The following is a 47,006-nucleotide window of genomic DNA, read 5'->3' as shown; positions in this document are numbered from 1 at the left end:
AATTAGGTTACAAAAGTGCGTCCGGAAGTGCGTACTATTTTACAGAATTGGGTGTTTATAGAAAATCCAACCATTGGGGAAGAGCTGCCAATTGCCGTTGGAGATTGATAACGAATGCGGACTATAAAAATCAAACTGAAATTGTAGGATTTGCCAGATGGACTGATTTTTATCCCAATAATGACACTGAAAAATTGTTTTTTATTGAAATAAATGAAGCAAAAAACGAGGTGCAATTTAATCATAAAAATCATCCAAACTATGCCCATCAAATTGTAAGAAATGCTTCCGACACAGCAAAAAGAATAAAAGAAATTAAAAATGTGTTACAAACCACTTCTTGGGCGAAACACTTAATTTTCCATGATTTTGAAGAAATAAAGAGGAAAATGCTGACTGAATTGAGTAATACCAATGAAAGTTTCGTAAATTTGAAGAAAATTTTGCAACATGGGAAGAAATAATGCCATAAATAAAGACAAGCATAAAAAGCAATTGGACAATCATTTGAAGAAAATTCAAAAAACAAAGCAAACGTCTGCAGCCAAAAAAGCGTCTATTTTAGAACAATACAAGCAATCGCTTAAAAACCAATAATGCCAATACATCAGTTCGTATATTTAAAACCAAAAGTTCAAACAATTATTGATTTGATAGCTAAAAAAGAATGGAAAAAAGCCCAACTTTTACAGCTAGAAGTGAGTGAGGAAGTGGAGAATTTAATAGATGAAGTGGTTTCAGACAATCATTTAATCGAATTAAGTAAATATCAGGTTTTGCTTACACATTTATTACTCAAAATTCAAAATGGATCACACTAAACTTTGCCCTTGCGGGAGTCACGTTACTTTAAAAGAATGTTGTTTGCCTTATATTCAAGAAGATGTAACGGTGCCTACTGCAGAAAAATTAATGCGTTCCAGATTTACAGCATTTTATTTACATGATGCGGCATATTTGTTCAAAACTACTCACGTATCTCAAAAAAAATATACAAATAAATCAGATATTTTAGCTTGGGCACAACAAAATACGTGGCAGAAATTAGAAATTCTAAACAGTACTGAAAATACGGTGGAATTTAAAGCCTACTTCTTAGATGACAATAAAACACCTCAAATTCATCACGAAAAATCAACATTTATCCTTTTTCAAAACAATTGGTTTTATGTGGACGGTAAGTTTTATTAGTTTTAACTAAAAATTAGTATTCGTTTTTATGTTATAAAATATAAACCTTGTATTTTTATGGTATGAAAAAAGGATTCTATTTTAAGACATACGAAAAACCATTTAAAACACCATTTGAGGTGCTTTTTGATGTTTTTAAAGAATTGATTGTACACACTTCTGGTGATTTCGAAGAAGCTATAGATTGGCTACGTGAACTTGATGCCGAATACAAATTAACTACGCCAGACTATTCCATTGAAGATTTTATTGAAGATTTAAAGAAAAAAGGATTCATTCGTGAAGAAATAACAGGCGATGGTACTGGCGAGGTTACCATTACTTCAAAAACGGAACGACTTATTCGTCAAGCCGCTTTAGATCAAATATTTGGAAATTTAAATAAATCGGGTAGCGGCAATCATAAATCGAAACAACTTGGCGGTGGCGATGAACTCACAGGCGAACTTAGAAGCTATAATTTTGGTGATGCTTTAGATAGAATTTCATTAACGGAAAGTCTAAAAAATGCACAAATCAATAATGGAATTGGCGAGTTCCAACTTACCGAAAATGATTTGGTAATTGAAGATACGCATTACAAATCGCAAATGAGTACTGTTTTAATGATAGACATTTCTCATAGTATGATTTTATACGGCGAAGACCGAATTACGCCTGCCAAAAAAGTAGCGATGGCGTTGGCGGAACTTATCACTACTCGTTATCCGAAAGATACCATTGATATTTTAGTTTTTGGTAACGATGCTTGGCCTATTTCTATAAAAGAATTACCTTTTCTAAAAGTGGGACCCTATCATACCAACACCGTTGCAGGTTTGCAATTAGCAATGGATATGTTGCGAAGAAAACGCAATACCAACAAACAAATTTTTATGATTACCGATGGAAAACCAAGCTGTGTTCGAGAAAAAGACGGCTCGTATTATATGAATAGTAACGGTTTAGACGAGTATATTGTTGAAAAATGCTATACGCAAGCGGCACAAGCCAGAAAATTACACATTCCTATTACGACTTTTATGATTGCCAACGATTCCTATTTGCAACAATTTGTAGATAAATTTACGGAAGCCAATCAAGGAAAAGCGTTCTACACAGGTTTAAGTGGTTTAGGAGAAATGATTTTTCAAGATTACGAAGCCAATAGGAAAAAGAAACTGAAATAAGCATTAACCAGTTGGGTATAATTAAAATTAAAAATAATTTTGCCACGAATTGTCGAATTTTTCGGATTAAGTTTTCGATATAGTTCGAATTATCATCAAAGATGATCTAATTTTTTCGATAGTTATTTCGATATTCGAGAATTCGTGGCAAAAAGAGAATAATTAATAACAGTTTTAATTATTATACCCAACGGGTTAAGCAGTATCAAATAAAAAAAATCAAATAAAAAAAATAGTAGCTAAATAGCGTTTAAAAAAATAGTATGACACATATAAAAACATTAGGTGAATTGATACAATCAGGCTATCAATCCAAAAATATTAAAGAAGAGTTACGTACCAATTTAAGAAATAAACTAATAGCCAAACAACCAACCTTTTCAGGTGTGCACGGTTTTGAGAACTCTGTAATTCCAGAATTGGAACGTGCTATTTTATCACGACATAATATTAATTTATTAGGGTTACGCGGACAAGCAAAAACACGTTTGGCACGAAAAATGGTTGAACTTTTAGACGAATACATTCCTTTTGTTACGGGTTCAGAAATTAATGACGATCCGTTGCATCCAATTTCTCGTTTTGCGATAGATTTAATTGCTGAAAAAGGAAATGACACGCCTATTTCTTGGTTGCATAGAAGCGAACGCTTTTTCGAAAAATTAGCAACTCCGGATGTAACTGTAGCAGATTTAATTGGTGATGTTGATCCAATAAAAGCGGCCAATTTAAAATTATCCTATGCAGATGAACGTGTAATCCATTTTGGAATGATTCCTCGTGCCAACAGATGTATTTTTGTAATTAACGAATTACCTGATTTACAAGCTCGTATTCAAGTAGCGTTATTCAATATTTTACAAGAAGGCGACATTCAAATACGTGGGTTTAAATTAAGAATGCCTTTAGATTTACAATTTATTTTTACTGCAAATCCAGAAGATTATACCAATCGTGGAAGTATAGTAACGCCTTTGAAAGACAGAATTGGTTCGCAAATTTTAACGCATTATCCAGAAACTATTGAAATTGCTAAAATTATTACAACGCAAGAAGCTAAGTTAGATGAGTATCAATCGTCTTTAGTACACGTGCCAAATTTAGCAAAAGATTTATTGGAGCAAGTAGGTTTTGAAGCAAGAGAATCCGAATATATAGATGCGAAAAGCGGGGTTTCAGCGCGAATGAGTATTACCGCCTACGAGAATTTAATTAGTACCGCCGAACGAAGAGCTTTACTAAATGGAGAAGAAAAAACAACGGTTCGTTTGTCTGACTTTTTAGGAATTATCCCAGCCATAACAGGAAAAGTAGAATTGGTTTACGAAGGCGAACAAGAAGGTGCTGGAGTAGTGGCGCAGTATTTAATTGCTAATGCGATTCATACTTTTTTCCCGGGTTATTTTCCTAAAATTGAAAAACTGGAGAAACAAGATGTAACTACACCTTATACCGAAATTACCGAATGGTTTTTCAATGAATCAGGTTTTGAATTAACAGATGATTGCTCAGATGAAGTGTACAAAAACATCTTAGATGAGGTACAACCATTAGAAAAATTAATTCAAAAATACCAACCAGAAATTCCTGTCGTAGACCAATATTTCCTTAAAGAATTTATCCTTTGGGCTTTGGTGGAATACAAAAAACTATCAAAGGAAAGAACCGAAGATGGCTTTCAGTTTAAAGATCCGTATTCGAAGTTTATTAGTAAATTGTCTTAAACGTCATAACATAAATACAAAAATCCGTCCCGAATACTTCGGGACGGATTTATTTGTTTTTAATAGGATTTTGTCTTGTGTCAAAAATTCTATTAATGTAAATTTTATCTTTTCCTTCTCGGTAAGTTATTTTGCAATGATGATGAATTAACTTTCGGTATTCAAATTTTAAATGTGTAAAATCTTCATCAACAGAACCAATTTTATTGAATTTATGAAATGCTAAGATTTCAGTTGCTTCTTGAATTTCATTTGCGATTTTAATTGACTTATTAAAACCGAACAATTTTACATTAAATCGAGTAACTTTTTCCAAATCTTTAATCGCTCTGTTGGTCCAAAAAACAGGTTTAATTATTCTTTCCAATTAGCAATCATTTTTTTGACTTCTTCTTGTGCATAAATATTTCCGGATTCAATATCTTTTTCAGATTCAGCGATCATTTTGTCTTTTTTAATTTGAACAAAATAAGATGTTGCCATATCGTAAAATAATTGTACAAACTTATCATCACCATTATTGATGATGTCATGAAGTTCTTGTTTAAGTTCAATTGTACTCATATCAAAATATTTATATAACAAAACTACAAAAAAAATCCGTCCCAATAACTTCAGGACGGATTTTTATTTTATAGATTAATCGACACCTTATCTCTTCAAATGCACATCAAAGTAATCCGCAATTTTCGCATACATGTGAATTCTATCTCTACCACTCACATTATGTTCATGATTTGGGTATAAGAAATAATCTACTTGTTTTCCTGCTTTAATAGATGCTTCAATGAAATTCATACTGTGTTGTTGCACTACAACAGGGTCTTGTGCTCCGTGAATAACTAATAAGCGTCCTTTTAAATTCTTAACTTTATTTAATAAAGAGGTTTTTGCATAACCTTCTGGATTATCTTGTGGCGTATCCATATAGCGTTCTCCATACATAACTTCATAATATTTCCAATCAATCACAGGTCCGCCAGCCACACCTACTTTAAATATGTCTGGTTGCGATGTTAAAAGGGAAGTCGTCATAAAACCTCCAAAACTCCATCCGAAAACGCCAATTTTATTAGTATCTACAAATGATTTTGATTTTAAGAAATCCACACCTTTCATTTGGTCTGCCATTTCGTTTACACCTAAATTTCGGTGAGTTACGTCACAGAATTTTTTACCACGCGCATCACTTCCACGGTTGTCTAATGTAAATACTACATACCCTTGTTGTGCCATATACATGTCAAAATATCCAGCACCACTAAGCCATTTATTGGTAACCAATTGCGCATGCGAACCACCATATACATACACCATTACCGGGTATTTTTTTGTAGTATCAAAATTGGCTGGATAAATTAATCTTCCGTTTAGAGGAGTTGTACCATCTGCAGCTGTTAGTGTAACCATTTCAATTCTTGGCATATCGATTTTTCCTGTAAACGGATTATCGGCTTTCACTAAAGTGGTAGCCGCCATTTTTGTTTTGATGTTTAAAATCGAAATTTCATTTGGCGTAGTAGCATTACTATATTGATCTAAAACCAGCAGGCCGTCTGAAGAAACAGAAGCATTATGTGTTCCAGAAATTGTAGTTAACTGAATTGTTTTTCCTGATTTTATATCAACCTGATAAAGTTGTCTATCTAATCCGTTATTTGCCGTTCCGATGTAATTTATTTTCGAATTTGTAACATCAAAACCTAATAAATTGGTTACCACAACGTCTTTAAAACCTAAGTTTTTAAGTAATTTTCCATCGGTAGTGTACAAATACATTTGATTATATCCATTAAAATCCGTTTGATAAATAAATTGATTCGGATTATTTGGTACGAAAGTCAACGCGTGTTGTGGTTCCACCCAAGTGGTGGCTTTTTCTTCAAATAACGTTTTTACAAAAGCACCAGTTGAAGCATCGTATTTGTTAAATTTCAAATGATTTTGGTCTCGATTTAATACACCAACAAAAATATATTTTCCTGTGGGTTCCCAAGATACCATTGTTAAATATTGGTCTTTTGGTTCACCGGTTTGTAGTGTTACTTTTTTCCCTGAAGCCACATCGTATAGTACTAAAGTAACCTGCTCACTGGTCATACCTGCCATTGGGTATTTTAGGTCTTTGTTAACTGCTTCTCGTTCGTTCCAGTTGATAATTGGATAATTACCAACCATAGTTTCGTCTTTTCTATAATACGCCAATTGTGTTCCTGAAGCATTCCACCACATTCCTCTGTCAATACCAAATTCTTGACGGTGTACATAATCTGAACCGTTTACAATAGCTGGATTTTCATCGTTTGTAACTTCAATGGTTGTATTGTTTGATGTTATTCTGATGTTATTGTCTTTTAACCAAGCTACATTTGAGTTGGAAGCAAAACGCGCTTGGCTTCCTTCTAAAGCATAGCCAATTTTTGAAGTAATTTTTTTAGTAATTACATCATACGTTACTTGATATTGATTTGTTTTTGAAGCAATTTCTGTTTGAAATGTATTGTTGCTTTTCCATTCAATAGTAAAAGGAAAGGTGCGTAATACAAATTCATCGGTTGGCAGCGCTTCTTTCAAAGCGGCTTCAAATTCCGATTTAGTAGCCAAAGTAGTTACAGCCCATCCAGAAGTAGCGCTTCTTTCCATCAAATTAGTAAAATCTGAACTTAAATAGGTAACGGATTTTGAATCTTTTCTCCATTGAATTGCGTTTAATGAAGTGGGAGCATATTTTCTTGCTCCTGTTACAGTTTCTTCAATAGTTAGTTTTTGTGCAAAAGACACACATCCAACTAAAAGAAAACTTAAAATATAGTTTTTCATTGTAAGAAATTAAATTGTGAATTAGTTGGCTAAGATAAGCATTTGTTACAAAAAAATCCGACTCATTTCTAAATCAGATTTTAAAGTATTAAATTTTTTTTCCAAAATTGTCCGATAAAAATTTAAATTAATTGGCTTTAGTCTAATAAATGGATTTTTTTTAAAGCCACTGATTACAATGATTAGCACAGATTTTTATAAATATAAATGATATAATCGGTGCTAATCCTATAATCCGTGGCTAATAATTTTTTCAATAAATTAAATTGAATGTACTGGTTTAAATCCGACAATATTGATTTTATATATTTTTTACAAAATATGTAATTCTTTCATACAAGTATACATACTTTGATACGTTCTTTCAATGTCGTTGTCTAAACCTATAGAAAAACGAATTAATCCATCAGTTAAACCCATTTCTGTTTGTTCCTCTAAAGGAATTTCAGAAGAAGTGGATGTGCCTGGTGCGCTAAAAAGGGTTTTGTAAAATCCTAAACTAACAGCCAAATACCCTAAATTTCTTTCTTGCATTAATTCCATCAAAGCATTGGCTTTTTCTAAACTTCCAACGTCAATCGTCATCATACCTCCAAAGCCATATTCTGGGTTAATCATATTTTTGTATATAGTATGACTTGGATGACTTGCCAATCCTGGATAAACGGTTTTGATGCCGTCTGCTTCAAATTTATGTGCCAAATACATCGCATTATGACTGTGTTGCTTCATTCGGATATGAAGTGTTCTTAAATTTTTCATTACCGATGCCGAACGCAAACTATCCATTGTAGGACCTAAAAGCATACTGGCACCAGAATTTACGTTTTTTAAATCGTTTATAAATTCTTGACTCGCACACGTTACACCGCCCACTGTATCCGAACTTCCGTTGATGTATTTTGTTAAAGAGTGTATCACAATATCTGCACCTAATTTTACTGGCGATACCGATAAAGGCGAAAACGTATTGTCAACTACTAATTTAAGATTGTGCTTTTTCGCAATCTTAGCTAAAGAAGCAATATCGGCTACTTCTAATAAGGGATTACTCACCGTTTCGCAATATAAAACTTTAGTTGATGGAGTTATGGCTGCTTCTACAAGGTCTAATTTAGTAATGTCAACAAAAGTAGTTTTTATGCCAAATCTCGGTGCGAAATTTTTCAAAAAGGCATAGGTTCCGCCGTATATAGTTCTACTTGAAACCACGTGGTCGCCTTGTCCGCAAAGTTGTAAAATTGTTGGTGTTATAGCGCCCATTCCAGAAGCAGAAACATTGGCAGTTTCAGTGCCTTCCATTGCTGCTAACGCTTTATCTAAATATAAATTACTTGGCGAGGAATGTCGGGAATATAAATAACAACCTTCTGCGTTACCTTCAAAGGTATCAAACATAGTTTTAGCAGAAAGAAATGTGTAGGTAGATGAATCGGATATAGAAGGATTTACTCCTCCAAATTCGCCAAAATACTGTAAATCTTGTATGTTGTCGGCTGGATTAAATGTGCTCATAGTTGTTTGTTTTTATCTATCAAAATTGAAAATAATAAATTAATATTTCAATAATATCTTAAATATTTAGTTTATTTATCTAAAATATTTGTTAATTATAGATTATTTATCATTAATTTAGGTTTTTTATGTATTTTTACCAAATAAATAACGACCCGCTCCTCAAAGTTTCTAACTTCGAGGAAGTGTTTTTCGGTCTCAGACCGATTAGTAAAGTTCGGAGAACTTTTATCGCCTCCACGAAGTTAGAAACTTCGTGGAGCAGATTTTTTTATGTATTTTTAATAAATAAATTACGACAACAATGGATGCAATTGATAAAAAACTATTAGAATTGATGCAAATCGATTCAAAAAAAACAACAAAAGAACTATCAAGTAAATTAAATTTATCCGTTACGGCTGTGTATGAACGGATAAAAAAATTAGAACGCGAAGGGATTATTCGTAAGTATGTTACAATTTTAGATAAAACAAAAATTAACAAAGGTTTTGTAGTGTTTTGTCACGTTAAATTAATTAAACATTCAAGGGACTTAATTTCCGAATTTGAAAAAGAAGTAGTAACGCTAACTGAAGTTTTAGAATGTTTTCACGTAAGTGGCGATTACGATTATATTCTTAAAATTTGCGTAAAAGATATGGAAGAATACCGAGAATTTATGGTTACTAAGTTAACCACTTTGCAACATATTGGTAGTACGCACAGTACTTTTATGATTGGAGAAGTGAAAAATTCTACTTCATTTGTGTTGAATTAAAAATAGTAAAGTTTTTTCGCTAAATAGCTATACATATTTATATAAAAACTTTACTTTTGTACTTTGAAAACATACTATAACATTTTATAAAATATATTTATGAGTCAATTTGATGTAACCATTATTGGTTCTGGACCTGGAGGATATGTAGCAGCTATTCGTTGCGCCCAATTGGGATTTAAAACAGCAATTATTGAAAAATACGCAACGCTTGGCGGAACGTGTCTGAATGTGGGATGTATTCCATCAAAAGCATTATTGGCATCATCGCATCATTATGAAGAATTGCAACATTTTGCAGACCACGGAATTGAAGTTTCGGGTGAAGTAAAAGTCAATTTAGAAAAAATGATTGCCAGAAAACAAGCGGTTGTAGACCAAACTTCTGGCGGTGTAAAATACTTAATGGACAAAAATAAAGTTACAGTTTTTGAAGGTTTAGGTTCTTTTGAAACTGCGACTTCTGTTAAGGTAACTAAAGCAGACGGTTCATCTGAAATCATCGAATCTAAAAATATCATTGTTGCTACAGGTTCTAAACCTTCAAACTTACCTTTTATCAAATTAGATAAAGACAGAATCATTACTTCAACGGAAGCTTTAAAATTAAAAGAAGTGCCTAAACATTTAGTAATTATTGGTGGAGGTGTTATCGGTATCGAATTAGGACAAGTATATTTACGTTTAGGAGCTCAAGTTTCTGTAGTAGAATTTATGGATAGAATTATTCCAGGAATGGACGCTTCTTTATCTAAAGAATTAACAAAAGTCTTGAAAAAACAAGGTATGAAATTCTACACGTCTCACAAAGTTCAATCGGTTGAGAGAGCAGGAGATGTAGTTACTGTAAAAGCTGAAAACGCAAAAGGAGAAACCATTACGTTAGAAGGCGATTATGCATTAGTTTCTGTAGGTCGTCGTCCATATACCGATGGTTTAAATGCAGAAAAAGCAGGCGTAAAAGTTACAGATAGAGGTCAAATTGAAGTGAACAATCATTTACAAACTTCAGCAGCAAATATTTATGCAATTGGCGATGTTGTACGTGGTGCGATGTTAGCGCACAAAGCGGAAGAAGAAGGTGTTATGGTTGCTGAAATTTTAGCCGGACAAAAACCACATATCGATTATAATTTAATTCCTGGCGTTGTATATACGTGGCCAGAAGTGGCAGCTGTGGGTAAAACAGAGGAGCAATTAAAAGCAGAAGGTATTGATTTTAAAGCAGGAAGTTTCCCATTTAAAGCATTAGGAAGAGCAAGAGCTGGTGGCGATACGGACGGATTTGTAAAAATCTTAGCCGATGCCAAAACAGATGAGGTTTTAGGGGTTCATATGATTGGTGCTCGTTGTGCCGATTTAATTGCAGAAGCGGTTACCGCAATGGAATTTAGAGCATCAGCAGAAGATATCTCAAGAATGTCTCACGCACACCCAACGTTTGCAGAAGCCATCAAAGAAGCCGCATTAGCAGCAACAGCAAATAGAGCGTTACACGTATAAATTTAAAATCCAAAAATCCAAAATTAAATTCCAATATTTAAATTCCAAAAATTTAAATTTCAAATACAAAAAATCCCAAATTCTTATGAATTTGGGATTTTTTACTTTATATCTTAGCTAATTCTTTTTCTTTTTGATAGCCAAATAAATGATCCTTTTTAATGATTTCTGCGGTGCCATCTGGTAGCATATCTTCCCAGCCAGACTCGCCTTTAGCAATCATTTTTAATATTTTTCTGGAGAAAATATCTAATGTTTTGGCATCGTAAGTTTCAATATCCGTAACTTTTCCGTTGTATTTAAAGAATTTATACAATTCCTTCATTCTCGGATGTACTTTTAAGTTTTCTGATGTAATTATTTCACCCGTTTCTGGGTCTTTCATCGGATATAAATATACTTTTAAATCTCTGTAAAATAATTTTCCAAAGGCTTCTAAAATTCCACCAGACATATGACGGTAGTATTTCTCATCAAAAATTTCTACCAAATTACTCACACCCATAGCTAAAGCGGTACGTGATTTTGTAAAAGATGAAAAATATTCTAAAACTTTATAATATTCTTGAAAGTTAGAAATCATTACGGTTTGACCTAAAGCACATAAAAGTTCTGCTCTGTCTAAGAAATCTCTTTCGTCAATTTCACCTTCTGCTTTTAAGTTGGAAAGCGTGATTTCGAAAACCACAAACGTATTTTCTTTACTTACTTTATTTTCTTGTATAAACATCTCGTAAGATTGTTTATACATATCCATATTTACTTTAGTTACAGGTCGGAAACTACCACGTAACGCTAAAATATTCTTTTTATATAAAACCGCTGCTGGCAAAATATTCTTTCCTTCCGGATTAAACATTACGGCATCTGTAAAGCCGTATTTCACCAATTGCAAACTCATTAATCTGTTGTCTACATCTGCAAAGCTTGGACCTGAGAAATTTATCGTATCAATTTCAATTTGGTCTTTTTCTAAATGGTCGTATAAATAACGCAATAATTTTTTTGCATCATTGTGTTTGTAAAACGCGCCATAAATTAAGTTTACACCTAAGATTCCCAAGGTTTCTTGTTGCAAACGCGCATCATTTTCTTTAAAACGAATGTGAATTAAGATTTCATTATACGCTTGGTCGGGTTCTACTTGAAATTTAATTCCTACCCAGCCGTGTCCTTTAAATTGTTTTGCAAAATCAATAGTCGCTACGGTATTCGCATAACTAAAAAACATTTTGTTTGGGTGCTTGTCTCTTTTTAAACGATCTTCAATAAGTTTCGTTTCGTGCGTAAGCATTTTTCTTAATCTGCTTTCGGTAACATATCTTCCATCTTCTTCAATTCCGTAAATGGCATCACTAAAATCTTTATCGTAGGCAGACATCGCTTTTGCAATCGTACCTGAAGAAGCTCCAGCTCTGAAAAAATGCCTCACCGTTTCTTGTCCGGCACCAATTTCGGCAAAGGTTCCGTAAATATTTTCGTTTAAATTAATACGGAGTGCTTTGTCCTTTGTAGAAGGGATTTGTTCAATAGCTTTGTCTCCTCTTAATGTGATTTCAGTCGTCATTTATTCAAATGTGTTTTTGGCCAAATTAAAATACATTGCAAAGTTAATAAATTATAGGTTTTAACAAGAGTATTTTGTTATTTTTGTAAAAAAGAAATTACAACCATTACAATAAAGTAGCACTTTTCTACTAAAAGTAACGGGTAACTTTTTTAGCGTGTCAATCACATACATATGAAATTATACTTCTTAGGAACGGGTACATCTCAAGGCATTCCAGTAATTGGAAGTACGCATTTTGTGTGTTTAAGTGATGATGCAAAAGACAAGCGATTGCGCGTTTCTGTTTGGATACACGATGAAGATTTTTCTATAGTTATCGACTGCGGACCCGATTTTCGTCAGCAAATGCTTACCAGTGGTTGTTCGCGTATTGATGGGTTGTTTTTTACACACGAACACGCAGACCATACAGCTGGTTTGGATGATATTCGTCCGTTTTATTTTAATCAAGGTGACATTCCGGTTTACGGACATTCGCGCGTGTTGCAAAATTTAGCCAAACGATTTGATTATATCTTTGAAAAAGAAAACAAATATCCAGGCGCGCCTTCTGTGTTGCCAGTTGAAGTTGTAAATAATCAGAATATAACGATTAAAAATCAGGAAATTATTCCAATTAATGCGATGCACGGAAATTTACAGGTTTTTGGATACCGAATTAAAGATGTGGTATATTTAACAGATGTAAAAACCATTGCAGATTCAGAATTAGATAAACTAAAAAATGTTGAGGTGTTAGTTATCAATGCGTTACGTTTTGAACCACATAATACGCATTTTAACATTGAAGAAGCCATAAATTTTATAAATTTGGTGCAACCTAAAAAAGCGTATTTAACACATATTAGTCATATTTTAGGATTGCACGAAGAAGTACAAAAACAATTGCCAGAAAACGTTTTTTTGGCTTACGATAATTTAGAAATAGAAATTAAATAAATAGTAAAATGAAAAGGAGTTTATTACTTTACGGAATCGTATTTTCAGTATTAATTAATATTTTTCAATTTGTAAATTCTTCAAATATCTTGAAAAGAAGCGAAGAAGTATCTACAATTAGTAAAAAGGAATTAAAAAAAGCACAAGATACCATTGCGAAATTACGCGACAATGATACGTTTTCCTTAGACACTAATGAAAATGCGCAAGAGTATTATTTTGAATACGATGTAAAAGCGTTACAAACGAAAGTGAAAGAAGATTTAACATCTTTTAACGCGGATAAAAAAGGAAATAAATATGTTTCTTACGATCAAATTGGCGACAATCCATTTTTGATTAACAACATAAAAATTTTAAATCATAGATGGATTATTGCTAACTTTTCTGATGGTAAAGTTTGGGGTGAAGTGTTGATAAAATACTTTCATAATGCTGATAAACCTACCGAATTTGAAACCGTAGAAACCTTAATTTATCAAGAAACGCTAAATTAAAAATGAAAAAACTTGTATATATATTACTGCTGACATCGTTATTTTCTTGCGATTATATCTTAAAGAATCCGCCAAAAGATACCACGGAAATGGATTCTATTGTGAAAAATCAGGTAAATGATGACAAAAACGAAAACGGGTGCGATTTAAAAGCAGGGTACAAATGGTCGAATATGACTAAAAAATGTGTACGTGTTTTTGAAGAGGGCTATCGTTTAACTTCTATAGAAAGAGATTCGCTTGCCAAAAGAAAAAACGCCTTCTTTTTTGTGGATGAAGACAGCTTAATTGCAGAAGTTTTCTTGCCAGATTCTAAAGAATCAATAGTTTTTAAAAGAGAAAGCGAAGACCAAAACTTCAAATTTAAAGATTTCGAATTCCGTACCAACAAAGGTTTTTATTTGTACTACAAACAAACTCTTATGTTTCAACCTGCCATTCCTGTAGATACCAAAGTTTTAGGAAAAGACGAGGAGCATTAGTTTTTTGGGTATAAGGTTTTGGGTTTAGGGTAAAAGGTGCCTTTTACAGAATAATTATTTTATTCGTTTTGTCATACTGAACTTGTTTCAGTATCTGAATTTATTAAACTTCAGCAGGTTTTGGGTTGACTTTATTAATCAATCCTATGATATGTGATTGATTTGCAATGTTTCACTTTTCCCTTTTCATCGGGGCAACTATAAAACCAAATTTGACGAAATACAATCTTTATCAAACCGTCATTCAAACTTTGGTCCCCGTCAATTTGAGTAAGTCTAAAAAAACCTTTTTCTTTTTTGAATGTACCTTTTCTTATTTCTACCATCCAATTTTTATAATCATTTGTACTGTCGGATATTTTTTTCGAGTATTTACGATTTACAAAAGTGTAATCTTCATATAACTCCATTTCGTATACCAAAGAATCATTATCTTTTTCGCCAAGATGTAAAGTATATGTCTTTTTTGGATTTTGTGCAAGTCCAGAAACAGAAATAATTAATAAGATGAAGATATATAGTCTTTTCATATTTGCTTTAGTTTAATTTTTTTGTAATTAGTTTTCTTTAATTTTTAATTCTTTTGAGTATCTAACTAAAAGCATTGGAACAATTATGCAAACAATCTCAATAATACTTACTATATAGTTTTGCGGTATAAAATTCATAGCAATTAGGAAAAGTCCACTTATTAATAACGTAATCTTAATTTTTAATTGATTCAAAAGGAGTCCATTAACTATGTAATAAAACCCAATAATTGTAAACATCAAACTATTAATTATCCTATTAGTTTGTTCGCTATAATTCAGAAACCATCCTGAAATTTTTGCAACTAATATAACTGCTATTAAAATTGCTAAAACAGAAAATAAGTTTTTTTTCATTTTTATTATTTTTTAATTACTTCTACAGAATAATTATTTTATTCGTTTTGTCATACTGAACTTGTTTCAGTATCTGAATACTCAAAGTATAAGAACTTTACTGGGATTTACTGAAAAATTCTCAATCTTGCTAAACGCCTGTTAGCATTAGCCTTTTTTAATTAAGTTTATATTTAGAAAATGTATATTTCAAACTATCTTTTATATAAATGTTATAGTTGTTCGTTGTGTAAAGATAATCTTCTAAAATTATCAATGTAGATATGCTATATTCTTTCTCAAAATCAATCTCATAAGATTTGTTATCTTCTAATCTTATGAGTTTTGTTTCTATTACCCAAGGTAAAAATGTTTTGTGATTTTCTACTTTGAATCTCACAGGTTTATTCAAATCATTAAATTCATTTTTGAAAATATGTGTTTTGACTTCCTTCGGTAGGTCAGTATATTTAATATCTGTTGCAGTAAGATTTACATCTTTACAACTCAATAAAAGGATACTTGAAATCGCAAAATAAAATATTATACGCATTTTTGTTAAGGTTACTGCAAACCGCTGTTAGTGGCTGGTTATTTTACCGGTTCTATTAATTGAACTTTCCATAAAATTCTGTTATGTCAAAATAATATGAAACAGTTTCGTTTTTCTGAATTAATTGAATGTTTATTAAATCTATTTTTTTATTGTCTTTAGTAATTGTTGATTGTCCAACTGGTTTCCAATCTTTAAATTTCTCGCCATTTATTTTTGCGATATAAGCATATTCAGCAGCAACACCATTTCTTTCATTTCCTGCATTTTTTATTATGATTGCATTTTCAACTGTTTTTCCGTCACCACCTTCATAGGTAACTTTTGTCAAATCGTGCATTTTATTCCAATATTCTGTTGCGCTAGATTTAGTAGCTGTATTTTGGGTTGTAACACAAGAAATAGTTATGTTAGCTAATATAAGTAGAACTATAATTTTTTTCATTTATTCAATTTTTAATATTTTTAACTATCAGTAATTCGCTTTTCGGTTTTTTATTAAATTTAATTCTGTAATGTCTTTTATTTATGCGTTTTTTTTAAAAAAACTAGCTACTAACGTTTTTCATAAATATGCTGTTGGCAGAGGTATTAATTATTTGTAACAAATTCTAATTCCATTATTTCAATAATATTGTTATTCTGATCTTTAACAGTTAAATTAATAATTCCCTTAATATGAATGCCTCCGCCTGGTTTTGTCCCATTGTATATATTAGTAACTACTAAATTTCCAGAGGTGCGAAAATTTTGCCATTGTTGTTGACTGTGCAAACTACCTAAATAACTATCATTAATAATATAAGGAGATAAAGCTTTCCTGTAACTAACTTTATTATTAGTTGAATTTTCATCAAAACTCAAATTCATTAAGTTAGTTAGTGGTTGATTTAGCTGGATTGAAATATTTCTTCCATCACCAGAAACATAATCAATATTTTGATTACCAGTACCATTATTTAAAACTTGGAAATAAGATGATAAATAATTTGATGTACTGTTATTACTTTTAATGTAACAATAATCTCTTCCCCATGGAGACATAGCATCAAATGAATGGAAAATTTTTCCTTCAATTACCCTACTTTCTTGTGAATTTGTTGTTGAGTTAAGAATTCCACTAAATTCAATTGTAATTTTTTTAGATGTTTCATTAATTTCAAATTTATTTATTTGAAAAGAATTTAATGGTTTGTAAGTAGGTGTCTTAAATATTTTTAATATGTTATTACCAGCATTATATTTAGTCTCCTCTAATTCAAAGGAAAGTAATTGACCACTCTCTGTAAATATATATTTTAAATCATAAAAAAACTCAGCAATATTTCCATTTTTTACTGATATAGACGCAGAACCTTGATAATTAGTCCCTAAAAGCGTTAAGCCCGTGCCATTATTAATTGATTTGTATGTTTTTCCGTCAATTTTTAATTCAATTAACTCATTAACTTTATCATTTACAGCTTCCTCTTGAATAATCTCATCATCTTTAGAGCAAGAAATTAAAGAAATTAGGATTAAAAAAACAGCTATTATTTTTGCATTAGTATGTTTCATAATTATTGTATTTTAAGTTTTTTTTGTCAATATCTCTGCCAACTTGTATATATGTCTGAAAAAATCAGACTTATCTAACCAATTTTAGATGTATATGTCTTACTAACGCCAGTTTTACCTTTTCCCAAAGTTAATAAATCAAATCCAATATTCTTTGTAGAATGTTTCCTACAAAAATGTGAGCAGTTTTTATATTTTAAAATTACAATTTCTTCTCATCCACATCCTTTAAAAACTTAATTACACCTGTAAAATACGTTTCTTGGTCGTCGTATTGTGATAAATGACTGCCGTTTTTACAAAATAAAAAGCGTCCGTTTTGTACTTGTGTTGCCATCCATTTCATATGTTCAGGATCCATAGTGTCGTATTTTGCGCCAATGGTTAAGGTTGGCACGGTCAACTCTTTTAATCGTTTCGACACATCCCAGTTTTTAATGTAGGCATCACCTGTAATACCAAATTCGCTATACCCTTGCATAGAAATATATACCTCAGAATTAATGTGTTTAAAACATCTGGTTATGGATTCAGGCCATTCTTTTTGTGGTTTTCTTAAAATATGTTGGGTATAATAATGTTCAAAAAGCAATTCGGTATAACGTGGATTGGCAAAATCATTATTTTTTTCCAATTGCATAATTTCATTATACACGTCTTTGTTCAATTGCGGACCCAATACTTCCTTAGCATATTTGTTATACAACGGAATGCTTGAAACCATATTTGAAATAATCAATCCTTTTAAATTTTTCTGATATTTCAAGGCATAATCCATCGCTAAAATCCCACCCCAAGATTGTCCCAAAACGTAAAAATTATCTTTGTTTAAACCAAGTGCTATGCGTACTTGTTCCACTTCTTCTACAAAGCGTTCATTCGTCCAAAGCGATTTGTCTTTTGGCTGGTCGGAATAATACGAACCCAATTGGTCGTAATAAATAAATTCTATGCCTTCTTTTGGAAAATAGCCTTCAAAAGATTCGTATAATTCGTGTGTTAAACCAGGTCCGCCGTGTAAAAGCAATACTTTTATTTTCGGGTTGTTCCCAAATCGTTTTGTCCAAACTTTAAAAGTGCCTTTTGGTGTTTTTATAGGAATCATTTTAATTCCACCTGTGTATTGGTCTGCTTTTGAGTCAAAGGTGTGGTAGGTCTGTAACGAAAAATCTTCGCTCTTTTTACAAGAAAAAAAAGCGAAGATTAATGTAATGAAAATATATTTTTTCATATTAAGAGTTGTAAATTTTATCGTAAAGGGTTTGGTATTTCTCTTTGATTATTTTACGTTTTAATTTCATTGTTGGTGTTAAATGCCCTGCATCAATTGACCATAAATCGGGTGTTAATTCAAAACGTTTTACTTGTTCCCAATTACCGAATTTTTTGTTGGCTTCATCAATATCTTCTTGAATACGCGCAATAACTTTTGGATTGTTACAAAGGTCTTCGTTAGAATTTCCTAAATCAATATTATGTCTGATTGCCCATTCTTTTACAAAATCAAATGCCGGTTGAATGAAAGCCGCAGGCATTTTTTCGCCATCGCCAATAACCATAATTTGCTCAATAAAACGAGATTGTTTGAATGAATTTTCTAATACTTGTGGCGCAACATATTTACCTCCAGACGTTTTAAACATTTCTTTTTTACGATCGGTGATTTTTAAGAAGCCATCAGCATCAATCTCACCAATATCTCCTGTATGGAAATATCCGTTTTTAATTACTTCTGCAGTTTGTGCTTCGTCTTTATAATAGCCAATCATTACGTTTGGTCCTTTACAAAGAATTTCGCCATCTTCAGCAATTTTAACTTCTACGTTTTCAATAACTCTACCAACAGTTCCAATTCTGAAACCTCCATTTCGCATATCGTTTACAGAAATTACTGGAGACGTTTCTGTTAATCCGTATCCTTCCATAACCGGAATTCCAGCTGCGGTAAATACTTTGGTTAAACGCGTTTGAAGTGCCGCACTTCCAGAAACTAACATTTCCAATTCGCCACCTAAACCTTCTTGCCATTTAGAGAAAATTAATTTTCTGGCAATTCCTAATTTGAAGTTATAAAAGGCACCATTTTCATTATACGGTTTGTAATTCATACCTAAATCCAATGCCCAAAAGAATAATCGCTTTTTAATCCCTGTTAAATCCGCTCCTTTTGCGTAAATTTTATCGTACACTTTTTCTAAAAGTCTTGGTACAACTGACATTACGTGCGGATGTACTTCTTTTAAATTGTCAGATATTTTTTCAATACTTTCCGCAAAATAAATAGATATTCCACCATATTGATACAAATACGTTAACATTCTTTCGAAAATATGGCAAATCGGTAAGAAACTCAAAGCACGCGTACTTCCTTTTCGTAACGGCATTCTTTTATCTGAATTTAATACATCAGAAACAATATTATCGTGCGTAAGCATCACGCCTTTTGGTCGACCTGTAGTTCCTGAAGTATAAATTATAGTTGCTAAATCGGAAGGCAAAACAGCATCTTTTCGAGCTTCTACGTCATTTTGATTTGCGGTATCGTTACCTGTTTCTAATAAATCACTCCATTTTTTACAACCAGAAATTTCGTTAAACGAAAAAATATCTTTTAACAATGGAATATTAGCGTGTACCGATTTTAATTTATCGTACACTTCTTGGTCGGATACGAAACAATATTTAGCTTCAGAATGGTTTAAAATATATTCATAGTCTTCTGCAGAGATGGTTGGATACATTGGCACGTTTTGTGCCCCAGTCTGTAAAATTCCAATATCTGAAATGTGCCATTCTGTTCTGTTGTTTGAAGAAATGATAGCGATTTTATCATTTTTTTCAACACCTAAATGTAATAAGGCTCTAGATAAAGCATTGGCTTTATTAATATATTCTTGTGTAGAAGTTTTAACCCAATCGGTACCGTACTTTGTAACCAAAGCATCTGGTAAGTTGAATTTTTCTAACTGATAATAAGGAAAATCAAAAAGTCGTGTTACATTTTTCATATAAAAAGTTTTTTTTAAACTGCAATTTATAAAAAAATAGAACTTTATAAAAATTTTTAACTGAAAAACTTTGAATATTGCTAATTTTGCATCAATTAAATATTAATTAAATGAAATCATTTTTCAGATTAAATGAATACAGCGTGTTGTTTTACCGAATAGGTTTGGCGTATTTGTTTTATTTTATAGCTCGAATTTTATTCTACACGTATAATTACGATATTTTGGATGTAAATTCAGTAACTGAGTTTTTGCAGATTTCGTATCACGGTTTGGTTTTTGATACTACGGCTATTTTATATGTAAACGGACTATTTATTTTATTGTCTACTTTACCATTTTTTATAAATACAAAACCGAAGTATCAAAGAGGATTGTTTTATTTGTATTTCATTTCAAATTTATTTTTTTACGCCTTTAATTTTGTCGATTTAATTTATTACAAATACAATTTTTCTCGATTAACACTTGCCGCTTGGGATTTGGTAAAAAATGAAGAGTCAAAAGGCGGTATGTTATTTCGATTTTTAATTACCTATTGGCACGTGTTTTTGTTGTTTATTGTGGTAGCTATTTTATGGATATTTTTATATCAAAAAGTAAAAGTGAAACACAATTTAGTTGAAAATGCTAAGTTAAAATATGTTGCAAAATCTATTTTTGGTGTGTTAGTAATTGCTACTTTGTGTATTGGTGGGATTCGAGGCGATTTCAAGAAAAGTACTCGACCAATTAATTTAGTAGACGCCAACAGATTTGTAAAAAAATCACAACAAGCCGATTTGGTTTTAAATTCTACTTTTTCGTTTTTAAGAACTTTAGGTGTACAATCGTTTAAAAAAACCGATTTTAATATACCAGAAGAAGTTGTCAATGCAAATTTTCAACCCATTAAGTTGTACGATTCTAATACTCCAACTTCACCAAATATTGTATTGATTATCACCGAAAGTATGGGAAGAGAATATATCGGAGCGTTTAATAAAAATACAAATATTAAGGATTATGTGAGTTATACGCCTTTTATTGATTCCTTGGCTACCGAGAGTTTAATTTTTACCAATGCGTATGCCAACGGGTATAAATCCATACACGGTATGTCATCTATATTATCAGGAATTCCATCGTTTAAAGATGCCTTTACATCTTCTCCGTATGCCAAACAAAAAATTGGCTCTATGGTTTCTTGTTTAAAAAGTAAAGGGTATGATACTTCATTTTTTCACGGTGCACCAAACGGTTCTATGGGCTTTTTAGGATTTGGAAATATTTTAGGTTTTGACCATTATTATGGTATGACAGAATACGGAAATGATGCCGATTTTGATGGTTCGTGGGGAATTTGGGATGCTCCTTTTATGCAATTTATGAATAAAACGATAAGTCAAAAGAAAGCACCATTTTTTAGCACTATTTTTACGGTAACTTCACACGAACCTTATGTGGTACCTGCTGAGTTTAAAAATAAATTGCCAAAAGGTACAAGTTTGATGCATCAGCCTGTAGGGTATACAGATTACGCTTTTAAAAAGTTTTTTGAAGCCGCTAAAAAAGAGCCGTGGTTTGAAAATACTATATTTATTATTACCGCTGATCATTGTAATTTAGTGAATTATCATGAAGAATATTATAACAAAATTATGAATAGATTAGCTGTTCCGATTCTTTTTTATTCACCAAAATATAAGTTAAAAGGGGTAAACGATGAGTTGACACAACATATAGATATTTTTCCAACAGTTATGGATATTATTGGGTATAATAAACCATTTAGAAGTTGGGGAAGAAGTTTGGTAGCTAAAAATAACAGTAATACAAAGCCATTTGTAATGAATTATAATACGGGAATGTATAACTTTGCTCGAGGAAATTATGTTTGTGCTTTTGATGGAAAAGTAGCCGTTGGTTTTTACGGTAAAGAGGATAAAGAACAATTGCACAATTTAATTGGAAAAAGAAACAAAGAAATGAATGATATGGAAACGGCCTGTAAAGGGTTTCTTCAAGATTATTTTAATAGAATTATAGATAAAAAGTTGAGTAATTAAGTCGAAAGTCGAAGGTCGAAAGTCAAAAGTCAAAAGTCGAAGGTCGAAAGTCAAAAGTCAAAAGTAATTTTAGAGTAGTAAAATGAAAAAGAAAATATTAGTTTCAGTTATTGTAATTGCTGCACTTTTTTGGGCAAAGAGCTATTTTTATGATTATAAAATAAACCATAATTTAAAAGTAATTTCTGAAGGTAAAGTATATAAGAGTGGCGTGATTCCACCTGAAGATATTGCCGATTTTGTAAAAGAGCACAAAATTAAAAGCATCATCGATTTACGTTTTCCAGGAACGGGTGACGATGTAAATAATCCAGAAATTCCTGTAGAACTTATTGCAGAAAAAAAAGCAGCTGCTAAAATTAAAGGATTGAATTATTTCAATATAGGCTCCGATCAAGTGCCAAAGCCAGAAAATTTAGAAGCTTTTTTTAAAGTGATGGACAACAAAGCAAATTATCCAGTATTAATTCATTGTTTTCACGGTGTTGGTCGTGCCGAAATGTATTCTGCCATTTATCGTATAGAATATGAAAACTGGGACAGAGATGAAGCGAGAACAGAAACCCGTTTTTTAACCAAATTCAGTTCTTTCGATTTAGGAAAACCAAAAGGCGATTTTTTGCATAGTTATGTTTCTAGAAAAGAGAAAATAGAGAAAAGTAAATAGAACATAGAATCTGAAACAAGTTCAGATTGACAAACTTTTAATTAAATCTGTGCGAATCTGTTACATCCGTTCAATCTGTGTACCCATCTAAACAATCCCAAACCCCAAAACAATTGCAAATACAATAATCATAAATGCCACAATTTTCTGAATGGTAGTTATGGTTATTTTTTTTACCAATTTGTTTCCAAAATATACACCTATAAACGCAGCAAGTGTTGCAACTATTAGTAAATTCAAATTCAAACTATCTTTTACTTTTGAAATGTTGGTAAAATAAACAGACATTCGACTTATGTCTATCATACAAGCGATAAGTACACCTGTTGCAATAAATGCTTCTTTAGATAAGCCAACTTTTGTTAAAAAGGCACTACGTAATGCGCCTTGATGTCCGGAAAGTCCACCAAAAAAGCCACTTAATATACCACCTATAGGCAAATATTTTTTAGGAAATTGTAGGTTTTTTAATTTCGGAAGTAATTCAAATAAAGCGAAGAAAATTAGTAAAACAGCCACAATAACTTTCATCAATGTAATTTGAAACACGTATTCTCGTATGGTGTATTCGCTTAAAACATTGGCATTAGTAATTTTATCTAACAAAAAAGCCCCAAGAAAAGCAAAAATCAAAGCTGGAATTCCAAATTGTATTGCAATTTTCCAATTAATATGTTTTTTAACCAAAACGAATTTAAATGCATTGTTCAAAAAATGTACAATCGCTGTTAAAGCAATCGCTACATCAACAGGAAAAAATAATGCAAAAGCAGGTAATAATAACGTTCCCAATCCAAAACCAGAGAAGAAGGTTAGGGCAGAAGCAAGTAATGCTACAATAGGAATTATAATGTATTCCATATAAGTCAAAAGTCATAACGTCTTAAAGTCACAAACCTTTCGACTTTATGACTTTAAAACTTTTTGACTATTATATTCCATTAATAATTCCGAAAAAATCGTTGGCATTTAATGCAGCGCCTCCAATTAATCCGCCATCAACATCTGGTTTAGAAAATATTTCTTTGGCATTGTCTGGTTTTACACTTCCACCGTAAAGGATGGAAACATTTTCTGAAATGTCTCTTCCAAACACTTTATCTACTAAATTTCTAATAAATAAATGCATTTCTTGTGCTTGTTCTGGAGAGGCCGTTTCGCCAGTTCCAATTGCCCAAACAGGTTCGTAAGCCAATACAATGTTTTTCCAGTTTTCTTTTGAAATATGAAACAAACCATCACGTAATTGGTATTCCACAACGTTAAAATGATTGTCGCTTTGTCTGTCTTTTAATTCTTCGCCAAAGCAAAAAATAACGGTCATATCGTGTGCTAATGCGGTATCTACTTTATTGGCTAATAAGGCATCATTTTCGTAAAAATAAGCTCTTCTTTCACTGTGACCTAAAATAACTGTATTTACGCCAATACTGGTTAGCATAGCTGCAGAAACTTCACCTGTAAACGCGCCACCTTCTGCTTGATGCATATTTTGCGCTGCGATTTTAATATCTGAACCCGCTACTAATTCAATAGCCTTTGCTAAATAAGGAAAAGGAGTAGCTAAAATAACTTCCGCTGAATTGTTTGGTTTATTGTTTTTAATTTCATTGATTAATTCAATGGCTTGCGGTAAGGTTTTGTTCATTTTCCAGTTACCGGCTACGATGTTTTTTCTCATTTTTTAATTTAGTTACAACATTTTTTTGAACACAGATTGGAGAAATTATTGAAATTATTAAAATTTCTCCAATCTGTGTTTTAATAATAAATAAGGCTTCTTTTGTTTATGATATTTTATTTAGATGCTTCTATACTTTCAATGATTTTATCAAAGTCTTTTTCGATGGCGCGGAATAAAACAATTTTTCCTTCTTTGTTAATTACAATAAAACGCGGAATCCAATCCAACTTAATTGAAGTTCCAAATTCACCTTTCATTCCATCTGGAATTAGATAATTTTCGCCCGTAACCTCGTGCTTTTCAATGCCACTTTTCCATGCATCAAAGGTTTTATCACAAGATAAATTTACAAAAGCCACTTCTGGATATTTGGCTTTTAAATCCTTAACCTGAGGCATATTTTTAACACAATCACCACACCACGAAGCCCAAACTTCAATTACCAAGGTTTTACCTTGATTTTGTTTTAAAATTTCTTCAAAAGTAATGCCTTGATTTTCAGAGTTGATTAATTTTGCAGTTAAACTTTCTTTTGAAAATTCAGTTTGTGCTTGGCAAGATGTTAACCCAAGTCCTAATGCTAATGTAGCTAAGATTTTTTTCATTGAATTTGTTATTTGGAATTTGTTATTTGTTATTTGGAATTTTATTTTTTGTATATAACTTTCTCTAATGCTTTACTGTTAAATGCTTTTTCGGCAATACCGTCAAAAAATTTAATCACGTTTCCGTTGTGTAAATATACTACACCAGGTGTGTCTTTTCCAGAACCTAATTTCGTCCAAAAAGGAATGATGTCTATAACTTTATGTGGGAATTGTTTTCCAGCGTATTTAAAGAAATCTGGAATTTTTTCCGCTTCTTCATCCATAAATACAATTTGTACTTCAGGGAAATCTTTATGTTTTTTTTGTAAAGCGTTTAAGTCTTTTGCAGCATCTCTACAATGTTCGCAACCAGGTACGAAAAAACACAATATTTTTTGACCTTTATCAATATCTGCATATAAGTCGGAATACCCCGAAACCGCTTGTTTTGGACCTACTTCTTTTTTGATTTCTTCAACCGGTTTATCTGTTTTTACTTTCGATGAATCTATGGTTTTAATTTCCTCGATTTTTACTGAATCCGTTAGTTTTGATATTGTATCAGTTGAAATATTGATATTATCAATACTATTTGAAATTGAAACTGAACTCGCTTTCATCGGAGCCAACATAAATAATCCTAATATGCAACTTAAAGTGATGCTGGTTAACATCCAAATATTCGATTTTTTATCGTTTTCTGAAATTTTCCATAACCAAATTAATAATCCAACTGCGATGATGTTTTTAATAATAGCTTCAATAGGAGTCATTGGAATTAATTCGCCAAAACAACCACAATTCCCTGAATTTCCGCCACTTAAAAAAGTAACATAACTCAAATGAATGATAAAAACACTCAACAAACCCACTGTTGCAGGAATGGTAATGCGTTTTAAGAAATGATTGCTTAGCATTAAAAAGCCAAGAGCAAATTCAATTCCAATTAAAATTCTTGAAAAATAGGGTGCAAGTGATTCTGAAAATCCTAAAGTTAAAAGTTGTTTGACTTCAAAAGTAGAAATAGCAAAATAGGGAGAAAAATCGATAAATGGAAAATCAGAAATCCATCCTTTAGATATTTTCGCAATTGCTGAAACTATAAAAAGTAAAGCAATAACTATTCTTAATGTCCAAGATATATTTTTTTTGTTCATTTTTTTATTTGTTACGCAGAGTTACACAAAGATTACACAGAGCTTCACTGAGTTTTTTAATTTATCAAATATAAGTTAGTAAATTGATACCTGTTGTTAATGAAATGTTATTGTATTTCCAGAGATTTTTAAATGTAATTTTTTGTGTGTCTTTGCGATTAACATTGCGAATCTCTGTGAAACAATTACTCACCAAATTTCATCAAAATCAAAGCAAAAACCGAATAGTTTATCATATCTTGATAATTGGCATCAATACCTTCAGAAACTAATGTTTTTCCTTGGTTGTCTTCAATTTGTTTCACACGTAATAACTTTTGAATAATCAAATCCGTTAGTGAACTCACACGCATATCGCGCCAAGCTTCCCCATAATCGTGATTTTTATCTTCCATAAGTTCTTTCGTGATTTCAATTTTATGATTGAATAATTTTATCGCTTCATCTGCAGATAAATCAGGTTGAGAAGCAATTCCTTTATCCATTTGAATTAAAGCCATCACGCAATAATTGATAATACCAATAAATTCTGACGTTTCATCTTCATCTACTTTTCTTACGTCATTTTCTTGTAAACTTCTAATACGTTGCGCTTTAATAAATATTTGATCTGTTAATGAAGGCAAACGTAAAACACGCCAAGCCGTACCATAATCGTGCGCTTTTTTTGTAAATAATTCTCTGCAAACAGCTATAACTTTGTCGTATTCTTGTGAGGTATTGCTCATTATTATTTTATATTTGTATCAAACTTCAAATATAAGTAAAAAATACGATGTCAACAATAAACTGTAAAGGAACACTCATCAACTTATCAACACCTAAAGTAATGGGTATTGTTAATGTAACGCCAGATTCATTTTTTGATGGTGGAAAACTTACCGATGCTGATGCTGTTGTATTTCAGGTAGAAAAGATGCTTCAAGAAGGTGCTACATTTATTGATTTAGGTGGCTATTCGAGTAAACCTGGAGCTGATTTTGTTTCTGAAACAGAAGAATTGAATCGAGTAATACCTGTTGTAAAGTTATTAGTAGAAAAATTCCCGGATATTTTGCTTTCTATTGATACTTTTAGAAGTGAAGTAGCCAAACAAGCCATCGAAAATGGTGCAGCATTGATTAATGATATTTCTGCTGGTTTGTTAGATGAAAATATGTTAGAAACAGTCGCTAAATTGCAAGTTCCGTATATTATGATGCATATGAAAGGCACGCCCAAAACAATGCAAAGTTTAGCCAATTATGAGGATTTACTAAAAGAAATGAATTTTTACTTTTCAGAACGAATTGCAAAAGCGAGACGTTTTGGTTTAAACGACATCATCATCGATCCTGGATTCGGATTTGCGAAAACTTTAGAACAAAATTACGAATTGCTACAGAATTTAGAACTGCTACAATTTCACGATTTACCTATTTTAGCAGGCATTTCAAGAAAATCAATGATTTATAAAGCATTAGAAACGGCACCAGAAGCAGCATTAAACGGAACAACTTTTTTACACGCGTTCTGTTTACAAAAAGGTGCGAATATTTTAAGAGTTCACGATGTAAAAGAAGCGGTGGAGTGCGTGAAGCTGTATTTACGATTTTAGATTTGGGATTGTCAGAATTCGTAAATCTAAAAACGTAAATCTAAAATTTTTATTGATGGTGATACGGTTCGTTATTCAAAATAGTAAACCCTCTATAAATTTGTTCAATTACAAATAATCGCACCATTTGATGTGAAAAAGTCATTTGAGATAAAGCGACTTTTCCTTGCGCTTTTTGATACACTTCCTCTGAAAATCCGTAAGGTCCTCCAATTACAAACACCAACGTTTTAATTCCAGAGTTCATTTTCTTTTGTAAAAAATCAGAAAATCCAACACTAGTATATTCCTTACCATTTTCGTCTAATAAAATTAATTGATCGGTTGGTGCTAATTTTCCTAAAATAAGTTGCCCTTCTTTTGTTTTTTGTTCAGATTCCGATAAATTTTTTACGTTTTTTATATCCGGAATTACTTCTAAATCGAACTTAATATAAAATCCCAATCGCTTGGTATATTCTTCAATTAAAGCGTTTAGATTTTTATTGTCTGTTTTGCCTATGGCGATAAGTTTGATGTTCATATCGAGTTTTTTAAAACAAAAAACTCCAGATTGCTCTGAAGTTTTTAAATAGTTTACGTTTAGATACTAATTCTCCAACATAGTATGAAACACGTTCATCACATCATCGTCTTCTTCAATTTTCTCTAATAATTTTTCAACATCAGCTACTTGTTCTGGTGTTAATTCTTTAGTTACTTGAGGAATTCTATCAAATCCAGAAGATAAAATTTCTAAGCCTCTTGATTCTAATTCTTTCTGAATGGCTCCGAAACTTTCAAAAGGGGCGTACATTAATATTCCATCTTCATCATCAGCGAAAATTTCTTCTACACCAAAATCAATCATTTCTAATTCTAATTCATCAATGTCTTGTCCGGCAGCAGGAATTCGGAAATTACAAGTATGGTCAAACATAAATTCAACTGAACCTTGCGTCCCCATTGTACCATTACATTTATTAAAATAACTTCTAATATTTGCAACCGTTCTGTTGTTGTTATCAGAAGCGGTTTCAATTAAAATCGCTATTCCGTGTGGTGCATACCCTTCAAATAAAATTTCTTTATAGTTTGCGGTGTCTTTGTCTGTAGCTTTTTTAATAGCGCGTTCTACGTTTTCTTTAGGCATATTTACCGCCTTAGAGTTTTGTATGATGGCTCTTAATCTTGAGTTAGCATCTGGGTTTGGACCCCCTTCTTTAACTGCCATTACAATATCTTTACCAATTCTGGTAAACGCTTTAGCCATTGCCGACCAACGCTTCATTTTTCTTCCTTTTCTGAATTCAAACGCTCTTCCCATTTCTCGTTTTGGTTTTTATATATAAGTGCAAAAATAAAATAAGCAAGTAGTAAAAAAAAATGTTTGAGTGTTTTTTTTATGGTTTAAGTCTTTAATTCCACTAGTCTTTTTAGTTTTGCCACGAATTCACGAATTTAACTTCATATAGATTCGATTTAATTCGAATTTCATCAAAGATGAACAAATTTTATATTCAAAATTTAATTCGAAAATTCGTGGCAAACATTTAAAAATTAATATTGAAGATATAGTCTAATTGGTTTTACAACTCTATTACTTTATCTTTGTCCTATGCAAAACGATTTTTTTCAACTTTTTAAAACCGATATTTCAGGAATTTCTTTGCCTGAAAAATTTACGTTTCCGTTTTATTATCAACCACATAAATTGAGTGAAATTGCGGCAACTTCTTTGCAAGATTATTTAGCAACTCAAACTAATTTTGATCATAATTTTGGTTTAGATGCCACTCAAAACGGGTTAGTTATTGGAAAAATGTTTGGTGTTTTGGTTTGTCAAAATAAAAAAGGTGATTTAGGCTATTTATGGGCGTTTTCAGGTAAATTAGCGAATGAAAATCATCATCAGTATTTTGTTCCTACGGTTTTTGATATGTTAACCGAAAATAGTTTTTTTAGAAAAGAGGAAGAACTACTTAATGCGTACAATCGTGAAATTGAAAATTTAGAAAAAAATGTCAATTATTTGAACACGTTAGAACATTTTAACCAAGCTAAAATTCAAGCAGAAACGGAATTGCAACAACAAAAAACACGAATAAAAGAGCAGAAAATTCTTCGAGACGAAAAGCGAAATCAACTGGAAACTACATTAAGCGAATCAGATGTGCAATTGCTTAATTTAGAATTATCCGAAGCCAGTAAGCAAGAAAGTATAGTGTTGAAAAAAATGACCAAATATTGGAAATTGACTTTACAAGCTTTAGAAGAAAAAGTTACCGTATTTACTACTGAAATCGATCAGTTAAAAGAAGTTCGAAAAGCAAAATCGTCACAATTGCAACAAAAATTATTTGCGGAATATTCGTTTTTTAATCAATATAAAGAAACGAAAAGTTTAGGTGAAATTTTTAATAATAATCCGCCTGCAGGAGCTGGAGAATGTGCCGCACCAAAGTTATTGCATTATGCTTTTCAGAATGATTTAAAGCCCATTTGTATGGCAGAATTTTGGTGGGGACAATCGCCAAATTCAGAAGTACGACAACACAAGCAATTTTACCCGTCTTGTAAAAGTAAATGCGAACCCATTTTAATGGGACATATGCTTAATGGTTTAGAAATGGAAGAAAATCCATTTATTATGAATCACGCAGCAGGAAAAGATATTGAAATTGTATATGAAGATGAAGTGATGTTAGTAATCAATAAACCTACCGAGTTTTTATCTGTTCCAGGAAAAACCATTTCAGATTCAGTTTATACTCGAATTAAGGAAAAATATCCGGATGCCACAGGTCCTTTAATTGTACATCGATTGGACATGTCAACGTCTGGAATTATGCTTATCGCGAAAAATGAAGCTATAGCCGTACAATTACAAAGTCAGTTTATAAATAGAACGATAAAAAAGCGTTACGTGGCACTTTTAGATGGTTTGTTGGAAAAATCTCACGGATATATTGATTTGCCTTTGCGAGTAGATTTAGAGGACAGACCAAGGCAATTGGTTTGTTACGAACACGGAAAATCGGCACAAACCAAATGGAAAACCATTAAAGTTAAAAATGGTAAAACGAAAGTTCATTTTTATCCGATTACGGGGCGAACGCACCAATTACGTGTACACGCTTCTCATAGTTTAGGACTTCATACGCCTATTTTTGGCGACGATTTATATGGTACGAAAGCCGATAGATTGCATTTGCACGCCGAATATATTCAGTTTGAACATCCGATTTCAAAGGAAATTATGGAGATTTTGGTGGAAGCGGAGTTTTAGGTTTGTTTAACCGCAAAGAGGCAAGGTTTTTCGCAAGGCTCGCTAAGTTCTATTGTTTACGCCAGTTTGTTATGCTGAAAGCATCTCGTATTGATTCTTTTTAATGAATAATGTTGATACTCTTTCAGAGCGACAAACGTTGAGGTCAATTTTATTGAATATTTTTACAATAAACAACTATGCGAGCCTTGCGCAATCTTTGCGAACTTAGCGGTTAAATATTTCCCCATTCAACCAAACACTATCAATCAAATTCGTAGCAAAACAATACGGAATTTCGTAATAACTATGTAAAGGTTTTGTAATAATCAAATTGGCTTTTTTGCCTTTAGTTATACTCCCGTGCGACTCACTTAAATCCATTGCGTAGGCACCGTTAATTGTCGCTGCATTTATAGCTTCTTCTGGAGTCATTTTCATTTTGATACAAGCCGTAGCAACCACAAAATGCATATTTCCTGAAGGCGTTGTTCCTGGATTAAAATCTGAAGCTAAGGCTAAAGGTAAACCAGCATGCAACATTTGTCGTGCAGGTGTATAAGGAATCGAAATAAAATACGAACAACTTGGTAAAGCCACTGGCATACAATTAGAACCTTTTAAAATTTCGATATCTTCTTCAGTAACAATTTCCAAATGGTCAACGCTTAAAGCTCCATTTTCTACACACGCTTTTATTCCGTTAATTGCTGTAAACTGATTTACGTGAATTTTTGGTTTTAAACCATATTTTTTGCCAGCTTCCATAATTTGTATGGTTTCAGAAACACTAAAATAACCCGTTTCTAAAAAAGCATCAATATAATCGGCTAAATGTTCTGCTGCGATTTTGGGTAACATTTCGTTTACTATCAAATCAATGTAACCTTGATGATTTTCTTTGTATTCCGTTGGAAAAGCGTGTGCACCAAGAAATGTCGATTTTATCGCAATTGGATAGTTTTCTTTTAGTTTTTGAATTACGCGCAGCATTTTTAATTCGCCTTCTACGGTTAATCCGTAACCAGATTTAATCTCAACAGCTCCTGTACCTTGAGAAATGACTTCTTCCAAACGTATTTTAGATTGGTTGTAAATTTCTTCTTCAGATGTTTCGTTTAATTTCTTTGCCGAATTTAATATTCCACCGCCACGAATGGCTATTTCTTCGTATGACAACCCATTTATTCTATCTACAAACTCACCACTTCTATTTCCGGCATACACAATATGGGTGTGACTGTCGCAAAAACTTGGCATTACAATTTTTCCGGTAGCATCAATTACTGATGCTTTTTCTAATTCTGGACAATTTTCCATCAAACCAAAATCAGAAATAAGATCATTTTCCAAAACTAAAAAAGCATTCTCTAAAATGGGTAAATGCGCCATTTCCGAACCGGAAACCTTTTTAATTGAAGTTTCTCTAACTTGGAGTAATTGTTTTATATTTATAATTATGGTTTGCATATTTAATTTTTTTAAAGACCTAACAGGTTTTTGAAACCTATTAGGTCTGATTTCCTTGCTTTCTTTTAACTTATATAGAACGATTATATTACATTTCCATTCCTTTAAGTACTTTTTTATTTATTTTGTTCATCAGATATTTCTCATTAAATTTTAGTTTCTCTCATTTGGAGTTATTTTTTTATGTTTATAATGATGAAATTTATTTTTTAAAGACCTAACAGGTTTTTGAAACCTGTTAGGTCTGATTTGCTTAATTTTATTTTATAACTCATTTGAACGATTATTTTACATTTCCATTCCTTTTAGTACCTCTTCATTTATTTTGTTCATCAGATATTTCTCATTATGCCAATATTCAAAATTATCAAAATCAATTAAACTAAATATGAACTCTTTACTTATTTTAGATTTTTTAGTTGTTATATATGCATTATATGATGAAAATTTATACTTTTTGAAATCATCAATTAGGTTATGACTTGATGGATTTAGATGAACATAAGCAATTAGTTGTATTAAATATTCTTCGCTTTCAACTTTTTTTCTTTTTAAATGCTCTTGAAACAAACTTCCAGTTCTATTATATTTTTTATTTATACTTTTTGAATATGAGTTGAATAAATTCGAAAAAGGCAAGTGTAATTTATTAATTATATTCTCTGGTAAGTATTCAATGTCCTTAATTCTCAATATTATGTGAAAATGATTTTTTAATAAACAATATGCATATATGTCACAAATAGGTAATAAATATTTTTCTACTAAACCTAAAAAATAAGTATAGTTGTCCGTTTCTAAGAATATATTTTCTTTATTATTCCCTCTATTGAAAATATGATACGTTACACCAGCTTCAAATTTATCTTGATTCATTTTTATTATTTAAACCTAACAGGTTTTTGAAACCTTTTAGGTTATTTAGTTATATTTGTAAAAGGTAAAAATACTTATTTAAAATAAAGTGCGAAAACTATTATACAAAAAAGGTCGAAAAGTTATACCAACTCTAATAGAGTATACAGGTAAACACGAAAATATTGCTCCTAAAATGCAATTATTTGTGTACAATTCTGACGTATTATCTGAATTTGAGGATATAAAACTATCTCAATTAGACAAACATTTGGATGCGACTAAAAACAATTGGATTAATTTGCACGGTTTGTCGGACATTACCTTAATTAAGGAAATTGGCATAAAATTTAATATTGATGATTTTATTTTAGGTGATATTTTAAATATTCTGAAACGATCAAAAGTTGAGGAGTACAATCATACCCTATTTTTTAATATTAAGTCCTTACTTCCAGATTCTAATGGTATTGATGTAGAACAAATAAGTTTTATTTTACGTGATGGTTTCTTGTTTTCGTTCCAGGAGAAAAAAAGTGATTTTTTCCTTCATATTCGAGAAAGAATGCGACAACAAGCTGGAATTGTTAGAGATAGAAAAGTCGATTATTTATTATATCTTCTTCTTGACGCCGTTATGGAAAATTTTTATATTACCATAGAAAGCGAGGAACATAAAATTGATACGGTTATTGATTTAATCAAGACCAAACCCAATCCGAATATTTTAGAAGATATTGAACATCATAGAGATAATTTAAACTTTTTACGTCGTTCTATTGTACCACTTCGCGATTCTTTATATTCTATAAAAAGTATGAAAGATGATGATGTTTTTAATGTCATTACAGTTGAAAATTATTCGTTTTTTTCTCGTTTACATCAAAAATGTTTGGAACTTTTAGATCAGATTGATGCCGATTTAAGTTCGTTGGAAAGTGCCTCTTCGTTTTATTTTTCGTTGCAAAGTCATAAAATGAATATAGTAATGAAAACCTTAACTGTAGTTTCTGTATTTTTTATGCCGTTAACGTTTGTTGTGGGTGTATATGGAATGAATTTCGATAATATGCCCGAATTACATTGGAAGTATGGTTATTTTTATGTGGTAACCGGTATGTTTTTATTGTTTGTATCTATGATAATTTATTTCAAAAGAAAAAATTGGTTTTAAATAAATTCACCTAAAATGTTTCTGTTTTATTACAAAACATTTTTTTAGTCATATTATTATCGTAATATTGCAATATATAAATATGAAACAATGGGAATTACAAAATCTGAATCCTTTACAACAGAACAAAACGAAATTGCTAATTTGTTAAAAGCTATGGCAAACCCTGCCAGAGTAGCTATTATTCAGTATTTACTAAAAGTAGATACCTGTATTTGTGGCGATATTGTAAATGAATTACCATTGGCGCAACCTACCATTTCTCAGCATTTAAAAGAATTAAAAAATGCCAATATCATTCAAGGTACCATTGAAGGAAAATCAATTTGTTATTGTTTGAATAAAGACGTTTTTGAATCTATTGGACGTTATTTTATGGGAATGTATATTAAGTTAGATGCCAAATGTTGTTAAATTAAATTGCGAAAAATATGTTTGAAAATCTATCAAAAACCATTGAAATTATAAAAAAAATCACTGTTTCGAGTGAAAGACAAGCAGTTTTGAAACCCTTAGTGGATTACATTCAAAATAAAGTCAATCTTCAAGAAGAAATTCGTTTGAATTTTATTTGCACACACAATTCTCGAAGAAGTCATTTGTCGCAAATTTGGGCACAAACTATGGCGTTTCATTTCAATATAAAAAATGTTTTTTGCTATTCTGGTGGAACGGAAGCTACAGCTATGTTTCCAAAAGTGGCTGAAACCATAACAAATCAAGGATTTGAAATTCAAAAAATTTCAGATACAGAAAATCCTGTGTATGCTGTAAAATTTGACGAAAATCAACATTCCATCATTTGTTTTTCTAAAACGTATTTCGATGAATTTAATCCGAAAACCAATTTCTCAGCCATTATGACTTGCAACAATGCCGATGAAGGTTGTCCTATGGTTTTTGGTGCAGAATCTCGATTTCCAATCAAATATGAAGATCCAAAAGCTTTTGATGGCACCGAATTAATGAACGAAAAATACGCAGAACGAAGCTTACAAATTGCTTCGGAAATGTATTTTGTGTTTTCTCAAATAAACTAAATCAAAATGAAAAAAAGATTAGGATTTTTAGACCGATTTTTAACACTTTGGATATTTTTAGCGATGCTAATTGGTGTTTCCATTGGTTATTTTATACCAGATTCAGCTGATTTTATTAACTCGTTTTCTTCGGGAACTACGAATATTCCTTTGGCTATTGGATTAATTTTAATGATGTACCCGCCTTTAACTAAAATCGATTTTTCGCAAGTGCCTAAAATGTTTGAAAAACCAAAATTACTAACCGCCTCATTTCTTATAACTTGGATAGTAGGTCCATTTTTAATGTTTTTGTTGGCGACTTTTTTCTTAAAAGACTATCCAGAATATATGACGGGTTTAATTATTATTGGTTTAGCACCTTGTATCGCTATGGTAATCGTATGGAATGAATTAGCCGAGGGCAATCGTGAATTAACCGCTGGTTTAATTGGTATTAATAGTTTGCTGCAAGTGTTTTTCTTTAGTTTGTATGCCTATTTTTATCTTGAGATTATGTTGCCGTTGTTTGGCATTAAAGGTTTGCAATTAAATATAACCATTGTAGAAATTGCACAAACCGTCGGAATTTATTTGGGCATTCCTTTTGGGTTAGCACTTGTTAGTAGGTATGCCATAAAAAAATATATTGGCGAAACCTTCTTTAATCAAAAATTCATCCCTTTTGTATCTCCAATAACGTTAATTGCGTTACTTTTTACAATTGTAGTTATGTTTAGTTTGAAAGGCGAAATGATTGTAGATTTACCTTTGGACGTGCTTAGAATAGCCATCCCGTTAGTTATTTTCTTTGCGATTATGTTTTTCTTGATGTTTTTTGTGTCTAAAAAAATTGGGGCTAATTACCGTGATGCGGTAGCGTTATCTTTTACAGCATCGGGGAATAATTTTGAGTTGGCGATTGCCGTTTCTATAGGTGTTTTTGGTATTAATAGCGGACAAGCTTTTGCAGGTGTCATAGGTCCGTTAGTAGAAGTACCCGCTTTAATTATTTTAGTGAATGTAGCTTTTTGGTTGCGAAAAAAGTATTTTAATAAGTAAAATTTGATGTTACGTTTACTTTTTTAAACGCTTTTGGTTTACTAATTGCGTTGTTGCTGTTTTTGTTAATAGGTTTGAATTAAAACATCAGTTGGAATATTTAAACCAATATGTAATTGTCGAATCATTTCTAACGATAATTTTCTTTTTCGGTTTAACACTTCACTGGCACGGCTTTTGAATCCAAGTATTTTAGCCAAATCATTTTGATTATACCCCATTTGTTCCATTCGGAATTTTATGGCTTCAATTGGATCTGGTAATTCAATTGGAAAATGTTCGTTTTCATATTGGTCAATTAACATTCCTAAAACTTCCAATTCGTCACCTTGTTCCGTTCCTTTTTTTGCATCAAAGATTAATTCAAGTCTTTTCAAGGCTTGATTGTAATCGTTTTCTGATTTTATAAGTTGTATGTTCATAATCTAAATTGTGTTAGAGTTAATTTTATCATATTCTGCGTGAGTTCCAATAAATCGAATCCAAACCATTTTGTATTCGTAGCTTATTTTCACAACTAACCTGTAACTGTTCCCTTTGATATTAAATATTACTCGATTATCATTCAGAATACTTGCGCTTGGATATTCCTCTTTTATTTGGTTCGGATTTTCCCATTCAGATTTTTCTGCTTCGTGAAACCACACTTTTAATTGTTGTTCACAATCTTTGTGTTTTTCCCAAAAATCTCTTAGTATCTTCTTAGCAATTACTCTCAATTTTTTTACAAATTTAGAAATAAATTCCCAATTTGGGAATTTATTTTGTTTTTAATTTATAGATTTTACTTTTTGAACCGTTTAACAAATATTGTGCAATTTTTGGCAACTATATTTCTTTTTTAATTAGTTTGGTTTTAGAAATAAATTTGCGCTGCGATTTGTTAATAATTTTTTCTTAATGTAATAAATGCTGTTGGCAACCACCAGATATTTACTCCAAAAGCTACTGAAACAATTTCATAGCCGTCTCTGGTTTTTTCATTAAGTATTCTTTCTACTTTTTGTTTTAACGTGTCAGTTGACCACATTGATGATTCTGTAAGTATAGTATATCTCATATTTCTAGGTTTATTTTACTGCTATTTATTTTATTTTTTATCAAGTTCAAATGAAAAAAGTGAAGTACTCAAAGCACTTAAGGATATCACTGAGACTACCATTACAACTAACCCCAAACTTAATTTCGATATAATCTCTAACACAAAAGAATTCATAATTATAACAGAAATAAAAGTAGAAAGCCCAACAACTAAACCGCCAATTAATCTGTCTTTGAAGTTGAAATTGTAATGCGATTGGCAATTTGTACAAGCAAAGTTTTTATATCCTCCCCAGAATGATTTATAAATAATCCTGAAAGAAAATGGTGTTTTACATTTTTCGCACGTTTTCATTTTTTTATATTTTCTATTTTTATATTTCACTTTACACCCTAAAGGATCATTTCTGAGGGAATAAACCTAACTAATTTAGTCTGGTTTTAATTTAGTTTTGTTCGGGTTTTGTTCGGTATTCCTTCGGTAACACTTCGGTAAAACCCCTATTTTACCGAAGCCCTTCCGAACAACTACCGAAGGAATACCGAACAAAACTCCTAAAACACATATGTTTTTTTGTAAATATGCGAAATATTATTTCTTATATTTCTCTAACCCAAATATATTAAATCATTTTCAAACTTCTTTGTAGAATGATTTCTACAAAATGGGTTTGGGGTGAAGGGTAAAAGGTATAGGGTTTTGGGTAAAAGGTATTGGGTTATTCAAACATCTTGAAACAAAAAAAAGCGACTATAAAGTCGCTTTTTAAAATCTATGTTTTGAGAATTACTTTTTCCCTAAGTTTTTCATTTCTTTTTCTAACATATCGTAAAACTGGTCAATTTTTGGCATTATAATAATGCGTGTTCTACGGTTTTTAGCTTTGTTAGCTGCTGTATTGTTAGCCACTAATGGTACATAAGAGCTTCTTCCGGCTGGTATTAATTGTTTTGGATTCACACCTAAGTCGTTATGTAACACACGTACAATAGCTGTTGAGCGTTTTACAGATAAATCCCAATTGTCTAATAAAACAGCACTTTTATAAGGTACATTATCCGTATGGCCTTCTACCATACATTCAAAATCAGGCTTGCTGTTAATTACTTTTGCTACTTTAGCCAATACGTTTTTAGCTTTAGCATTTACTTCAAAACTTCCAGATTTAAATAATAAATTATCTGCTATAGAAATCATTACCACACCTTTTTCTACATTAATATTAATGTCTGGATCATCTATACCAACTTCACGTTTTAAACTTGTAACTAACGCTAATGTTACGCTGTCTTTTTTAGTTAAAGCATCTTGTAAACGGGTAATTTTTAAATCTTTTTCTTTCAAACTCTCTAAAGATTTTTCCAAATTTTCAGAACCTTTAGCAGATAAAATAGCCATGTCTTTAGACATAATCATCAAATCCGAATTTGTTTTCTTTAAATACTCCAACTGTGTAGCTAAACTGGTGTTGTCTGTATTTAATTTTTCTTTTTCATCCAAACAGCTGTTTAATTTTACAGTTGCTGTATTAAGTAAATCTTGAGTCGCTTTTTCTCTAGCTTCAAGCATAGCAAATTTCTTTCTTGACACACACGAAGTAAGTACAAAAGGAATAATGGCTGCTAAAATTAATATTTTTTTCATTGAAATATATTTTTTACAAAGTTAAATAGAAAAAATCATACCAAAGTAGGTTGAGCCGTAAAATTTAAGTTTTTTTTAGCATTATTGATGAGTCAAACGTCTAAAGTCTATATTCTATTTTCTAAATTATATTAAAAGTATTCTTTTTCTGAACAAAGTACTTCCAGACGATAGATTTTGTGTAATAATAAGCTGTTTTTTGACTGTTGTTTCTTTTCTTTAGATTTCTTCCGATTAGATGATAAAAATAAAAATGTGCTTTTAAAATAGCAAAAGTATGTTTGAATTTCCCTTGAAATATAAATTGAACACCTGCTAAGCCATCTAAACACATACGGATAAAAATGATTGGAACCAGTTTTTCTTTTGGAAGATTTTTAGTTAACATCAATAATGAATTTCTAAAATTCAAAAATGTTTTCATTGGATTGGCTTCGTTTAAAGTTGCACCACCCACGTGATACACTACAGAAGTAGGACAGTATTTTATAGTATGTCCTGCATTATTGGCACGCCAACACAAATCAATTTCTTCTTGATGTGCAAAAAAATCACCATCAAATCCTTGTAAACTTCTAAACACCTCTTTTCTTATAAAAAAACAAGCGCCTGTTGCCCAAAAAATTTCAGTTTCGGTATCATATTGACCCAAATCTTCTTCTAAAGTATCAAAAATTCGACCTCTACAAAACGGAAACCCATATTTATCTATAAATCCACCAGCTGCTCCGGCATATTCAAAGTACGTCTTTTTTTTATAATCTAATAATTTGGGTTGAATTATAGCCGTGTTTGGTTCGTTATTAAAAATTGCTTCTATAGGTTGCAGCCAATTTTCAGTTACTTCAATATCCGAATTCACTAAAGCATAATAAGGTTCTTCTACACATTTTAGTGCTTCGTTATATCCTTTTGCAAATCCGTAATTTCCTGCGTTTTCAATAATTTTTACAGAAGGAAATTCGTTTTTCAACACGGCAATAGAAGTATCTGTAGAGGCATTATCCGCTACATAAATAGTAGCATCCCCAGAATACTGAAGCACGGAAGGCAAAAATTGCTGCAATAATTTTGCACCATTCCAATTTAAGATAACTACGGCTGTTTTCATTCAGACTTCTTAGATTATTGGATTTTTAGATTATAGTTAGGTAACGCTTTTAAAAAAGTATATTTTTCGTTTTCAAAATCCATTTGACAAAAATAATGATTTAATCCATTCGTTACCATTAAATAAGTGGCTTTTAGAGTAAAATTATACCGAGCAATTTGGTCGAATGTGTTTTGAGATATCATTACATCAGGTTGTTTGCACTCAACCACCAAGAAAATACTACCATCCGAATTGAAAATTACAATATCATAACGTTTGCTCATTCCGTTAATTTTTACTTGTTTTTCAACGTTTATAAGCGATTTTGGATACTTGCATTCTTGTATTAAATACTGAATCGTGTGCTGCCTAACCCATTCTTCTGGAGTTAGCACCACAAATTTTTTTCTAATTTCATCAAAAATAGCAACTTTATTTTCACTATTTTTGAAACGAAAAGAATACGATGGAAAATGTAACTTTTGCATCTTGCGAATGTATAATCAAATCCACGAATAAACAAATTATCAAAACAACATATTTTGACTGAAGTAATAAAAATAGTTAACGATATTAAATCTAAAAATTACAAACCCATTTATTTTTTATGTGGGGAAGAAACCTATTATATAGATAGGATTTCAGATTTAATTGAAAGTTCGGTACTTACTGAAGACGAAAAATCCTTTAATCAAGTGGTTTTGTATGGTAGAGATACCACTGTAGAAGAAATTGTGTCAACAGCAAAACGCTTTCCTATGATGGCAGATTATCAGGTGGTGATTGTGAAAGAAGCGCAAAATTTATCTAAAACATTTGATAAATTCGAGTCGTATGCCTTGAATCCGCAACATACTACTATTTTGGTTTTTGCATACAGAGACAAACCAGATGGAAGAAAAAAAATATTTAAAACCATAAAAGATAAAGGCGTTTGGTTTGAGAGTAAAAAATTATACGAAAATCAAGTTCCAGATTGGATTGTTAAAGTGCTAAAAGGTCAGAATTACGGAATTGAACCTAAAGCAGCCGCTATGTTAGCCGAATTTTTAGGAACAGATTTAGCAAAAATTAATAACGAATTGGAAAAGCTAAAAATTGTTTTTCCTGAAGGTCATATTTTTACACCAAAAAACATTGAAGAAAACATTGGGTTTAGTAAAGATTATAATGTGTTTGAACTAAAATCGGCTTTAGCAACGAGAAATCAGCAAAAAGCTTATACAATCATTCATAATTTTGCGGCAAATCCAAAAGACAATCCATTAGTTGTTGTTAGCGGTCAAATGTTTACTTTTTTTGCTCAATTGTTGCAATATCACGGATTAAAAGATAAATCAAAATTCAATGCCGCAAAAGCATTGGGCGTCAATCCATTTTTTATGGATGAATATGCTACAGCAAGTAAAAATTATCCGATGCGAAAAGTGAGTCAAATTATTGAAATCATTCGTGATATGGATGTAAAAAGCAAAGGTGTAGGTTCTGGTTCGATGAAAGAAGATGATATGTTGAAGGAGTTAGTTTATAAAATTTTCAACTAATTAAATAAAGAAGTATAGTTACTAAAAATTATAAAAAATCACGATATTTGCAACCCAAAAGGGATTAAAAAACAATAAAAATGAATAAAAATACAGTTTTAGCTTGGGCTACAGGTATTATGATTATTATGGGTGTAATAATAATTAGTTTAGCAATATACAGATATGATGATGTGGCAGGTTGGGGCTTTGGAGCGGTAGGAATTGGTTTTTTTGCTAACGCCTGGGTGTTCAATGCTTTAAAAGGAAGAATGTAATTTTGTTAATTCAATATTCATTTTTTTTAGATTTTAAATTATTATTTTATTTGTTATTATTAATAATTTAATTAACTCATTTTTTGTTCCATAACCAGCCATTTTTTTGATTAAAAATAAAACTTGAAAAAATAAATTTGTTTTTTTTATTACAATTTGTAATTTTAAATTTTTAAAATTTATTAATTAAACCCCCAAGTTTATGTTTACCAAAAGAATTAAAAACATTGCCTATTTAACTGTTTTGCTTCAGTTATCTATGAGTTATTCATTAGTAGCTCAAAAATCAAAATCAACAAACAAAAAACCCAACATCTTAGTTATTTGGGGAGACGATATTGGTCAATTCAATATTAGTGCTTACAATCGTGGTATGATGGGCTACAAAACGCCTAACATTGACAAAATTGCTTCAGAAGGAGCTTTGTTTACAGACTGGTATGGTCAACAAAGTTGTACCGCAGGAAGAGCTGCATTTATTACAGGTCAATCACCTATAAGAACTGGTTTAACTAAAGTTGGTTTACCAGGTGCCCCTGAAGGAATGAAAAAAGAAGATCCAACCATTGCTACTTATTTGAAATCGCAAGGATATGCAACTGGGCAATTTGGAAAAAATCACTTGGGAGACCAAGATAGCATGTTACCAACTGCTCATGGATTCGATGAATTTTTCGGTAATTTATACCACTTAAATGCAGAAGAGGAGCCAGAAAATGAAGATTATCCTAAAGATCCAGCATTCAAGAAAAAATTTGGACCTCGTGGTGTAATTCACAGTTTTGCAGATGGAAGAATCTCTGATACGGGACCATTAACTAAAAAAAGAATGGAAACCATTGACGAAGAGGTTAATGCAAAAGCCATAGCTTTTATGGAAAAAGCAAAAAAAGAGGACAAACCTTTCTTTTTATGGTGGAATAGTACCAAAATGCACATTTTTACACACTTAGAAGAAGAAAAAAATGGAGTAACTGGCTTAGGAATTTATGCTGACGGTATGGTTGAACATGATCGACAAGTTGGTTTAATTTTAGACAAGTTAAAAGAATTAGGTTTAGATGAAAACACAATCATTATGTATTCTACAGATAATGGTTCAGAATCTTTTTCATGGCCTGATGGAGGAACAACTATGTTTAGAGGTGAAAAAAATACACAGTGGGAAGGTGGATACAGAGTACCAACAATGATTAAATGGCCGGGTGTAATTAAACCAGGAACTGTTATTAATGATATTGCTTCACATGAAGATATGTTTGCCACTTTTGCAGGTGCTTTAGGCGATACGAATTTAAGTGATGATTTCAAAAAAGGAAAAAATATTAATGGTACAAACTACAAAGTTCATTTAGATAGTTATAATTTATTACCAGCTTTCAAAGGTGAGCAAGTTTGGCCAAGAAAAGAATTCATTTATTGGACAGATGGTGGAAGTGTTGCTGCCTTACGATATAATAATTGGAAAGCAACTTTCTTGGTTCAAAGAGCGCATGGAATGCATGTTTGGCTTCAACCTTTTGAAGAGTTGAGAGCTCCTATGTTAACCAACTTAAGAATGGATCCATTTGAATTGGCTTCAGATATAGGAATGGGATACAATAAATGGTACTTAGAGCACATGTATATGGTAGCGCCTGCTGCAAGTTATATCGGACAATGGTTACAAAGTTTTAAAGAATTTCCACCACGTCAAAAGCCAGGTACATTCAATCTTAATCGTGTAATGGAGGCTGTTACAAAAGGAAGCAATCAATAAAACTAAAAATATTTTTAATGATGTCTTGTAGTGATTTGCAAGACATCATTTATTTTTTAAATTAATGCATCCTTTAAAATATTATGTAAATGATTAAAATAAGTACGAGTATTTTTGTTTTCATTATGTTGTTATTTGTAAGTAATAACAAAAATAAAATTGAATCTGTAATTCAAAATAAAATCGAAACGCCTAAAATGATTTGGATTCCAGGAGGTACTTTTTCCATGGGTTCTGATAAACAAAGTAATACAAATGATGCTTTACCTTATCAATTTGTAAAAGTTGATGGTTATTGGATGGATGAAACGGAAGTTACAAATGCTCAATTCGAGAAATTTTGTAATGAAACAGGTTATGTTACGGTTGCTGAGCGTAAAATAAATTGGGAAGAATTAAAGAAAATACTTCCACCAGGTACGCCTAAACCATCAGAAGAAGACTTAGAACCGGGTTCGTTAATTTATTCTCCACCCACTAATCCAGTGCCATTAGATTCAAACACACGTTGGTGGAAGTGGTGTAAAGGCGCTAATTGGAAACATCCATTTGGTCCTGATAGTTCAATTAATGGAAAAGAAAATTATCCTGTAGTCCAAATAGCGTTTGAAGATGCTCAAGCATATGCCAAATGGGCAAAAAAAAGATTACCCACAGAGGCAGAATGGGAATTTGCAGCAAGAGGTGGAATGCAGCAAAAGCAATATGCTTGGGGTGACGAACTAAATCCGGATGGTGTTTTTTTTGCTAATTATTTTCAAGGAGATTTTCCTTATAACAATATACAATCCGATGGGTTTTTATTATCAGCTCCTGTTAAATCTTTTCCAAAGAACAATTATGGTTTATATGATATGATTGGAAATGTTTGGGAACTGTGCGCTGACTTTTATGAAGTACCAAAGTTTTGTCAATCTTGTTGTCATTCAGCTCCCATTTCAAAAAATCCATCAGGACCAATGAAAACATTTGATCCATTTGATCCAAATGCCATAAAACATGTAATTAAGGGAGGCTCATATTTATGCAGTATAGAATATTGTAGCAATTTTAAACCGAGTGGACGACAAGGTATTTCATACGATTCTGGAATGAGTCATATTGGATTTAGATGTGTTAAGTCAAAAAAATAAAAATATTTTCTTGATTAAATAGAAAAGTATTTTCGCTTTTATTTATAAACTAAATCGTATAAATTCGATATATTTGCGTTTATGATTTAATAATTTTAAAATAATACTTAAAGAAAAATGTCAGACGATAAGAAAGTAATTTTCTCAATGCAACGATTGAGTAAAAGTTATCCAGGAGCAGATAAACAAGTACTAAAAAATATTTATTTAAGTTTCTTTTATGGTGCGAAGATTGGAATTTTAGGACTTAATGGTTCTGGAAAATCATCTTTATTGAAAATTATTGCAGGAGTTGATAAAAATTATCAAGGTGATGTGGTTTTTCAACCTGGTTACACCGTTGGTTATTTAGAACAAGAGCCAATTTTAGATGAAACAAAAACGGTTATAGATATTGTGCGTGAAGGCGCTGCTGAAACGTTTGAATTATTAGCCGAATTTAATAAAATTAATGACGATTTTGGTTTGCCTGAAGTCTATGAGAATCCAGAAAAAATGGAAAAACTTATGGATCGTCAAGCGGAATTACAAGACAAAATTGATGCTTGCGGTGCGTGGGAAATCGATACTAAGTTAGAAATCGCAATGGATGCACTTCGTACGCCAGACCCTGAAACACCTATTAATGTGTTGTCTGGTGGAGAAAAACGTCGTGTGGCTTTATGTCGTTTGTTATTGCAACAACCGGATGTATTGTTATTAGATGAGCCAACCAACCACTTGGATGCCGAATCTGTACTTTGGTTAGAACAACATTTAGCACAATATTCAGGAACGGTAATTGCCGTTACGCACGATAGATATTTCTTAGATAACGTTGCGGGTTGGATTTTAGAGTTAGATAGAGGTGAAGGTATTCCGTGGAAAGGAAATTACTCATCTTGGTTAGAGCAAAAATCGAACCGAATGGCTCAAGAAGAAAAAGTAGCTTCTAAAAGAAGAAAAAATTTAGAACGAGAATTAGATTGGGTACGTCAAGGCGCAAAAGGTCGCCAGACCAAACAAAAAGCACGTTTACAGAATTACGATAAATTATTAAATGAAGATCAAAAAGAATTAGACGAGAAATTAGAAATTTATATTCCTAATGGGCCTCGTTTAGGAACCAATGTAATTGAAGCCAAAAATGTTGCGAAAGCATTTGGCGATAAATTATTATACGACGATTTAAATTTTGTATTGCCACAAGCCGGTATTGTTGGAATTATCGGTCCGAATGGCGCTGGTAAATCTACCATTTTCAAAATGATTATGGGCGAACAAAAAGCAGATGCCGGAACTTTTGATATCGGTGAAACGGTAAAAATTGCTTATGTGGATCAATCGCACTCGAATATTGATGTAAATAAAACGCTTTGGGAAAACTTTTGTGATGGACAAGAATTAATTATGATGGGTGGCCGTCAAGTTAACTCTCGTGCGTATTTATCTCGTTTTAATTTTGGCGGAAGTGATCAAAACAAAAAAGTTTCCACTTTATCTGGTGGAGAAAGAAACCGTCTGCATTTAGCTATGACGTTAAAAGAAGAAGGAAACGTATTGCTTTTAGATGAGCCAACAAATGATTTAGATGTCAACACGCTTCGTGCTTTAGAAGAAGGTTTAGAAAACTTTGCAGGTTGTGCCGTAATTATTTCGCACGACAGATGGTTCTTAGACCGTGTTTGTACGCATATCTTAGCCTTTGAAGGCGAGTCACAAGTATACAGTTTTGAAGGAAGTTTTACGGAATACGAAGAAAACAAACGCAAACGATTAGGTAAAGATGTTACCCCAACTCGAATTAAATACAAGAAATTAATCAGATAATTTT

52 protein-coding genes are annotated in these 47,006 nt (G+C 31.7%); 24 read left to right on the top strand and 28 right to left on the bottom strand.

All coding sequences use genetic code 11. The features are described from left to right. From ABWO04_RS00935 to ABWO04_RS00910, 6 genes are all read left to right on the top strand, one after another. Positions 1–464, top strand: a 464-nt coding sequence (locus ABWO04_RS00935; RefSeq protein WP_353076583.1) for a hypothetical protein, incomplete at its 5' end; no start/stop codon positions are given. Further along, on the top strand, positions 451–597 hold the full coding sequence (locus tag ABWO04_RS00930; RefSeq protein WP_291242906.1) for a hypothetical protein: 147 nt from the start codon (positions 451–453) through the stop codon (positions 595–597). The genes ABWO04_RS00935 and ABWO04_RS00930, both read left to right, overlap by 14 nt. Then, entirely contained in the window at positions 597–821 is a 225-nt protein-coding gene (locus tag ABWO04_RS00925; protein WP_353076582.1) for a hypothetical protein, read from the top strand. Before ABWO04_RS00930 ends, ABWO04_RS00925 begins: the two co-directional genes overlap by 1 nt. Then, a complete protein-coding gene (locus ABWO04_RS00920) occupies positions 808–1,191 on the top strand; it encodes a YchJ family protein (protein WP_353076581.1) in 384 nt (127 codons plus the stop codon). Before ABWO04_RS00925 ends, ABWO04_RS00920 begins: the two co-directional genes overlap by 14 nt. 62 nt (positions 1,192–1,253) lie before the next feature. Further along, entirely contained in the window at positions 1,254–2,360 is a 1,107-nt protein-coding gene (locus ABWO04_RS00915; RefSeq protein WP_353076580.1) for a vWA domain-containing protein, read from the top strand. Between the two features lie 263 nt (positions 2,361–2,623). Next, positions 2,624–4,084, top strand: a complete 1,461-nt coding sequence (locus ABWO04_RS00910; RefSeq protein WP_353076579.1) for an AAA family ATPase — start codon at positions 2,624–2,626, stop codon at positions 4,082–4,084. Between the two features lie 49 nt (positions 4,085–4,133). Here ABWO04_RS00910 and ABWO04_RS00905 read toward each other — a convergent pair whose 3' ends face one another. The 4 genes from ABWO04_RS00905 to ABWO04_RS00890 form a co-directional block, all read right to left on the bottom strand. After that, complete coding sequence (locus ABWO04_RS00905; protein WP_353076578.1) at positions 4,134–4,451, bottom strand: type II toxin-antitoxin system RelE/ParE family toxin; 318 nt, start codon at positions 4,449–4,451, stop codon at positions 4,134–4,136. Beyond that, positions 4,439–4,648, bottom strand: coding sequence for a hypothetical protein (locus ABWO04_RS00900; protein ID WP_291241355.1), 210 nt, complete (start codon positions 4,646–4,648; stop codon positions 4,439–4,441). The genes ABWO04_RS00905 and ABWO04_RS00900 overlap by 13 nt, the downstream gene beginning before the upstream one ends. Positions 4,649–4,735: 87 nt before the next feature. Then, a complete protein-coding gene (locus ABWO04_RS00895) occupies positions 4,736–6,904 on the bottom strand; it encodes a S9 family peptidase (RefSeq protein WP_353076577.1) in 2,169 nt (722 codons plus the stop codon). 312 nt (positions 6,905–7,216) lie between these two features. After that, positions 7,217–8,419: an aminotransferase class I/II-fold pyridoxal phosphate-dependent enzyme gene (locus ABWO04_RS00890; RefSeq protein WP_353076576.1), complete on the bottom strand. Its 1,203-nt coding sequence runs from the start codon at positions 8,417–8,419 to the stop codon at positions 7,217–7,219. A 304-nt stretch (positions 8,420–8,723) separates the two neighbouring features. Between ABWO04_RS00890 and ABWO04_RS00885 the strand changes: the two genes are divergently transcribed. Both ABWO04_RS00885 and lpdA read left to right on the top strand, forming a co-directional pair. Then, positions 8,724–9,179, top strand: coding sequence for an Lrp/AsnC family transcriptional regulator (locus ABWO04_RS00885; protein ID WP_291241352.1), 456 nt, complete (start codon positions 8,724–8,726; stop codon positions 9,177–9,179). Positions 9,180–9,278: 99 nt separating this feature from the next. Continuing rightward, positions 9,279–10,682, top strand: a complete 1,404-nt coding sequence (lpdA, locus tag ABWO04_RS00880) for a dihydrolipoyl dehydrogenase (RefSeq protein ID WP_353076575.1) — start codon at positions 9,279–9,281, stop codon at positions 10,680–10,682. A gap of 106 nt (positions 10,683–10,788) precedes the next feature. Here the strand turns inward: lpdA and ABWO04_RS00875 are convergent, their stop codons facing one another. After that, complete coding sequence (locus ABWO04_RS00875; RefSeq protein ID WP_353076574.1) at positions 10,789–12,249, bottom strand: TonB-dependent receptor; 1,461 nt, start codon at positions 12,247–12,249, stop codon at positions 10,789–10,791. Positions 12,250–12,423: 174 nt separating this feature from the next. Here ABWO04_RS00875 and ABWO04_RS00870 point away from each other — a divergent pair, with 174 nt between their 5' ends. From ABWO04_RS00870 to ABWO04_RS00860, 3 genes are read left to right on the top strand one after another with little or no spacing between them, the layout of a single operon-like run. Continuing rightward, entirely contained in the window at positions 12,424–13,191 is a 768-nt protein-coding gene (locus ABWO04_RS00870) for an MBL fold metallo-hydrolase (protein WP_353076573.1), read from the top strand. Positions 13,192–13,199: 8 nt separating this feature from the next. After that, the gene (locus ABWO04_RS00865; protein ID WP_353076572.1) at positions 13,200–13,688 is read left to right on the top strand and encodes a hypothetical protein; all 489 of its coding nucleotides are present in this window, start codon (positions 13,200–13,202) and stop codon (positions 13,686–13,688) included. A gap of 2 nt (positions 13,689–13,690) precedes the next feature. Further along, positions 13,691–14,170 carry a hypothetical protein gene (locus tag ABWO04_RS00860; protein WP_353076571.1) on the top strand — a complete coding sequence of 160 codons (480 nt, stop codon included), beginning with the start codon at positions 13,691–13,693 and terminating at the stop codon, positions 14,168–14,170. Positions 14,171–14,304: 134 nt separating this feature from the next. Here the strand turns inward: ABWO04_RS00860 and ABWO04_RS00855 are convergent, their stop codons facing one another. The 7 genes from ABWO04_RS00855 to ABWO04_RS00825 form a co-directional block, all read right to left on the bottom strand. Further along, positions 14,305–14,700 carry a hypothetical protein gene (locus ABWO04_RS00855; RefSeq protein WP_353076570.1) on the bottom strand — a complete coding sequence of 132 codons (396 nt, stop codon included), beginning with the start codon at positions 14,698–14,700 and terminating at the stop codon, positions 14,305–14,307. A gap of 27 nt (positions 14,701–14,727) precedes the next feature. After that, positions 14,728–15,057, bottom strand: a complete 330-nt coding sequence (locus ABWO04_RS00850) for a hypothetical protein (protein WP_353076569.1) — start codon at positions 15,055–15,057, stop codon at positions 14,728–14,730. 157 nt (positions 15,058–15,214) lie between these two features. Beyond that, complete coding sequence (locus ABWO04_RS00845; RefSeq protein WP_353076568.1) at positions 15,215–15,589, bottom strand: hypothetical protein; 375 nt, start codon at positions 15,587–15,589, stop codon at positions 15,215–15,217. 55 nt (positions 15,590–15,644) lie between these two features. Continuing rightward, positions 15,645–16,034 (bottom strand): hypothetical protein, encoded by a 390-nt coding sequence (locus ABWO04_RS00840; protein ID WP_353076567.1) that lies wholly within the window; start codon positions 16,032–16,034, stop codon positions 15,645–15,647. Positions 16,035–16,180: 146 nt separating this feature from the next. After that, positions 16,181–17,146 carry a hypothetical protein gene (locus ABWO04_RS00835; RefSeq protein ID WP_353076566.1) on the bottom strand — a complete coding sequence of 322 codons (966 nt, stop codon included), beginning with the start codon at positions 17,144–17,146 and terminating at the stop codon, positions 16,181–16,183. 202 nt (positions 17,147–17,348) lie between these two features. Then, complete coding sequence (locus ABWO04_RS00830) at positions 17,349–18,377, bottom strand: proline iminopeptidase-family hydrolase (protein WP_353076565.1); 1,029 nt, start codon at positions 18,375–18,377, stop codon at positions 17,349–17,351. A gap of 1 nt (position 18,378) precedes the next feature. Next, complete coding sequence (locus tag ABWO04_RS00825; protein WP_353076564.1) at positions 18,379–20,154, bottom strand: AMP-dependent synthetase/ligase; 1,776 nt, start codon at positions 20,152–20,154, stop codon at positions 18,379–18,381. 110 nt (positions 20,155–20,264) lie between these two features. Between ABWO04_RS00825 and ABWO04_RS00820 the strand changes: the two genes are divergently transcribed. Continuing rightward, the gene (locus ABWO04_RS00820; protein WP_353076563.1) at positions 20,265–22,202 is read left to right on the top strand and encodes an LTA synthase family protein; all 1,938 of its coding nucleotides are present in this window, start codon (positions 20,265–20,267) and stop codon (positions 22,200–22,202) included. A gap of 82 nt (positions 22,203–22,284) precedes the next feature. Next, the gene (locus ABWO04_RS00815; RefSeq protein ID WP_353076562.1) at positions 22,285–22,869 is read left to right on the top strand and encodes a dual specificity protein phosphatase family protein; all 585 of its coding nucleotides are present in this window, start codon (positions 22,285–22,287) and stop codon (positions 22,867–22,869) included. An 87-nt stretch (positions 22,870–22,956) separates the two neighbouring features. Here the strand turns inward: ABWO04_RS00815 and ABWO04_RS00810 are convergent, their stop codons facing one another. The 5 genes from ABWO04_RS00810 to ABWO04_RS00790 all read right to left on the bottom strand — a co-directional run bounded on the left by ABWO04_RS00810 (position 22,957) and on the right by ABWO04_RS00790 (position 27,025). Continuing rightward, entirely contained in the window at positions 22,957–23,730 is a 774-nt protein-coding gene (locus ABWO04_RS00810) for a sulfite exporter TauE/SafE family protein (protein ID WP_353076561.1), read from the bottom strand. Between the two features lie 70 nt (positions 23,731–23,800). Next, positions 23,801–24,550: a triose-phosphate isomerase gene (tpiA, locus tag ABWO04_RS00805; protein WP_353076560.1), complete on the bottom strand. Its 750-nt coding sequence runs from the start codon at positions 24,548–24,550 to the stop codon at positions 23,801–23,803. Positions 24,551–24,666: 116 nt separating this feature from the next. Then, a complete protein-coding gene (locus tag ABWO04_RS00800) occupies positions 24,667–25,158 on the bottom strand; it encodes a TlpA family protein disulfide reductase (RefSeq protein WP_353076559.1) in 492 nt (163 codons plus the stop codon). A 41-nt stretch (positions 25,159–25,199) separates the two neighbouring features. After that, positions 25,200–26,297 (bottom strand): MauE/DoxX family redox-associated membrane protein, encoded by a 1,098-nt coding sequence (locus tag ABWO04_RS00795; RefSeq protein ID WP_353076558.1) that lies wholly within the window; start codon positions 26,295–26,297, stop codon positions 25,200–25,202. A 185-nt stretch (positions 26,298–26,482) separates the two neighbouring features. Then, positions 26,483–27,025, bottom strand: a complete 543-nt coding sequence (locus tag ABWO04_RS00790; RefSeq protein WP_291241336.1) for a DUF1599 domain-containing protein — start codon at positions 27,023–27,025, stop codon at positions 26,483–26,485. 47 nt (positions 27,026–27,072) lie between these two features. Here ABWO04_RS00790 and folP point away from each other — a divergent pair, with 47 nt between their 5' ends. Continuing rightward, positions 27,073–27,894, top strand: coding sequence for a dihydropteroate synthase (folP, locus tag ABWO04_RS00785; protein WP_353076557.1), 822 nt, complete (start codon positions 27,073–27,075; stop codon positions 27,892–27,894). A gap of 49 nt (positions 27,895–27,943) precedes the next feature. Here folP and rlmH read toward each other — a convergent pair whose 3' ends face one another. Both rlmH and ABWO04_RS00775 read right to left on the bottom strand, forming a co-directional pair. Continuing rightward, the gene (rlmH, locus tag ABWO04_RS00780; RefSeq protein ID WP_353076556.1) at positions 27,944–28,417 is read right to left on the bottom strand and encodes a 23S rRNA (pseudouridine(1915)-N(3))-methyltransferase RlmH; all 474 of its coding nucleotides are present in this window, start codon (positions 28,415–28,417) and stop codon (positions 27,944–27,946) included. Positions 28,418–28,483: 66 nt separating this feature from the next. Beyond that, the gene (locus ABWO04_RS00775) at positions 28,484–29,200 is read right to left on the bottom strand and encodes a YebC/PmpR family DNA-binding transcriptional regulator (RefSeq protein WP_353076555.1); all 717 of its coding nucleotides are present in this window, start codon (positions 29,198–29,200) and stop codon (positions 28,484–28,486) included. A 291-nt stretch (positions 29,201–29,491) separates the two neighbouring features. Here ABWO04_RS00775 and ABWO04_RS00770 point away from each other — a divergent pair, with 291 nt between their 5' ends. Next, complete coding sequence (locus tag ABWO04_RS00770) at positions 29,492–31,162, top strand: RluA family pseudouridine synthase (protein WP_353076554.1); 1,671 nt, start codon at positions 29,492–29,494, stop codon at positions 31,160–31,162. A gap of 207 nt (positions 31,163–31,369) precedes the next feature. Here the strand turns inward: ABWO04_RS00770 and hutI are convergent, their stop codons facing one another. Then, positions 31,370–32,611 (bottom strand): imidazolonepropionase, encoded by a 1,242-nt coding sequence (hutI, locus tag ABWO04_RS00765; RefSeq protein ID WP_353076553.1) that lies wholly within the window; start codon positions 32,609–32,611, stop codon positions 31,370–31,372. 288 nt (positions 32,612–32,899) lie between these two features. Continuing rightward, positions 32,900–33,487: a transposase gene (locus tag ABWO04_RS00760; protein WP_353076552.1), complete on the bottom strand. Its 588-nt coding sequence runs from the start codon at positions 33,485–33,487 to the stop codon at positions 32,900–32,902. Between the two features lie 88 nt (positions 33,488–33,575). Between ABWO04_RS00760 and corA the strand changes: the two genes are divergently transcribed. The 4 genes from corA to arsB all read left to right on the top strand — a co-directional run bounded on the left by corA (position 33,576) and on the right by arsB (position 36,721). Continuing rightward, on the top strand, positions 33,576–34,640 hold the full coding sequence (gene corA, locus ABWO04_RS00755; RefSeq protein WP_353076551.1) for a magnesium/cobalt transporter CorA: 1,065 nt from the start codon (positions 33,576–33,578) through the stop codon (positions 34,638–34,640). A 90-nt stretch (positions 34,641–34,730) separates the two neighbouring features. Further along, positions 34,731–35,054 carry an ArsR/SmtB family transcription factor gene (locus tag ABWO04_RS00750; RefSeq protein WP_353076550.1) on the top strand — a complete coding sequence of 108 codons (324 nt, stop codon included), beginning with the start codon at positions 34,731–34,733 and terminating at the stop codon, positions 35,052–35,054. A 17-nt stretch (positions 35,055–35,071) separates the two neighbouring features. After that, a complete protein-coding gene (locus tag ABWO04_RS00745) occupies positions 35,072–35,680 on the top strand; it encodes a low molecular weight phosphatase family protein (protein ID WP_353076549.1) in 609 nt (202 codons plus the stop codon). Between the two features lie 6 nt (positions 35,681–35,686). Next, positions 35,687–36,721 carry an ACR3 family arsenite efflux transporter gene (gene arsB, locus ABWO04_RS00740; protein ID WP_353076548.1) on the top strand — a complete coding sequence of 345 codons (1,035 nt, stop codon included), beginning with the start codon at positions 35,687–35,689 and terminating at the stop codon, positions 36,719–36,721. A 65-nt stretch (positions 36,722–36,786) separates the two neighbouring features. On the opposite strand, the gene ABWO04_RS00735 is transcribed toward arsB, so the two are convergent. The 7 genes from ABWO04_RS00735 to ABWO04_RS00705 all read right to left on the bottom strand — a co-directional run bounded on the left by ABWO04_RS00735 (position 36,787) and on the right by ABWO04_RS00705 (position 40,988). Next, positions 36,787–37,143: a helix-turn-helix domain-containing protein gene (locus ABWO04_RS00735; protein ID WP_353076547.1), complete on the bottom strand. Its 357-nt coding sequence runs from the start codon at positions 37,141–37,143 to the stop codon at positions 36,787–36,789. 3 nt (positions 37,144–37,146) lie between these two features. Then, the gene (locus ABWO04_RS00730) at positions 37,147–37,440 is read right to left on the bottom strand and encodes a type II toxin-antitoxin system HigB family toxin (protein ID WP_353076546.1); all 294 of its coding nucleotides are present in this window, start codon (positions 37,438–37,440) and stop codon (positions 37,147–37,149) included. Between the two features lie 164 nt (positions 37,441–37,604). Then, the gene (locus ABWO04_RS00725; protein ID WP_353076545.1) at positions 37,605–37,781 is read right to left on the bottom strand and encodes a hypothetical protein; all 177 of its coding nucleotides are present in this window, start codon (positions 37,779–37,781) and stop codon (positions 37,605–37,607) included. 30 nt (positions 37,782–37,811) lie between these two features. Next, positions 37,812–38,117: a TIGR04104 family putative zinc finger protein gene (locus ABWO04_RS00720; protein WP_353076544.1), complete on the bottom strand. Its 306-nt coding sequence runs from the start codon at positions 38,115–38,117 to the stop codon at positions 37,812–37,814. A gap of 432 nt (positions 38,118–38,549) precedes the next feature. Continuing rightward, the gene (locus tag ABWO04_RS00715; protein WP_353076543.1) at positions 38,550–39,407 is read right to left on the bottom strand and encodes an OmpA/MotB family protein; all 858 of its coding nucleotides are present in this window, start codon (positions 39,405–39,407) and stop codon (positions 38,550–38,552) included. 121 nt (positions 39,408–39,528) lie between these two features. Then, on the bottom strand, positions 39,529–40,518 hold the full coding sequence (locus ABWO04_RS00710; RefSeq protein WP_353076542.1) for a glycosyltransferase family 2 protein: 990 nt from the start codon (positions 40,516–40,518) through the stop codon (positions 39,529–39,531). 14 nt (positions 40,519–40,532) lie between these two features. Next, positions 40,533–40,988 (bottom strand): type I restriction enzyme HsdR N-terminal domain-containing protein, encoded by a 456-nt coding sequence (locus ABWO04_RS00705; protein ID WP_353076541.1) that lies wholly within the window; start codon positions 40,986–40,988, stop codon positions 40,533–40,535. Positions 40,989–41,042: 54 nt separating this feature from the next. Between ABWO04_RS00705 and holA the strand changes: the two genes are divergently transcribed. The 5 genes from holA to ettA all read left to right on the top strand — a co-directional run bounded on the left by holA (position 41,043) and on the right by ettA (position 47,002). Beyond that, complete coding sequence (gene holA / locus ABWO04_RS00700) at positions 41,043–42,044, top strand: DNA polymerase III subunit delta (RefSeq protein ID WP_353076540.1); 1,002 nt, start codon at positions 41,043–41,045, stop codon at positions 42,042–42,044. 74 nt (positions 42,045–42,118) lie between these two features. Continuing rightward, positions 42,119–42,301, top strand: coding sequence for a CAL67264 family membrane protein (locus tag ABWO04_RS00695; RefSeq protein WP_291241358.1), 183 nt, complete (start codon positions 42,119–42,121; stop codon positions 42,299–42,301). Between the two features lie 202 nt (positions 42,302–42,503). Further along, complete coding sequence (locus ABWO04_RS00690) at positions 42,504–44,060, top strand: arylsulfatase (protein ID WP_353076539.1); 1,557 nt, start codon at positions 42,504–42,506, stop codon at positions 44,058–44,060. Positions 44,061–44,149: 89 nt separating this feature from the next. Further along, the gene (locus ABWO04_RS00685) at positions 44,150–45,193 is read left to right on the top strand and encodes a formylglycine-generating enzyme family protein (protein ID WP_353076538.1); all 1,044 of its coding nucleotides are present in this window, start codon (positions 44,150–44,152) and stop codon (positions 45,191–45,193) included. A 117-nt stretch (positions 45,194–45,310) separates the two neighbouring features. Then, on the top strand, positions 45,311–47,002 hold the full coding sequence (ettA, locus tag ABWO04_RS00680) for an energy-dependent translational throttle protein EttA (protein ID WP_353076537.1): 1,692 nt from the start codon (positions 45,311–45,313) through the stop codon (positions 47,000–47,002). Positions 47,003–47,006: the final 4 nt, after the last annotated feature.

This window comes from Flavobacterium sp. (genome assembly GCF_040382755.1).
GTDB lineage: Bacteria > Bacteroidota > Bacteroidia > Flavobacteriales > Flavobacteriaceae > Flavobacterium.
The sequence above is the reverse complement of the archived record's forward strand: the minus strand, read 5'-3'. Positions and strand labels throughout refer to the sequence as shown.

Bases quoted from the DNA above. Each gene is read 5' to 3' on its own strand.
- ABWO04_RS00930 (WP_291242906.1), top strand. From the start codon at position 451: ATGGGAAGAAATAATGCCATAAATAAAGACAAGCATAAAAAGCAATTG.
- ABWO04_RS00925 (WP_353076582.1), top strand. From the start codon at position 597: ATGCCAATACATCAGTTCGTATATTTAAAACCAAAAGTTCAAACAATT.
- ABWO04_RS00920 (WP_353076581.1), top strand. From the start codon at position 808: ATGGATCACACTAAACTTTGCCCTTGCGGGAGTCACGTTACTTTAAAA.
- ABWO04_RS00915 (WP_353076580.1), top strand. From the start codon at position 1,254: ATGAAAAAAGGATTCTATTTTAAGACATACGAAAAACCATTTAAAACA.
- ABWO04_RS00910 (WP_353076579.1), top strand. From the start codon at position 2,624: ATGACACATATAAAAACATTAGGTGAATTGATACAATCAGGCTATCAA.
- ABWO04_RS00900 (WP_291241355.1), bottom strand. From the start codon at position 4,648: ATGAGTACAATTGAACTTAAACAAGAACTTCATGACATCATCAATAAT.
- ABWO04_RS00895 (WP_353076577.1), bottom strand. From the start codon at position 6,904: ATGAAAAACTATATTTTAAGTTTTCTTTTAGTTGGATGTGTGTCTTTT.
- ABWO04_RS00890 (WP_353076576.1), bottom strand. From the start codon at position 8,419: ATGAGCACATTTAATCCAGCCGACAACATACAAGATTTACAGTATTTT.
- ABWO04_RS00885 (WP_291241352.1), top strand. From the start codon at position 8,724: ATGGATGCAATTGATAAAAAACTATTAGAATTGATGCAAATCGATTCA.
- lpdA (WP_353076575.1), top strand. From the start codon at position 9,279: ATGAGTCAATTTGATGTAACCATTATTGGTTCTGGACCTGGAGGATAT.
- ABWO04_RS00875 (WP_353076574.1), bottom strand. From the start codon at position 12,249: ATGACGACTGAAATCACATTAAGAGGAGACAAAGCTATTGAACAAATC.
- ABWO04_RS00870 (WP_353076573.1), top strand. From the start codon at position 12,424: ATGAAATTATACTTCTTAGGAACGGGTACATCTCAAGGCATTCCAGTA.
- ABWO04_RS00865 (WP_353076572.1), top strand. From the start codon at position 13,200: ATGAAAAGGAGTTTATTACTTTACGGAATCGTATTTTCAGTATTAATT.
- ABWO04_RS00860 (WP_353076571.1), top strand. From the start codon at position 13,691: ATGAAAAAACTTGTATATATATTACTGCTGACATCGTTATTTTCTTGC.
- ABWO04_RS00855 (WP_353076570.1), bottom strand. From the start codon at position 14,700: ATGAAAAGACTATATATCTTCATCTTATTAATTATTTCTGTTTCTGGA.
- ABWO04_RS00850 (WP_353076569.1), bottom strand. From the start codon at position 15,057: ATGAAAAAAAACTTATTTTCTGTTTTAGCAATTTTAATAGCAGTTATA.
- ABWO04_RS00845 (WP_353076568.1), bottom strand. From the start codon at position 15,589: ATGCGTATAATATTTTATTTTGCGATTTCAAGTATCCTTTTATTGAGT.
- ABWO04_RS00840 (WP_353076567.1), bottom strand. From the start codon at position 16,034: ATGAAAAAAATTATAGTTCTACTTATATTAGCTAACATAACTATTTCT.
- ABWO04_RS00835 (WP_353076566.1), bottom strand. From the start codon at position 17,146: ATGAAACATACTAATGCAAAAATAATAGCTGTTTTTTTAATCCTAATT.
- ABWO04_RS00830 (WP_353076565.1), bottom strand. From the start codon at position 18,377: ATGAAAAAATATATTTTCATTACATTAATCTTCGCTTTTTTTTCTTGT.
- ABWO04_RS00825 (WP_353076564.1), bottom strand. From the start codon at position 20,154: ATGAAAAATGTAACACGACTTTTTGATTTTCCTTATTATCAGTTAGAA.
- ABWO04_RS00820 (WP_353076563.1), top strand. From the start codon at position 20,265: ATGAAATCATTTTTCAGATTAAATGAATACAGCGTGTTGTTTTACCGA.
- ABWO04_RS00815 (WP_353076562.1), top strand. From the start codon at position 22,285: ATGAAAAAGAAAATATTAGTTTCAGTTATTGTAATTGCTGCACTTTTT.
- ABWO04_RS00810 (WP_353076561.1), bottom strand. From the start codon at position 23,730: ATGGAATACATTATAATTCCTATTGTAGCATTACTTGCTTCTGCCCTA.
- tpiA (WP_353076560.1), bottom strand. From the start codon at position 24,550: ATGAGAAAAAACATCGTAGCCGGTAACTGGAAAATGAACAAAACCTTA.
- ABWO04_RS00800 (WP_353076559.1), bottom strand. From the start codon at position 25,158: ATGAAAAAAATCTTAGCTACATTAGCATTAGGACTTGGGTTAACATCT.
- ABWO04_RS00795 (WP_353076558.1), bottom strand. From the start codon at position 26,297: ATGAACAAAAAAAATATATCTTGGACATTAAGAATAGTTATTGCTTTA.
- ABWO04_RS00790 (WP_291241336.1), bottom strand. From the start codon at position 27,025: ATGAGCAATACCTCACAAGAATACGACAAAGTTATAGCTGTTTGCAGA.
- folP (WP_353076557.1), top strand. From the start codon at position 27,073: ATGTCAACAATAAACTGTAAAGGAACACTCATCAACTTATCAACACCT.
- rlmH (WP_353076556.1), bottom strand. From the start codon at position 28,417: ATGAACATCAAACTTATCGCCATAGGCAAAACAGACAATAAAAATCTA.
- ABWO04_RS00775 (WP_353076555.1), bottom strand. From the start codon at position 29,200: ATGGGAAGAGCGTTTGAATTCAGAAAAGGAAGAAAAATGAAGCGTTGG.
- ABWO04_RS00770 (WP_353076554.1), top strand. From the start codon at position 29,492: ATGCAAAACGATTTTTTTCAACTTTTTAAAACCGATATTTCAGGAATT.
- hutI (WP_353076553.1), bottom strand. From the start codon at position 32,611: ATGCAAACCATAATTATAAATATAAAACAATTACTCCAAGTTAGAGAA.
- ABWO04_RS00760 (WP_353076552.1), bottom strand. From the start codon at position 33,487: ATGAATCAAGATAAATTTGAAGCTGGTGTAACGTATCATATTTTCAAT.
- ABWO04_RS00750 (WP_353076550.1), top strand. From the start codon at position 34,731: ATGGGAATTACAAAATCTGAATCCTTTACAACAGAACAAAACGAAATT.
- ABWO04_RS00745 (WP_353076549.1), top strand. From the start codon at position 35,072: ATGTTTGAAAATCTATCAAAAACCATTGAAATTATAAAAAAAATCACT.
- arsB (WP_353076548.1), top strand. From the start codon at position 35,687: ATGAAAAAAAGATTAGGATTTTTAGACCGATTTTTAACACTTTGGATA.
- ABWO04_RS00735 (WP_353076547.1), bottom strand. From the start codon at position 37,143: ATGAACATACAACTTATAAAATCAGAAAACGATTACAATCAAGCCTTG.
- ABWO04_RS00725 (WP_353076545.1), bottom strand. From the start codon at position 37,781: ATGAGATATACTATACTTACAGAATCATCAATGTGGTCAACTGACACG.
- ABWO04_RS00720 (WP_353076544.1), bottom strand. From the start codon at position 38,117: ATGAAAACGTGCGAAAAATGTAAAACACCATTTTCTTTCAGGATTATT.
- ABWO04_RS00715 (WP_353076543.1), bottom strand. From the start codon at position 39,407: ATGAAAAAAATATTAATTTTAGCAGCCATTATTCCTTTTGTACTTACT.
- ABWO04_RS00710 (WP_353076542.1), bottom strand. From the start codon at position 40,518: ATGAAAACAGCCGTAGTTATCTTAAATTGGAATGGTGCAAAATTATTG.
- ABWO04_RS00705 (WP_353076541.1), bottom strand. From the start codon at position 40,988: ATGCAAAAGTTACATTTTCCATCGTATTCTTTTCGTTTCAAAAATAGT.
- ABWO04_RS00690 (WP_353076539.1), top strand. From the start codon at position 42,504: ATGTTTACCAAAAGAATTAAAAACATTGCCTATTTAACTGTTTTGCTT.
- ABWO04_RS00685 (WP_353076538.1), top strand. From the start codon at position 44,150: ATGATTAAAATAAGTACGAGTATTTTTGTTTTCATTATGTTGTTATTT.
- ettA (WP_353076537.1), top strand. From the start codon at position 45,311: ATGTCAGACGATAAGAAAGTAATTTTCTCAATGCAACGATTGAGTAAA.